We start from the raw sequence: 50,649 nt of genomic DNA, 5'->3' as shown, positions 1-50,649 counted from the left end.
CACCCGTTCCCATCCCGAACACGGCAGTTAAGCTCTTTTGCGCCGATGGTAGTTGGGGGTCTCCCCCTGTGAGAGTAGGACGTCGCTAGGCACACGAAAACAAGTCGTTACCGATTCCGGTAACGGCTTGTTTTTTTATTTCCAGGAAACTCTACAATAAGGTACTTTGGAATCATCCCGGACTTTTTATTTCAAACCCACCGCTCTCGGCTGAAGTTGCTATAATGGGAGTAATCAATCAATGTGAGGATGGAAACTATGACTCAACGACGTCCAATAGTCGATGCTTTGATACAGCATCAAAACAGACAGCCCATTTCTTTTCATGTTCCTGGGCATAAACACGGCATTTTATCGGGGCTGCCGAAAGACATTCAGTCGGCGCTCCATTACGATTTGACTGAACTGACAGGACTTGACGATCTTCATTATCCGGAAGAAGCGATTAAAGATGCTCAGCTTTTGTTGGCGGATGCTTATGGGGCACGGGAAAGCTTCTTATTGGTCAATGGCTCGACGGTGGGGAATTTGGCCATGATCCATGCTGCCTGCAAAGAAGGAGATGCCGTGATTGTTCAGCGGAATTCACATAAGTCGATTTTCCATGCGCTGGAGCTTGCGCGTGTGTGCCCTGTTTACGTATCGCCGAAATGGGACGACAGATCAATGACAGCGGCTGGAGTGCCTCTTAAGGCCATAGCAGCAGCCATAGAGGCATACCCGGAAGCAAAAGCAGTGGTGTTGACCTACCCCAATTACTATGGAATGGTTTCTGATGAATTGAAGGAAATTATTGCTCTATGCCATGAGAACAAGATCGCAGTTTTAGTGGACGAGGCGCATGGTGCCCATTTTCAGACAGGATCCCCGTTTCCGGTTTCGTCGTTGGCTCTCGGGGCGGATGTAGTGGTGCAGTCGGCACATAAAACCTTACCGGCCATGACCATGGGATCTTTTTTGCATGTTGGCAGTGATCGAGTGAATGTAAAAAGAATTCAAAAATACTTGCGGATGTTTCAATCAAGCAGCCCATCGTATTTAATCCTGGCTTCTCTGGATGATGCGCGGTCTTATGTGCAAAATTATTCGCAGCCTGACATTCGGATGTTCAGCGAAAAGCGGGACCGTTTTCTCAGCAGTTTGCGGATGATTCCACAGCTGATCGTAGTAGAATCCGATGATCCGCTAAAGATTATGTTGAGGGCCAAACATCACAGCGGCTATCAGCTGAAACAACAGCTCGAGCAAGCAGGCATTGAGGTAGAACTGGCCGACCTGTTCCAGGTGCTGCTCATTTTGCCATTGCTGAAACAATGGCATGCCTATCCGTTTGCGGAAATCCGCAGCCGGTTAAAAGAGGCAGTAATGAGGCTTGAGGGAGAAGCCAGGCACGAAAATAAGATTGCGGTTCAGCAACAATTGGATGTCACCGTTCCAGAATTGTCTTTTGAAGAAATCGATTTGGCGGACCAGGAATGGATTTCGTATACACAAATTATCGGACGAATTGCTGCTGGCATGGTCGTTCCATATCCTCCCGGCATTCCACTGATGGTAGCTGGTGAAAAATGGACGTTACCTAAAGTGGAAGAGCTGATGAATTACTTGGCATCGGAAGCTCAAATCCAGGGCGACCACAGGTTGGAGTCCAAGCAGTTGCCGGTACTTCAGCAAGGCATGCAAGAGAATGAATAAGGCATAAAGAGGGTATACCTGTAACGCGATTTAAATGGGAAAGAATGTGGGGGATTTTCATGGAGCAAGAAAAATACGCAATTATTGATATCGGTTCAAATACCATTCGGTTGGTAATTTATACACGGGACAAAAGCGGGCGTTTTACAGAAAGTGAAAACGTTAAGGCGGTTGCCCGCCTGCGCAATTACTTAAACGAAGACAATCTATTGGAACGCGAAGGCATCGATATACTGGTCAAGACCTTAAAGAGTTTTCAGGAAGTTACCCGCCACCATCAGTTGAAAGCAATTAAATGTGTGGCCACAGCGGCTGTCCGCCAAGCAGAAAATCAAGATGAAATTATGAAAGCTGTGGAGAGTGAGACCGACTTCACTATTCGTATCTTATCTGAATTTGAAGAGGCAAACTATGGGTACTTGGCAGTCGTCAATTCGACGCCCTTTACCAGCGGCATCACAGTGGATATTGGTGGAGGGAGTACAGAAATCACGTATTTCAATGACCGCCGGCTGATTTATTTTTACAGTTTCCCTTTTGGAGCATTGTCTTTAAAGCAGCAGTTTATCCAAGGCGATACACCGACAAAAGGCGAATTGCGTGAATTGCGTTCATTTTTGAAAGAGCAGTTTGATCAGTTGGAATGGCTGGCCGATAAACGACTGCCGTTGATTGGCATCGGAGGAAGCGCGCGAAACATGGCTCAAATTCATCAAGAGCATATTGAGTATCCTTTGACTGGCGTTCATCAGTACAGAATGAGCAAGAATGATGTAGAAGAGATGAATGATTTATTGAAGTCCTTGGAGTTTTCGGATTTGCAGCGGCTCGAAGGTTTGTCGAAGGACCGGGCAGATATCATCATTCCCGCATTAGAAGTATTTCGTTATTTGATGGAATTGATTGATACGGAAGAATTTGCTCTCAGCAGAAAAGGATTGAGAGACGGAGTTTTCTATGAAGAAACGACCAAGGATTTTGATTTATCGGTCTTTCCGAATGTTGTAGAAGAAAGCTTTCACGAACTGGCCATCGACTACGACATCAATTTGACGCATGCGTTTCATGTCACAAACAGTGCATTGCTGATTTCAAAAGAATTGGAAGAAGTGGGCTTGCTGTCACTGGAGGAAGAAGATTACAAACGGTTGAAGTTGAGCAGTGCCCTTTATAATTTAGGAAGTTATATCGATTCTGAGTCCAGCCACCAGCATACGTTCTACTTGCTAAGCAATCGGACCATTGACGGCCTGTTGCACAAAGAACGGGTCATTGTGGCATTAATGGCTTCGTTTAAAAACAAAGAAACCTTTAAACGCAACCTCGCGATTTACGAAGAGTGGTTTAGCAAGGAAGAAGTGGTTAAATACAATTTGCTGGGTGCCATTATTAAACTGGCATATAGCTTGAATGCGACAAAACGCGACATTGTGGAGACCATTGAACTGGAAGAAAAAGACGACAAGCTCGTATTTTCTATTCGCTGCAGCGAAGACTGGAAGCCGGAGCAGTACCAGGTGGAGAAGCAGAAAAAACATTTGGAAAAGCAGCTGAAGAAAACGGTTGATTTTAAATTTTACAAATAATTAACATTACAAATGCCTGATCCTGCTTTTTAAAAAGCTCGAAAATGGTACGATAATAGAATGGATTATACGTAAAAGGTGGAGTCGAAATTGGAAACAGTAAAAAAGAAAAATGTGGAACTCAGACAACCTGCTTATTACAATAACCGTGAATTGAGTTGGCTTGCTTTTAATGAACGAGTGTTAGAGGAAGCAATGGATAAACGAAATCCTTTGCTTGAGCGGTTCAAGTTTTTGTCCATTTTCAGCTCTAACTTGGACGAATTTTTTATGGTTCGTGTAGCCGGGCTGCAGGATCAGGTGAAAGTTGGGTTTACGAAACCCGAAAACAAAGCCGGTATGACCCCAAAACAGCAACTAAATGAAATTGCGATGAAGACCCACCGGTTGGTGGACTTGCAATACGAAACCTTGCAAAAAAGTTTGCTGCCTAAGCTTCAAAAAGAAAATGTGGAATTTGTAAAAATGGCGGATTTGAGTGCAGATCAATTAGTGATAATGGAAAAACACTTTGAAGATCATATTTTCCCCGTGCTGACGCCGATGGCTATTGATGCATACCGCCCTTTTCCCATGCTGTTGAATAAAAGCATCAACTTGGCAGTAGTACTGGAAGACGAACTAGAGCAGACAGAAGAAAGGCAGAAAATTGCCATCGTCCAAGTTCCTTCTGTACTGGATCGCTTTGTCCGTTTGGACTCCAAAAAAGCAAGCCACAAGCTGATTTTGTTGGAGGATGTGATCGCCTTTTTCATCCGCAAACTTTTTAATGGCTTCAAAGTAATTTCGGCATCCGTGTTCCGGATTACCCGAAATGCTGACATGACCATCCACGAAGAAGGGGCGCGTGATTTGCTCAAGGAAATTGAAGAAGAGCTTCGCAAACGAAAGTGGGGTGCAGCTGTCCGCTTGGAAATCCAGCAGCCTGGCTTTGACCCCGCTATTTTGGATTACCTGACCGATGAACTGGAAGTGCATAAAAAAGATGTTTATGCCATTGAAGGATTTTTGGATTTGACGGTCTTTTTCAATTTTTATAAAAAAATGGCGCCGATCTGGGAGCATTTGGTCTTTGAAGGGAAAGTGTCGCAGTTGCCGGCTGGAATGGAAACAGGCAAAGATATTTTCCAAAAGGTCAGCGAACAGGATGTTTTTCTCCATCACCCATACGAATCGTTCGAACCGGTTGTCCAATTTATCTCTGAGGCAGCCGATGACCGCGATGTACTCGCCATCAAACAGACACTTTATCGTGTCAGCGGCGATTCACCGGTTATCAAGGCGCTGAAAAGAGCAGCAGAAAATGGCAAGCAGGTAACGGTGCTCGTGGAACTAAAGGCCCGTTTTGACGAAGAAAACAATGTCCAGTGGGCCAAAGAGCTGGAAAAGGCCGGATGCCATGTGATTTATGGCATGACCCATTTGAAGACGCACAGCAAAATCACATTGGTTGTCCGCAAAAAAGACGACAAGATTGACCGTTTTGTTCATTTGGGAACGGGCAATTACAATGACCAAACAGCGAAAATCTACACGGATATGAGTTTGTTCACTTCTAAACGGCAGTTCGGGATCGACGCTACCAACTTTTTCAATTATTTGAGCGGTTATACCGAAAAACCGGAATTTCATTATTTATCAGTAGCACCATTCACGATTCGCACAGATATCATCGACTTGATTGATGCTGAAATCGGTTTCCAGAAAAAACAGGGCAATGGACGAATAATTGCAAAAATGAATTCCTTGACGGACAAAACCATCATAATGAAATTGTATGAAGCATCAAATGCTGGAGTAAAAGTAGATTTGATTGTTCGGGGGATCTGTTGTTTGCGGCCTGGAGTTCCTGGAGTCAGTGAGAACATCCAGGTACGCAGCATCGTCGGCAGTTTGCTTGAACATAGCCGTGTCTATTTTTTCAATCATAATGGCAAAAGCAAGATCTTTTTGTCTTCAGCAGATATGATGACACGGAATTTGAACAACCGCATCGAAATCCTGTTCCCGATTATTGATGAAGACATCAAAGAGCAGGTCAAGAGCATACTGGAGCTCGGGCTTGCCGACAATGTCAAAGCAAGAGAACAGGATGCAGCTGGCGTCTACCATTACGTACCACGTAAAAATGATGAGCCGGCAATAGACAGCCAAATGGAGCTGTTCCGCAGGGCCTATCAAGTGGCAGAAGACGAGGAATAATGAGGAAACCGTTCATTTCCGTAGGGAGATGGACGGGTTTTTTAGTGGTCACTGTAAAAAAGAAGGCATTTCGTGTATAGTATAAAGAGTTTAAAACAGTACATAATGATTAATTTCATGGAATCAGGTGAACAGCAAAATGAGTTATTTGATCAATCTGGAAGGCGGAGAAGGATCGGGCAAGTCGACGGTCTTGAAAATGCTGACAGATGCATTAAAGGAAAAAGGGTTTTCTGTTGTTTCCACGCGTGAACCCGGTGGCATCGAGATTGCTGAACAAATCCGCAACGTAATTTTAGATCGGGAAAATACTGCGATGGATCCACGAACAGAAGCTTTGTTATACGCTGCGGCAAGAAGGCAGCATTTGGTTGAGAAAATTATTCCGGCACTGGAGGCAGGAAGCATCGTCCTTTGTGACCGTTACGTCGATTCAAGCCTGGCTTACCAAGGGTATGCGCGCGGGCTTGGAATGGAAGAAATCTTTGCCATTAATAAGTTTGCCATTGATGATTACATGCCGGACATGACGCTTTACTTTGATGTGAATCCGAAAGTCGGATTAGCACGAATCGAAAAAGATCTCGGACGGGAAATCAACCGTCTGGATGTTGAATCGATGAAGTTCCACTACAAAGTAAGAGAAGGCTATCTGTTATTATTAAGCCAGAATCCGGAGCGTATTCGTCTGATCAATGCAGAGAATGAATTGGATGTCGTTTTTGCAGATGCATTGGAAACGGCTTTACGGTTTATAGAAGAACGGCAAACGACAGTTGATCCCCTATAGGATCAACTGTCGTTTTATGTGGGCTATTTTTTTGGCAAAGAGCTGGAAAGATATGCAGCGTATATCTTTGTTCATGTTATACTTATATAGAAGAAAGACAAAAAGGAGTGAGTGCTGATGAAACTCGTAGTAGCAGTTGTACAGGACCAAGACAGTAACCGTTTATCCAACGCGTTGACAAAAAACGATTTCCGGGCTACCAAACTTGCCAGTACAGGAGGGTTTTTGCGCTCAGGGAATACAACCTTTTTAATCGGGGTAGAAGATGATCTTGTACCGAAATTGCTGGATTTGATTCGTGAAAACTGTCGTGCTCGTGAACAGATGGTAGCACCTGTATCGCCAATGGGCGGCAATGCTGATTCGTATATTCCATACCCAGTAGAGGTTGAAGTGGGCGGGGCGACTATTTTTGTACTGCCGATCGAACAGTTCCATCATTTCTAATAACTAGTTCCCCTCGATAAATGGCAGAGTGCCTGTCACCTAAGCACCATAACGAATACCCGTGCTCCATTCGGAACACGGGATTTTTTACAAAGTCTGAAGGTGGAAGTTATGCAAAAAACAACAGATGAATTTTTGGAAATGCAGCCGGTGGTCATGAAACGGCTTCAAGGTGCTTATGCGAAAGATCGATTGGCGCACGCCTACTTGTTTGAAGGTCCTGCTGGCTCAGGAAAAAAAGAAATTACCCATTTCTTCGTCAAGCTTTTGCTATGCGAATCACCTGTGCAAAATGTTCCATGTGAAACATGTCGGAGCTGTCAGCTTTATAATTCCGGCAACCATACGAATGTTATTTTCATTGAACCGGATGGCCAAAATATTAAAATTGACCAAATTCGTGAGTTGATTTTCAAATTGAATAAGACCGGGCTGAGTACAGGCCGTAAAATATACGTGATTGAACAGGCAGATCGCATGAACAATTCTTCCGCCAATGCTTTGCTGAAGTTTTTGGAGGAACCGGAATTTAATGTGACAGCGATTCTTTTGACAGAGCGGCTGAATGCATTGATGAGCACGATCCGTTCCCGCTGCCAATTGGTATCGTTCCGGCCGCTGTCACGGCCAAAGCTGATGGAAAAATTGATGGCAGATGGCATGACTGAATCGATGGCTGCCACTGTCAGTATGCTGACGCAAAGCGAAGAAGAAGCCGTTGCTTTAAGTCAGGATGAACAATTTGCACAAGCCCGGAAAACCGTATTGAAACTGGTGGAAGTGGCTGGCAGCAATGTCCACGAGGCTCTTTTAATGCTTCAAGCTGAGTGGCTGCCGTTATTTAAAGAAAAAGAAGATGCCGAAAGAGGCCTGGACATGTTATTATTTGCATATCGGGACATCGCTTCGGTAAAAGCAGGTCTTGAAACTGCACGAACATATCCAGACATGGAAGAAACTTGGAAGCAGATGGCTCTCCAGCGTTCTTTTACGGTATTGTCCAAGCAGTTGCAGGCTATTTTACAAGCCAAACAACAATTGCCGCGCAATATGAACCGGACGCTGTTGATGGAGCAGTTAATGCTGAATCTGCAGGAGGGGTAGCAATTGTATAATGTGATAGGGGTTCGCTTTAAAAAAGCGGGTAAAATATATTATTTCGATCCAGGTGAAATGACGATTGAAAAGGACGATTACGTTATTGTGGAAACAGCACGAGGTGTAGAATATGGCAAAGTGGTCGTGCCAACAAAAACTGTTGGAGAAAACGATGTCGTCTTGCCATTAAAGCAAGTTGTTCGTGTGGCAACTGATCGTGATCGCCACCAGGTGGAAGAAAACCGCCTGGAAGCAAGCCGTGCTTTTGAACTGGGCACAGGCAAAATTGAAGAGCATCGATTGGATATGAAGCTGGTGGATGTTGAATACACGTTTGACCGCAACAAAGTTATTTTTTACTTTACAGCAGAAGGCCGTGTGGATTTCCGGAACTTGGTCAAAGACTTGGCGGCTATTTTCCGGACACGCATCGAGCTTCGCCAAATTGGTGTTCGTGATGAAGCCAAAATGCTAGGCGGAATCGGTCCTTGTGGCCGAATGCTTTGTTGCTCGACATTTTTGGGCGATTTTGAGCCCGTTTCGATCAAAATGGCAAAAGATCAAAACTTGTCGTTGAATCCTTCGAAAATCTCAGGTTTATGCGGCCGTTTGATGTGCTGCTTAAAATACGAGAACGATGAATACGAAACAGCAAAAAAAGAAATGCCGGATGTTGGAACAAAAGTAACGACACCAGACGGCGAAGGCCGCGTGGTGGGCATGAATATTTTAGAACGAGTGTTAAAAGTTCGGTTATCTGAGCAGGAACAAACACTTGAATACACATTAGATGAGATAATGGGCCAAGGAACGAGAGCGTGAGGTGGTTTAATTGAAGGAAAAGAACTTTTTAGACACGGTCATGGAGTTTGAACAGCAGCTCCAATCCATGCAAGAACAATTCAGTGAACTAAAAGCGGTCGTAGCCCGGACGATGGAAGAACATCACGCGCTGCAATTGGAAAATCACCATTTGCGCACACGCCTGGATGAATTTCACAAAGCTGTGCCGGAAGTGGCTGCTGTGGATCCAGTGAAGTTGAAAAAAGCCGTCATGGATATTGGTGAAGGCTATGACAACTTAGCCCGTTTGTATCACGAAGGCTACCATGTTTGCAATGTGCATTTTGGCAGTTCCCGAAAAGGCGACGATTGCCTGTTCTGTTTGTCATTTTTGAATAAACAGAACTGAAAATACAGGCAGCCAAGCAGCTGTCTGTAAGATGATAAAGAGAAAGGCTTCCGACACTCCGTGTGGCGGCAGCCTTTTGTTATGCTGGGAGTTGAACAGATGTTAGTGGATGACGAAAGATTGGATTATTTATTGGCAGAAGACCTTCGGATCATCCAAAGTCCGTCGGTGTTTTCGTTTTCGCTTGATGCCGTTCTGTTGGCGCGTTTTGCTTATGTTCCACTGAAAAGAGGAACCGTCGTGGATCTGTGCACTGGCAACGGGGCGATTCCATTGTTTTTAAGCGCCCGTACAGAATCCCGCATCATCGGTGTGGAGCTGCAGGAGCGGCTTGCCCACATGGCGCGGCGCAGTGTGGCCTATAATGGCCTCGAGCAGCAAATTGACATTATTAAAGGCGATGTAAAAGACATGCCGGCACAGCTGGGATTTGAAAAATACGATGTCGTGACCTGCAACCCGCCCTATTTCCCGGCACATGAGATGAGCGACAAAAACATCAGTGAGCACATGGCGATTGCGCGGCATGAGCTGCACCTGACCTTGGATGAAGCGGTTTTGGCAGCAAGCCAGTTGCTGAAGCAAGGCGGAAAAGCGGCATTTGTCCATCGGTCCGGCCGCTTGATCGACCTGATTGCGGCAATGCGCGCCAACCGGCTGGAACCGAAACGGATCCGTTTGGTATATCCGAAGGCAGGCAAAGAAGCCAATACGCTATTGATTGAAGGCATTAAAGATGGCAAACCGGATTTGAAAATTTTGCCGCCGCTAATAGTCTACGGTGACAATGGAGAATACACCGAAGAAGTGCGGGAATTGTTGTATGGCAGCGAGTAACCATTATTTTTACGTTTTGGAATGCGCCGATCGGTCTTATTATGCCGGGTACACCAACGACCTTGAAAAGAGGCTCGCTGCGCACAATGCAGGAAAAGGTGCGAAATACACACGAGCTAAAGGGCCATCCAAGCTTATTCATCAGGAATGCTTTGACACAAAACCGGCAGCGATGAAAGCGGAATATGCCTTCAAGCAATTAACAAAGGCACAAAAAATTCGTTATATTGCTGAAGGAAAGGAGAACGGCAAATGAAATCCCAAAAAAGTTTTCAGCACAAGACAGCCACTTTGTATTTGGTGGCAACACCCATCGGCAATTTGGAAGATATGACAATCCGCGCCCTGCGCATCCTAAAAGAAGTGGATATAATTGCGGCGGAAGACACGCGCAACACCAAAAATCTCTGCAACTATTTCGATATTCAGACCAAGTTGGTCAGCTACCACGAACACAACCAGGAGAGCGGCGGTTTTAAGATCTTGTCGTACTTGGAAGAAGGCAAGTCCGTGGCGTTGGTCAGTGATGCGGGAATGCCATGCATTTCCGATCCTGGAGAAGACATCGTCAAACGAGCGGTTGCTGAAGGCTATCCTGTTGTGCCAATACCCGGAGCCAACGCGGCCCTGAGTGCACTGATTGCATCTGGAATCTCGCCGCAACCTTTTTTGTTTTACGGATTCCTATCGCGCAATAAAAAAGACCGGCAGGCAGAGCTGGAACTCCTCAGCCAGAAAGAAGAAACCCTGATTTTTTACGAAGCTCCCCACCGGCTGAAGGAAAGCTTGAAAAGCATCCAAAAAGCAGTAGGCGACGAACGAAAGATCACATTGGCGCGGGAAGTGACAAAAAAATTCGAAGAGTTTTTAAGAGGGACGATTGAAGAGGCAGTGGGATGGGCTGAAGAAAATGAAATCCGCGGCGAGTTTTGCTTGGTACTCGAAGGCAATGCTGACCCAGAACCTTTGGAAAATGTGAAATGGTGGGAGAACCTGTCCATCGAAGAACACGTAGACCAGCTGATCGCAACCAAAAACCTGACATCCAAAGAAGCCATCAAAGAAGCAGCAATCGAACGCCAACTGTCCAAGAGAGAAGTTTACCAAGCTTATCATACTTAGAAAAGCGGAAGCGCCCATGTAGATCCGACGGGCATAAGACGCGCTGGCGAAGCGGCATGTTTTCAGCCGCACAGCCAGCGTGGCTTATGACCCAAGGATCTGGGCGTTGGAGTCTGGACAGTAAGAAAAGCGGAAGCAGCCGTTTAGCCCCGACAAGCGGAAGCGCCCGTGCAGATTCCACAACCGTTGTAAGACTAGTTCCTTGAACATGAAAAAACCCAGGATGCCAATGCATCCTGGGTTTTGCAATCTTACTTTTTCAAGTTATTTTGAATCTCTTTTACCAGCATTTCTGCGCCTTCAGCACTCAAAATCAATTTCCCGCCAACCAACTGCATGTTGTCGTCTGATACTTCGCCTGTAACTGCACATGTCATATTAGGTAAATATTTTTTCAAAATAATTTTGTCGTCATCCACATAAATTTCCAATGCGTCTTTTTCTGCGATTCCCAAAGTACGGCGTAATTCAATCGGAATTACCACACGTCCTAATTCGTCCACTTTTCGAACAATACCTGTCGATTTCATAATAATAATCCCCCTTTTAATTTATCGGATGCATTCGTCAAAATTCGACATTTACCACTTCCTGTCATAAATCATACCAACTACTGGCAATTTGGTCAATAAAAAACTATCAGAATCATAATGAAATTTTACATCTCTTGTTAATTTTCTTTGATTTGTGCTTAAGAACGCCATGAATTTGACAAGATTACTGGAAAACTGAAAAAATACTCTCAAGTTTGAATAAAAAATGTCGAATTTTTACTGAAAACTTCTTTGTCGAATTGAAAGATTGTACAAAATAGGGGACTTCGTTAAAATAAGAACTATACCAAAAAACTGGAGGAATTTTTCGTGACTGCTAACAAAGAGACCTTTTATTTAACTACCCCGATTTATTACCCAAGCGGAAAATTCCATATTGGAACGGCTTATACAACGGTCGCCTCTGATGCAATGGTCCGCTACAAGCGTTTACGTGGATTTGATGTCCGGTTTTTGACTGGAATGGACGAACATGGCCAAAAAATTGAAGAAAAAGCGCAAGAAGCGGGCATGGCGCCACAGGAGTTTGTGGATGACATGGCTGCAGCCGCTAAACAAGTTTGGTCGACAATGGATATTACGTACGATGATTTTATCCGCACTACAGAAAATCGCCATAAAGAAGGAGTGGAACGGATTTTCAAAACCTTCCTCGACAATGGCGATATTTATAAAGGCGAGTATGAAGGCTGGTACTGTACGCCTTGCGAATCGTTCTTTACGGAAAACCAGTTGGACAACGGGAATTGTCCGGATTGCGGGCGCCCAGTCCACAAAGTTAAAGAAGAATCGTATTTCTTCAATATGAAAAAATATGCAGGACGCTTGCTCGAGTATTACGAAAACAATGTTGAATTTATTGAGCCGGAATCGCGCAAAAACGAAATGATCAATAATTTCATCAAACCTGGACTAGAAGACCTGTCGGTATCACGGACTTCTTTTGATTGGGGAATTCCGGTTCCAGGAGATCCAAAACACGTCATTTATGTATGGGTCGATGCATTGTCGAATTACATCACGTCACTTGGCTACGGCTCAGATGACGAAACTCTATTCAATAAGTACTGGCCGGCCGATGTGCATGTAGTTGGGAAAGATATTGTTCGCTTTCATACGATCTATTGGCCGATTTTCTTAATGGCATTGGATTTGCCGCTGCCGAAGAAAGTGTTTGCCCACGGCTTTATCATGATGAAAGACGGCAAGATGTCGAAATCCAAAGGCAATGTTGTTTATCCGGAAATGCTCGTGGAGCGCTACGGCTTGGATGCGACACGCTACTTCCTGTTGCGTGAGCTGCCATTTGGTTCAGACGGCGTCTTTTCACCAGAATCGTTTGTCGAGCGAACCAATTTTGATTTAGCAAACGATCTCGGGAACTTATTAAACCGGACGGTATCGATGATCAATAAATATTTCGACGGGGCTGTACCGCAGATCAACGGATTGCAGACGGAATTTGACGGGCCGCTTCAACGCGTAGCTGCGCAGACAGTAAAAGTCTACGAGCAGCATATGGAGAGAATGCAATTCAGCATTGTCTTAAGTGAAGTTTGGGCACTGATTTCAAGAACCAATAAATACATCGATGAAACACAGCCATGGGTACTGGCAAAAGACGAAGCTGCAAAAAGCCAGTTGGCTTCAGTAATGGCTCATCTGGCAGAAAGCCTGCGCATGACTGCAGTTATGTTGCAGCCGTTCCTGCCGAACGCACCAAAGCAAATTATTGAACAGCTTGGACTGACAGAAGAATTTTTAGCTTGGGATACGCTGCAAGACTTTAGCCAAATTCCTTCAGGCACTCAAGTGGTGTCCAAAGGAACGCCTATCTTCCCGCGTCTTGAAGTAGACCCGGAAGTTGCGTACATTCGCGATCAAATGCGCGGCACTGCGGCACCAGTTGCAGAAGAGCCAACAATTGTCGAAGTTCCAGACGTTCCGGAAATCGCAATTGAAGATTTTGCAAAAGTAGATTTGCGTGTAGCGACAGTGACAGCTTGTGAAGCTGTTCCAAAGACATCAAAACTGTTGAAACTTCAGTTGGATATGGGGTATGAGCAGCGGCAAGTTGTTTCTGGGATTGCAGAACATTACAAACCCGCAGAACTAGTTGGCAAGAAAGTAGTAGTAGTCGCCAACCTAAAACCTGTAAAACTTCGAGGCGAATTGTCTCAAGGCATGATCTTAGCTGGTGAAAAAGACGGCTACCTGACGTTGGCGTCAGTTGCTGAAAAACTCCCAAATGGCGCGAAAATAAAATAACACTACTGGAAAAGGCCTGTTTTGACCCACTTTAAAAAGTGGGTCTTTTTTGGTTTTTCTGGGTTTTACGGCCCAAGATTACAGCTGAAATAATCGTTTTGACATGGAACTAACATGTTTTGTTACCCAATTGTAATGTTGTTGTGAAGAAAGATACAGGTGGAACCATTAGAATAAAGCTTAATGTGAGGAGAATGATTGATGTTTATCGATACCCATGTACATTTAAATGCAGACCAATATGATGAGGACCTGGTACAAGTCATTGAGCGTGCACGAGAAAGCCATGTGGAGAAAATGGTAGTCATCGGCTTCGACCGAAAAACGATCGAACGAGCCATAGAATTGGCCGAAACCTATGAATTCATCTTCGCAGTAATTGGTTGGCATCCAGTCGATGCCATCGATTGTACTGAAGAAGACCTGAAATGGATTGAAGAACTATCAGCCCATCCAAAAGTAGTTGGAATCGGGGAAACCGGATTGGATTACCATTGGGACAAGTCACCAAAAGAAGTGCAGCAGGAAATTTTCCGCAAGCAGATTCGATTGGCTAAAAAAGTCGAGTTGCCTATTATCATCCACAATCGGGAAGCCACGGAAGATGTCTTGAAAATTCTAAAAGAAGAAAATGCAGCAGAAGTAGGCGGTGTCATGCATTGTTTCAGCGGCAGCGTTGAAACTGCCCGCGAAAGTATAGAAATGAACTTTATGATTTCTCTTGGCGGGCCGGTCACATTCAAAAATGCCAAAAAGCCGAAAGAAGTCGCCGAATTGATTTCACTCGATCACCTGATGATCGAAACAGATGCTCCGTATTTAGCGCCTCACCCGTATCGTGGAAAGCGAAATGAACCCTCTTATGTGCCATTAGTAGCCGAAGAAATCGCACGATTAAAAGGAATTTCGATAGAAGAAGTAGCAAAAGCAACCACTGAAAATGCTGAAAAATTTTATAAACTTTCTCAAAAAAAGGGAAATTAAAAAAATCAGATCGTTTGACACGTTAAACATGAGCCCATATAATCACTCAAGTGAAGAAGGAGGAATTATTTTTGTCAATAGAAACAAATAAACCCAAATCATCAAAATTATTCAAAGGTAAATCATTGGCGGTAACAATCGCAACTGTATTGTTGTTTGCAGCGGTTTTGACCTTTGCAATATATGAAGGCACAAAGAATACAGTATCTGTAACAGCAAATGGTGAACAGGAAGAAGTAAGAACCCATGCAGAAACCGTCGGAGCATTTTTAGAAGAGCAGGACATCAAACCTGGAGAACACGATTTCTTGAGCCATTCTGCAGAAACAGCAATCAATGAAGATTTATCTCTCGAATGGGATGCAGCAGAACAATACAATGTGACAGTTGATGGAGAGGCCACTTCGGCTTGGACAACTGAAAACACGGTGTCAGAAATTTTGGCAAAAGCGAACGTTGAGCTTACGAAACACGATAAAGTATCACCGGCACTAGAAGAGCAAGTTGATGAGGAAACAACGATCTCAGTGGAAAAAGCTTATGAGGTTACCATTCAAGACGGTACGGAAGATAAGAAAGTATGGTCTACTTCGACTACGGTCGCTGACCTTTTAAAGCAGCATGAAATTTCAGTGGGCAAACTGGATCGAGTGGAGAACGAAATGGACGAATTGGTCCTTCCGAATTCAACAGTCAAAGTGGTCCGCGTTGAAAAGGTCACCGATGTAGTCGAGGATTCTGTAAAATATGCGGTAGAAACAAAAAAAGACAGTTCACTTCTTAAAGGCAGCGAAAAGCTTGTCCAAAAGGGAGCGAATGGCGTAGTTGAAAAAACGTACGAAGTGGTTAAGGAAAACGGCAAAGAAGTAAAGCGTGACCTTAAAAACGAAAAAGTGGTAAAAGAACCAACGAAGCAAGTAACTGCAGTAGGAACGAAAACCGTTGTGGCCAGCGTTTCACGTGGCACTCAAGCCAAAGCAGCAGCTCCAACAGCTAAAGCAGAGCCTGCAAAACAGGCAGCACCAACCGAGAAAAAAGCAGCACCAGCAGAAAAAGCATCAGTCAAAACAGCTTCAGCTGAAAAAACACCTGCTCCTGCACAAGCAAAAGCAGAACCTGCTAAAGCAGCACCGGCAGAAGCGGAGCCAACAGGCGGCAAAGAGTTTTACGTGTCAGCCACAGCTTATACAGCAAGCTGCACCGGCTGTTCAGGAATTACAGCTACCGGAATCAACTTGCATACAAATCCAGGCCTTAAAGTGATTGCTGTAGACCCTAGCGTTATTCCGTTAGGCTCTAAAGTATGGGTTGAAGGATATGGAAATGCGATTGCAGGTGATACTGGCGGAGCAATCAAAGGCAACAAGATTGATTTGTTTATGGCCAGCCAATCTGATGCGATCTCATTTGGACGCAAACAAGTAAAAGTTAGAATTCTTAACTAATCTACAGTAAACTCCACCATAGGCTTTCTTGGGTTCATTCCCAGGAAAGCTTTTTACACGTCTACCCGCTAACGTGTAGAATAAACAAGAAGCTTGAAAAGAGGAAATATATATGAAGATAAATGAAATTATCGTAGTTGAAGGAAAAGACGATACAGTCGCGATTAAGCGCGCAGTCAACGCAGATACAATTGAGACCAACGGTTCCGCCATAACGCCAGAAACACTTCAGCGAATTGCGCACGCGCAACAAAAACGGGGTGTCATCGTTTTTACAGATCCTGATTATCCGGGACGGCGTATCCGTGCTATTATTGAAGAACACGTGCCTCAGGCTAAGCATGCATTTTTGGCGAAAGAAAAGACGATTGCTAAAAATGGCAAAGGTTTAGGAATCGAGCATGCCCGTGATGAAGACATCCGCGAAGCCTTACAAGCTGTCTATACGCCGCTGCAGGAAGAACGTGCTGTAGAGATTACCATGGAAGATTTGATCGATGCTGGGCTTGTAGCACATCCACAAGCCAAACAGCGCCGCATCCAAATCGGCAATGATCTACAGATCGGCTATACCAATGGCAAACAGCTCCAGAAGCGTCTCTATATGTTCGGTATATCCAAAGACCAGTTTATTAAAGCGGTACAAGCGTTAACTCAGGAGGAAAACCAATGACCAAAGATATAGCGACACCCATCCGCACCCAACAAATCATGGCAAAATATGATTTAAAAGTGAAAAAAAGCTTGGGGCAGAACTTTTTAATCGATCCTAATATTTTACGAAAAATTGTCGGACAGGCAAAATTGACCAAGAACTCTGCAGCCATCGAAATTGGCCCGGGAATTGGTGCATTAACCGAACATCTGGCAAGAGAAGCAGGCAAAGTGCTGGCTTTTGAAATCGATCAGCGGCTGCTTCCTGTACTCGACGACACACTCTCACCATACGACAACATTTCCATCGTTCATGCCGATATTTTGAAAACCGATGTGCAAGCTGCTATCGACCGTGAGCTGGCAGGTTATGATGATATCGTCGTTGTAGCAAATTTGCCCTATTATGTAACCACACCTATTATTTTAAAGCTATTGCTGGAAAAACTGCCGATTCGCGGTATGGTCGTTATGCTGCAAAAAGAGGTGGCTGAACGCATTACAGCTAAACCTGGGACTAAGGCTTACGGATCGCTGTCTATCGCCATTCAGTACTACACACAGGCCGAGATGGCATTAACGGTTCCGAAGTCCGTATTTTTGCCGCAGCCGAATGTTGATTCGGCTGTTATTCGAATGACTAAACGGGAAGTTCCAGAAGTGGAAGTCATTGATGAGGACTTTTTCTTTAGTGTGACAAGAGGGTCGTTTGTTCAACGAAGAAAAACTATTTTGAACAACCTTCAAGTGGCAATGCCTTTAGGAAAAGAGAAAAAAGAACTGATTTTGAAGGCATTGGAAGAAGCAGAAATCGATCCTGCCCGTCGCGGAGAAACCTTAACGATCAAAGAATTTGGGTTACTCGCTGACAAATTGTATGCTTATTTCCAGTGAAACCGGGGATCTGTTACAATTTTGGCACATGTTGTTTCGGGTTAAAGATATTTCGAATAAATAAATATTGACAGCACTGGGCAGTCGTTGATAAAATTATAAATTTGCTTGACTATTCCATTATATTATGGTAAAATTTTGTCTATAGTGAGGTGTAGACAAAATGCCCAAAACTTTGGCGGATATTAAAAAGTCGTTAGACCTACATTTAGGAAAACGCTTGCTTTTGAAGGCAAACGGAGGTCGCAAGAAAACGGTCGAACGTGCCGGAATCCTGCGCGAAACGTATCACTCCGTGTTCGTAATTGAGCTAGATCAAGAAGAGCATGCATTTGAACGCGTGTCTTACAGCTACGCAGACATCTTAACTGAAGCAGTAGAAATTACTGTGTACGAAGGAACTGAAAACGCACTTGTCGTGAAATAATTGAATCATATGTATAAGTTACTCCAAAACTTGCTCCTGCTTACAAGCAGAAAGCGAGTTTTTTTGTTTCTGTCGGCACTTTGCTTTCCATTGTCCGGCGGTATGTTAAAATAGTCTTCATTAGAATATAAAAGGAGGCAGTGGGATGCTCTACGTAAAAGCGCCTGCCAAGATCAACTTAACATTAGACGTGTTACATAAACGTCCAGATAATTACCACGAAATTGAAATGATCATGACAACGGTGGATTTGTCGGACCGCATCGGATTGATGGGAACCGCCAAAGGCATACATATCCAGTCTGCAGATCGCTTTGTACCGAACGATTCCCGCAACCTTGCTTACCAGGCGGCGCAATTGATCAAAGATACTTTCAACATCAAAACCGGCGTCATCATTTCGCTGGATAAAAAAATTCCGGTCGCTGCCGGCCTTGCTGGAGGCAGCAGTGATGCCGCAGCAACATTAAAAGGGCTCAACAAACTGTGGCAATTAAACCTGTCACTTGATGAGTTAGCTGAACTGGGAGCCAAAATTGGTTCAGACGTTTCTTTTTGTGTTTACGGGGGCACGGCGTTAGCTAAAGGGCGTGGTGAAATTATCCAGGAGTTGCCGACTCCGCCAAATTGTTGGGTTATTTTAGCGAAGCCGACAATTGGGGTTTCTACAGCTGACGTTTACGGAGCGTTCGATGTCCAAACAGCTCAGCATCCAAATACGGACGAAATGATCCAAGCACTCCATGACGGCGATTATGAAGCCATGTGTGACAACTTAGGAAATGCACTCGAGAGCGTTACCTTAAAATTGTATCCGGAAGTTGAACAAATTAAAGAACAGATGAAGAAATTTGGTGCTGACGCGGTATTGATGAGCGGCAGCGGCCCGACGGTTTTTGGATTGGTGCATAACGAAGCACGCATTCCGCGCATTTATAATGGCTTGCGTGGATTCTGTTCAGAAGTTTACGCTGTGCGTTTGATCGGCGAACGGGAGCCACTTGCCTAAATACGGATATTTATGGTAAGTTTTCTATAAATCATTCGTGTTTAGGAGAGGGTAGTCTTGAAGTGGAAGCGCAGTGAACGGCTTGTTGATATGACGCATTTTTTATTGGAACACCCGCATAAATTAATTCCGCTGACTTATTTCTCGGATCTTTATCAATCAGCCAAGTCGTCTATCAGTGAAGATTTGGGGATTGTCAAAGAAACGTTCGAAGAAAAAGGAATTGGTTTGCTGATGACCGTTCCCGGAGCAGCGGGCGGCGTTAAATTTATTCCTAAGCTCCAAGCCCGTGAAATCAGGTCTATTATGGCAGATCTCATGGAAGAGCTGAGTCATTCCGATCGGCTTCTGCCGGGGGGCTATTTGTATATGACCGATGTGTTGGGTAATCCGGAGATGATGAACCGTGTCGGCAAAGTATTCGCCACCGCGTTCGCAAAAGAAAAAATTGACGTTATTATGACAGTGGCTACAAAGGGCATCCCCATTGCCCATGCGATTGCCCGCCATTTAAATGTGCCGGTGGTTATCGTCCGTAGAGACAGCAAAGTTACGGAAGGCTCTACAGTTAGCATCAATTATGTTTCAGGATCTTCCCGCCGCATTCAGACCATGGTGTTGTCAAAACGCAGCATGAAAAGCGGCCAGCGTGTCCTTATCACCGACGACTTTATGAAAGTCGGCGGAACGATGAACGGCATGAAAAACTTGCTGGAGGAGTTTGAATGCACGTTGGCTGGGGTGGCTGTATTGGTCGAGGCAGAACATTCGGATGAACGGCTTGTAGAAAAATACCTGTCTCTCGTCAAATTGCATGAAGTGAGCGAAAAAGAACGCACAATTGCTTTAGAAGAAGGAAATTATTTTGAGAATGGAGGAATTTAATATGAATTATGTAGCGACAGATAAAGCAGCAGCTGCGATTGGACCCTATTCACAAGGTGTGGTTTCAGGAGGCTTGCTCTACAGTTCAGGCCAAATTCCATTAACTGCAACCGGAGAATTGGTGGAAGGCACGATGTCTGACCAGGCTCATCAAGTCTTTTCTAACTTAAAAGCCGTTCTTGCAGAAGCCGGTTCCTCTCTGGGGGAAGTTATTAAGACCACTGTTTTTATTAAAGATATGAACGATTTTGCGGAATTGAACGAGGTTTACGCAGCATATTTTGGCGATCATAAACCGGCACGCTCAACTGTTGAAGTGGCCCGTCTGCCAAAAGACGTGAAAGTAGAAATTGAAGTTATTGCAAAAGTGAACAACTAAAAGCAAATTTTGAAACAAAAGAACTGCAAGCTTCCTCGTATAAACGAGCTGCTTGCAGTTCTTTTGTTTTATTGATCAAATTTTCTAATAAGTTTTGTAAATTATGAAGGAGATTAGTCCTTTTTAGCGAATACCCATAATTAGGGTTTAAATAACAGCTGAGAGAAGGGAGGATGAAAGAATGGAAGTAACAGATGTGAGATTGCGGCGTGTACAAACCGATGGCAGAATGAGAGCAATCGCTTCCATCACACTGGATAATGAGTTTGTCATCCATGACATTCGTGTGATTGATGGAAATGAAGGCTTGTTTGTTGCGATGCCGAGCAAAAGAACACCGGATGGAGAGTTTCGGGATATTGCCCATCCGATCAATTCGAGCGCACGCACCAAGCTTCAAGAAGCTGTCTTAACTGCATATGAGCAAAGTGAAAGCGAAACGGTATTGGAAAATGCCAGTGTTTAACGGAGCGGAATCAAGGGGCCTTCTATATTAAATAGGCTCTTTTTTTATTTGACTTTTTTTGTAATGGTATTGTCATGCCTTGAAACCTTGAAAAAACAGGGTTTTTCCGCTATAGTCAATAAGGAAAAGCGATTTTTTAAATTGACATAGCCAGTTTAAAAACTGGATTTCACAAGCGGTATAAATAAATGGTCGATAAGAAGGTCAAAATGGACATCTTATCAGCTCAGGAGTGGAGGGGCAAGGAATGGCGAATACATACGCAGTAATTTTAGCTGCCGGCCAAGGCACGCGCATGAAGTCAAAATTGTACAAAGTGCTTCATCCAGTATGCGGTATGCCGATGGTTGAGCACGTGACGCGCAATGTCGAGAAACTCGGCGTCGAAAAAATCGTTACCGTTGTGGGCCATGGGGCAGAAAAAGTTCAGCAGCAGCTGGGCGAAAAAAGTGAATACGCGTTGCAATCGGAACAACTAGGAACGGCTCATGCCGTGCAGCAAACAGCTTCTATGATCGAAGGGCTTGCTGGCACAACGTTGGTCGTTTGCGGGGACACACCGCTAATACGTCCGGAAACCATGCAGGCTCTTCTTGATCAGCATGCTGAAACTCAGGCAAAAGCTACAATCTTAACGGCAATCGCCGACAATCCAACAGGCTACGGACGGATTCTTCGCAACAACGCTGGCATCGTCGAAAAGATCGTCGAGCAAAAAGACGCATCTCCAGAAGAGCAGCAAGTGAAAGAAATCAATACCGGAACGTACTGTTTTGATAATGAAGCATTGTTCGAAGCGTTGAAACTGGTTTCCAATGACAATGTCCAAGGTGAATATTATTTGCCAGACGTCATCGAAATTCTTCAAAAACAAGGAGAAGTTGTTGCCGCTTATGCAACAGACAGCTTTGATGAAACTCTTGGGGTAAACGACCGTGTGGCTTTGAGCCAAGCGGAAAGCACAATGCGCAAACGAATTGCTGAAAAGCACATGAGAGCCGGTGTGTCCATCATTGATCCGGCAACAGCTTATATTAGCGCACAAGCGGAAATTGGGGCGGATACCATCATCCACCCGAACGTAACGATCGATGGGGATACGAAAATCGGAGAAGACTGCGTCATTTCTTCGAACAGCCATATTGTCAACAGCACTATCGGAGACCGTACGACCATCCGCAGTTCAGAGATCCACGACAGCAGCATCGGAACAGATACAGCTGTGGGGCCGTTTGCACACATCCGTCCAGAAACGGTATTGGGCAATGATGTAAAAATCGGCAACTTTGTCGAAGTGAAAAAATCAACCGTCGGAAACGACAGCAAAGTTTCTCACTTAAGCTATATTGGCGATGCCCAGGTGGGAACAGACGTCAATATCGGCTGCGGCACAATCACGGTTAACTATGATGGAAAAAATAAATTCCAGACCGTTATCGAAGATAACACCTTTATCGGCTGCAACTCCAATCTGATTGCACCGGTTACTGTAGGCAAAGGGTCTTATGTAGCGGCTGGCTCTACCATTTCGAAAGATGTTCCAACGGATTCATTGGCGATTGCTCGCGCGCGCCAGGAAAATAAAGAAGGCTACGCAAACAAATTGAACGGTAAAAAATAGGAGGGTTCACACCTAATGGGCTATCAAAATGCAAACTCGAAATTGAAAATCTTTTCATTGAATTCGAACCAGGCGCTGGCTGAAGAAATTTCAGAACACGCAGGCATTCCACTTGGAAAAAGTTCGGTTACACATTTCAGTGACGGTGAAATCCAGATCAATATTGAAGAAAGTATTCGTGGTTATGATGTATTCATCGTGCAATCGACTTCTCAGCCAGTCAATGAAAACTTGATGGAGCTATTGATCATGATCGATGCTGTCAAACGTGCCTCTGCCCGCACAGTCAATGTCGTGATTCCTTATTACGGTTATGCCCGCCAGGACCGTAAAGCCCGCTCACGTGAACCGATTACCGCAAAATTAGTAGCGAACCTTCTGGAAACTGCAGGGGCAACCCGTGTAGTCGTCCTGGATTTGCATGCTCCTCAAATCCAAGGGTTCTTTGATATTTTGATTGACCACCTGGTAGCTGTACCTTTGCTTTCCGATTATTTCCTGAACGAAAGTGGCATCGATCTTGAAAATGTCATCATTGTTTCACCGGATCATGGCGGGGTTACGCGTGCACGCAAAATGGCGGACCGCCTGAAAGCGCCGATTGCGATTATTGACAAGCGCCGCCCTCGCCCGAATGTATCGGAAGTCATGAACATTGTTGGTAATGTCGAAGGCAAAACTGCCATCATTATCGATGACATCATCGATACAGCGGGAACCATTTCAATTGCGGCCAGCGCTTTGATTGAAAGTGGCGCAAAAGAAGTATACGCCTGCTGTACACATCCTGTCCTGTCGGGTCCTGCAGTACAGCGCATCAACGATTCCGTGATCAAGGAATTGATCATCACCAATTCGATTGCATTGCCTGAAGAAAAGAAATCTCCGAAGATCAAGCAATTGTCTGTAGCGCGTTTATTGGCTGAAACCATTGTTCGTGTTCATGAACAAAAATCTGTCAGCACACTCTTTGATTGATCAGAATAACCACCTTTCTGTGTAATAGGTTTCATTATTGTAGGAAAAGGGTATATACTGTTATATGTACCTATCGAGAATTATGTACTTTTTAATATAACTGGAGGCTGAAAGTAATGACTGTAAAAATGACCGCACAAAAAAGAGAAAGCAGCAACAAGAATTCTGCATTAACTGAACTTCGTTCAAAAGGAAATGTACCAGGCGTAGTTTACGGCTTTAAAACTGAAACGACACCGGTAACTGTATCTGAAATCGAATTGATCAAAACTTTGCGTGAATCTGGACGTAACGGCGTAATCAGCCTTGAAATCGATGGCAAAAGCACAAACGTTGTATTGAGCGACTACCAAATGGACGCTTTAAAAGGCAGCTTCAAGCACGTTGACTTTTTAGCGATCAACATGTCCGATGAGCTAGAAGTGGCTGTAACAGTTCACTTGACTGGCGAATCAGTAGGCGAAAAAGAAGGCGGCTTTATCACTCAGCCAAACCGCGAAGTAACTGTACGCGTAAAACCTTCTGACATCCCGGATGCATTAGAAGTGGACACAACTGAATTGGCGATTGGCGAAACAATCACAGTCGGCGATATCCGCGGAACTGTATCATACGAAATCTTGGATGAAGACGACTTTATCCTTGTATCTGCAACAGCTCCACGTACACAAGAAGAATTGGACGAGCTTGAAACTGTATCTGACGAAGATGCAGAACCAGAAGTGGTTGGCAGCGAAGATTCTGAAGAAGAAGAAAACAAAGAAGCATAAATACGAGTGGGAAATAGGGGCTGTCGAGAGACAGTCCCTATTTTTTTGTTTCACGATTACTTATGGTAAAATAAAAGGCAGTGAAAAAGCAAAGGAAGATGGGTATGAAATTGATTATTGGCCTGGGAAATCCGGGCAAAACATATGAAGACACACGCCACAACATCGGCTTTAAAGTGGTCGATTATTTGGCAAGCCAATGGAATGCACCGTTGACGCAGGCGAAATTTAAAGGGATGTATTCCATTAGCCATCGTCCTGAAGGCAAGGTGATGCTTTTGAAGCCGCTGACTTACATGAATTTATCAGGTGAAAGTGTTAGTGCGGTAATGGATTACTACAGTATCGAGCTAAAAGACATTATTGTGGTATACGATGACCTGGATTTGCCGGCTGGCCAATTGCGGTTGCGCCAAAAAGGCAGTGCCGGTGGCCATAATGGCATCAAGTCACTGATCCAGCATTTAGGCACTCAGGAATTTAACAGGCTGCGCATCGGCATTAGCCGTCCACCCGCAGGCATGAAAGTGCCGGACTATGTGCTGCAGCGCTTTTCAAAAGAAGAGATGCCGGAAGTCGCCGATGCGATCAAAAAGAGTGCGGCAGCTTGCGAAACTTGGCTCTCTAAACCTTATCTCGAAGTAATGAATCAATTTAATGGAGCATAATCGCTTTGACGCATCTGGCGTTCAGAGCTTTTTTCTGTTTCCTGTGTGTTTTTGAAAGGAGGAAGTTGGATGAATCATATTTTACAAACCTTTTCGGAGGATACTCATACACAAAAATTTATAGCTGATTTGAAAAAGGGGCAAGACCATCAACTGATTTCCGGTTTATCCGGCAGTGCGCGGCCGATTTTCTACCAGACAATCTGGTCGGAAACAGAAACCCCTTTATTGATTGTGACACCCAATTTATTGCATGCCCAGCGTGTATACGATGACTTGGTGCGGCTTGTTGGGGAGCAGCAAGTCCACCTTTACCCTGCGGAAGAGTTGATTGCTGCAGAGGTGTCATTTTCAGGACCGGAACTGCGGGCTCACCGCATCGATACGCTGGATCATATGAAAAGCGTTGGCAAAGGCATTTACATTACACCGGTAGCAGGAATGCGCAAACTATTGCCGACACAAGAGCAATGGGATTATGCCACACTGCGCATCGCTGAAGGCGAAGAGCTGGATACAGAAGAATGGCTGCTAAAATTGGTGGCGATGGGCTATTCCCGTACACCAATGGTGACCACTCCTGGAGAGTTCGCGCTTCGAGGGGGAATTCTGGATATTTATCCGTTGAACTTTGAACATCCGGTCCGCATTGAGTTGTTTGATACGGAAGTGGATTCGCTGCGGCTGTTTTCAGCCGAAGATCAGCGTTCACTGGAGAAAGTTCAATCATTGTGCATTCTTCCAGCAAGTGAATTGGTGCTGTCGAAAGACCAGCGCATCGAATTGGCGGGGAAATTAGAAGCTAAACTTGCTGCCAGTTTGAAGAAAATCAAAGCTGACGATACGAAAGCTTTGATGCTTCAGCATATTCAGCACGACATTGATTTGTTGAAACAAGGTGAAACGCCGGAGCAACTGGCGAAGTATGCGGCCATGATTGATACACAATCGGCGTTTCTCGGTGATTATTTCCCGGGCAATGGACTTGTGTTTTTTGACGAACTGGGGCGCATCCAGGAAATGACCGATACCTTAGAGCGCGAAGAAGGCGATTGGATTGTCTCGCTGCTGGAAGAAGGAAAGTTTCTTCATGATGTTTCGTTAACTTACACGTTCCGGGAAATGATGGCGAAGCTTGAGCAGAAAGTGACGTTCTTGTCTTTATTCGTCCGGACGTTCCCGATGGTGACGGTCAAAAAATCCATTGCCTTTTCATGCAAGCCGATGCAGTCTTTCCACGGCCAAATGCATCTCCTGAAAGCAGAGATGGAGCGATGGACTTTAGGGAAGTTCCAAATCTTTATCGTGGCGCAGGGAGAAGATCGCATGCAAAAAGTGCGTGCCGTTCTGGCCGATTATGACATGGAAGCGGAAATTGCCTCGTCTTCGACAGAAATTCAAGGCGGTAAGATTTATTTGGTTGATGGAGAATTATCGACCGGGTTTGAAATGCCGTTGCAGCGTTTGACTGTCATTACCGATTCGGAATTGTTCAAGCAGCAGCCGAAAAAGAAAACGCGTGCTCAAAAGCTGACGAATGCCGAGCGCATCAAGAGCTACTCGGAAATCAAACCAGGCGATTACATTGTCCACATCCATCACGGCATCGGCCGTTTTGTCGGCATCGAAACCTTGGAAAGTGGCGGCGTTCATAAAGATTACCTTCATATTGTCTACAAGGCTGACGATAAATTATTCGTACCGGTCGATAAAATCGACTTGATCCAAAAATACATCGCGTCTGAAGAAAAAGAACCGAAGCTCCATAAGATGGGCGGCGCAGAATGGAAGAAAACCCGCACGAAAGTATCGGCAGCAGTCCAAGACATTGCGGATGACCTGATCAAACTTTATGCGGAGCGGGAAGCGTTAAGAGGCTTTGCATTTTCCGAAGAGCAGGACATGCAGCGCCAATTTGAAGCAGAGTTTCCTTACGAAGAAACGGTCGATCAATTGCGCTCCATTAATGAAGTAAAACGCGATATGGAAAATGAACGGCCGATGGACCGCTTGATCTGTGGCGATGTTGGTTACGGCAAAACAGAAGTCGCCATCCGCGCGGCATTCAAAGCCGTATTGGACGGCAAGCAAGTGGCGTTTCTCGTACCCACGACCATATTGGCACAGCAGCATTTTGAAACGATGAGCGAGCGGTTCAAGGATTACCCGATTACGGTCGGCTTGATGAGCCGGTTCCGTTCCAAAAAACAACAGGGCGAAACCGTCAAAGGGCTGAAGAATGGATCAGTTGACGTAGTTGTCGGCACACACCGCATTTTATCGAAAGATATGCAGTACAAGGATCTTGGTTTGTTGATCATCGACGAAGAACAGCGCTTTGGAGTGACGCATAAAGAAAAAATCAAGCAAATGAAGACCAACGTAGATGTGTTAACGCTGACGGCAACACCGATTCCGCGGACGCTTCATATGTCGATGATCGGTGTACGCGACTTGTCCGTCATCGAAACGCCGCCGGCCAATCGTTTCCCGGTGCAAAGCTATGTTATGGAGCACAACGGCGCTCTCGTGCGCGAAGCTATCGAGCGCGAAATGGCACGCGGCGGCCAAGTGTTTTATTTGTACAACCGAGTGGACGATATGACGCGGAAAGTGGAAGAAATTCAAGCATTGGTACCGGAAGCGCGCGTCGGCTATGCCCACGGGCAAATGAGCGAAACCGAACTGGAATCGGTCATTTTAGGATTCCTTGACGGTGATTACGATGTTTTGGTGACGACGACCATCATCGAAACCGGGATTGATATTCCAAACGTCAACACCTTGATCGTTTACAACGCCGATCGCATGGGCTTGTCGCAGCTTTATCAATTGCGTGGACGCGTCGGGCGTTCGAGCCGAGTGGCTTACGCTTATTTCATGTATCAGCGCGACAAAGTGCTGACGGACGTTGCAGAAAAACGTCTGATGGCCATCAAAGAATTCACCGAACTTGGCTCCGGCTTTAAAATCGCCATGCGCGATTTAACGATTCGCGGGGCAGGTAATCTGCTTGGTTCACAGCAGCATGGCTTCATTGATTCTGTCGGCTTTGATCTGTATTCGCAAATGCTACAGGAGGCCATCGACGAACGTCAGTCCGGTGTGAAAAAAGAAGTGGTTCCGGAAATCGAGATTTCACTCGATGTCGATGCCTATATTCCCGATTCCTATGTCAGCGACGGCTACCAGAAGATCCAAATGTACAAACGCGTCAAAGGTGTGGAGACGGAAGAAGAAATGACCGAGCTGCAGGATGAATTGATCGACCGTTTCGGCGACATGCCAAATGAAACCGACAGTTTGCTGCGTATTGCCCGCATGAAAGTATGGGCACGCGAAGTAGGCGTCGAGTCAATCAAGCAAAACGGTAAAGTTGTGACCGTCAAGCTGAGCGAAAAAGGCACATCCAGCATTAACGGCGGCAAAGTGGTGGAAGAATCAGCTGCGTACGGACGCGCCGTCGGCTTCAGCATGTCCGGCCAGCAGCTGGTCATGTCCATTGATGAAAACAAAACCAAAAAACTGCATCCGTTCGATGTGTTGGAAGGCATGATCAAACTGCTGCCGGAATCGCTTCGTGAAGAAAAATCGGTTAGTTGAGTCGAACGAAAGAATGATTGTTTTGGACGATTCAATAGCCCAACCTTACTTGCTGAAGGCGCGTTTGAGAGCTGAGCGAAGCAAGAAGACGTAGGATTTTCCCGGTTTCTTGCGGGAGTTGTGCCGCGAGCGATCGTATAACAGCAAAAACTTTTCCAACATATAAAGTTACTATAAGCAAGAGATGAGTGGGTCCGGTGAACAATGAAGGCACAATGAAATCATTTATGAAAGGTGCGGTCTTGCTGACGATTGCAGGATTTATCGTCAAGCTGCTGAGCGCGGTCTACCGGGTGCCTTTTCAGAACCTTGTCGGAGACCAGGGCTTCTATATATACCAGCAAGTGTATCCGTTTGTTGCGATTTTCGGCATCTGGACATCCTACGGCTTTGCTGTAGCAGTTTCCAAATTGCTGGCGGATACCGACAGGCAAACACACGGGCCAATTTTGCGCATTGCGTTCCTGTATGTGGCCGCTATTTCCGCATCGGTATTTGCTTTGCTGTTTTTCGGTGCAGAACTTCTGGCAGGTTGGATGGGTGACAGGCAACTGGACGGCTTGCTGAAAGTAGGTGCGTTTTCGGTGCTGTTAATGGCGCCGCTCGCTATTTTAAAAGGATATTTTCAGTCGCGCAATGACATGGCGCCAGTTGCCTATGCGCAGGTGATGGAACAGGGACTGCGTGTATCAGTCATTTTAATCGGCACCTGGCTCGTCGTTTCGAGCGGATTTTCATTGTACGCTGCGGGACAAATGGCGATGCTGGGTGCAGTTGCCGGCGGGCTTGGGGCAGTGGTCTTGCTGCTGGTCTACTTCCGCAAGCAGTCAAATTTTCTGAAACAGCCTGAACAAGTCAGAACTTGGCCGGTCATCAAGGAAATGACTGCGGTCAGTTTGAGTGTCAGCATGAGTTCGTTAATCCTATTATTATTTCAGTTGGTCGACTCGTTTACAGTATTCCGGCTGCTGGAAGAAAGCGGTCTCGCACGTCTTGCTGCAATGGAACAGAAAGGAATCTACGACCGCGGCCAGCCGCTTGTGCAATTTGGCATTTTAATCGCCACTTCGCTGACTTTAGCAATTGTGCCGCTGGTCGCACGGACTTCTAAAAAACATAACGGCAGACCGCCGGAGATGTATGCCCAATTGGCATTTCGCGTGTCTTTTCTGTTTGCATTCGCCGCTGCGGCAGGGCTGACCTTTGTCATGCCCCACGTGAATGAAACCTTATTTCAAACACGCGAACAGTCCGGTGCCTTGATCATCTTCAGTTGGCAGATTGTCTGGATGTCGCTGCTGCTGATTATGACGGCGATGCTTCACGGACTCGGTAAGGTAAGAGTTCCAGCTTTGCTGCTGCTGTTGGGCTTGGTTGTAAAAGTCATTGGCAATTGGCTGCTGCTGCCCATTTGGGGAGTCACGGGTGCGGCTGTTGCCGGGAATATCGGCTTAGCGGTGATCGTAGCGGGCTTATTGTTCTATTTCAAGAAAGTCTGGCCGCTGCAGTTTGCTCCGCTTTCCTATTATGGCTGGCTTTTTGGAGCTGCTTTGGCCATGTCTGCAGTAGTGCTGGGCTGGGCGATGGTGGCTGATGGCTACTTGTTTGATGGCCTGTCCAGCCGAGTAGGTGCAACACTCACAACTGCTACGGCCATTCCGCTTGGTGCTGTGGTATTCATGGCAATAGTCGCCAAGAGCCGCATCATTACCGAAAAAGAATGGTATATCATTCCGTTCGGCCGCAAGTTGGCAGGACTGCAATTAGCACTAAATTCAAAGAAAAAAGGTGAAAAGCGATGAACACCATTCACATTATCGGCCTTGGCGCCGGAGATTTAGACCAATTGCCGCTTGGCGTCTATAAAAAGCTGAAAGCTGCGGATAATTTATACGTACGAACCGAAGATCATCCGGTACTGGTAGAACTGGCACAGGAAGGTGTAACTTTTACAAGCTTTGACGGGGTTTATGAAAAATACGACACCTTCAGTCCGGTCTATGAAGAAATTGCTGAAACGCTGGTTGATTTATCTCTTAAGGCATCGGTTATTTATGCCGTTCCAGGACACCCTTTAGTGGCAGAGCAAACTGTACAAAACCTAATTGACGCTGAAAAACAGGGGAGATGCCAACTGGTCATCGAAGGCGGACACAGTTTCCTGGATTCACTGTTCGGGGCGCTTCGCATCGATCCGATTGAAGGTTTTCAATTGATGGACGGCACAGAAATGACGAGTGACCAAGTCAACATGACACAGCACTTATTGATTGCCCAAGTGTATGACAGCTTTAGTGCGTCGGAAGTCAAATTGACGCTGATGGAAAAATACCCGGATGACTATTTAGTAACTATCGTGACGGCTGCCGGGTCTAAAGACGAAGTGCTGCGTACCGTGCCGCTTCACGAATTGGACCGTTCAGCGGAAGTCAACAACTTGACGACGGTTTATGTTCCGCCGGCAACTGAGCAAAACCAGCGCTTAAAGGAATGGCAAACATTCCGCAGCATCATTGCGAAGCTGAGAAGCCCTGAAGGCTGCCCGTGGGACCGCGAGCAGACGCATGAGTCGCTGAGTCCATTTTTGATTGAAGAAGCACACGAGCTGCTTCAGGCGATTCAGGAAGGCGACGATGACGCGATCGCTGATGAATTGGGCGATGTCTTGCTGCAGGTATTCCTGCATGCCCAAATCGGCCAGGATAACGGCTACTTCCAGTTAGAGGATGTGCTGGAATCCATCGGTGCGAAAATGATTCGCCGCCATCCGCATGTGTTTGGGGATGCGACGGTGAAAGATGCCGATCAGGTTGTCGCCAATTGGCAGGAAATCAAAGCACAGGAAAAACCGGCTGCTGAGTCTTTGTTGGATGGCCAGGACCGATTCAGTTCTTCTTTGACCACCTCGTTCAATTACCAGAAAAAAGCGGCGAAAGTCGGATTCGGCTGGCCGGATGCTGCCGGTGCATGGGATAAATTCCATGAAGAATTGCAGGAGTTTCAACAGGAAGTAGCGAAAGGTTCCAAAGCCCGCCAATTGGATGAACTCGGCGATTTGTTGTTCACTCTTGTGAACATTGCCCGTTTCTTTGACTTATCACCCGAAGAAGCAATGATGCAGGCAAACCGAAAATTCCAAACGCGTTTCAACTATGTGGAACAGCAAGTAAGGCAGGGGACTGGAAACTTCAGCGACTACACGCTGGAGCAGTTGGATAGATTTTGGAACCAAGCCAAACTATTGGCAAGAAAGGAAGAATAATTATGCGCCTCGATAAATTTTTGAAAGTTTCACGTTTGATTAAACGCCGTACGTTAGCGAAGCAAGTGGCTGACCAAGGCCGCATCACGGTAAACGGCAATAAAGCAAAAGCCAGCTCAGTCATCAAAGAAAATGATGAGCTGCAAATCCGCTTCGGCCAAAAAGTCGTGACGGTGCGGATCGATCGGTTGAAAGAAGTCGCCAAAAAAGAAGAAGCGGCCACTATGTACACCATCTTGAAAGAAGAAAAGTTGGATAAGGTCGAACCTGAATTTATTGATGATGAAGCGTAAATGTTTTTAAAACCTGCCTTGTGCAGGTTTTTTTCTGAACAAAATGCACCATGGATAAAGCAGGTCATCTTCTATATGATGAAATCGCCAAGATTTTGATGCTCAGCGGCAAGTAGACAGAAAAACGCCTAAGGAATCGATCGATTCCTTAGGCGTTTCTTATTTATCAGCCATCAACGCAACGAGTACAGCTTTTTGGGCATGCAGGCGGTTTTCGGATTCCTGGAAAATCACCGAATGCGGTCCTTCCAAAATGCCGGTCGTTACTTCTTCTTCACGATGGGCAGGGAGGCAATGCATGAAAATATAATCTTCATTGGCATGCTTGACGAGTTCTTCGTTCACCTGGAAGCCCTGGAAATGCTGCAGGCGTTCAATCGTTTCCTGTTCCTGCCCCATGCTGGCCCAAACATCGGTATAAATAATATCGCTCCCGGCAACTGCTTGTTCCGGGCTGTCAGTAATAACAATGGTCGAACCGGTGTATTGAGCGATGTCTTTCGCCAAAGCCACCATTTCTGCAGTGGGCGCATAAGTAGCAGGTGAGGCGATGCTGATATCCATGCCGACTTTGGCGGCACCAATCATCAAGGAGTTGGCCATATTATTGCCATCACCGATGTACGCCATTTTCTTGCCTTTTAGTGTACCGAAATGCTCGAGGATGGTCATCAAATCCGCCAGCACCTGGCAAGGGTGATAATCATCGGTCAAGCCGTTGATGACCGGAATGGAACTAAAGTCTGCCAATTCCTGGACAACAGATTGATGGAACGTGCGGATCATCAGTCCATCGAGATAACCTGACAGGACGCGTCCGGTATCGGCAATGGTTTCACCTCGTCCTATTTGTGTGTCCTGAGAGCTCAGGAACATAGCGTTGCCGCCGAGCTGTAGCATGCCAGCTTCAAACGAAACACGAGTACGGGTAGAGGACTTTTCGAAAATCATGCCGAGTACTTTTCCTTTTAACAGCGGCAAGTACTTGTTTTCGGGTTTTTTTAGTTCGATTGCCAAATGAAGCAAGTCTATAATTTCATCTGTGCTGTAATCTTTCAGGGACAGGAAATCTTCTTGGACAATCGATGGAGCAAATGGAATCGCCATTGTCATTTTGCAAGCACTCCTTTCGGTAATGTGGTAATGGATGAATACGTTCCGTTAAAAGCAGCTGCTGTTTCAGGGCGTGTCCAAACATGGAGACGGTGAATCGCTGCTTGCTTGGCATTGGTGCTTTCCGGGTCAGGGACAAAATCGATATAAGCTTTTTTATCTTCTGTTTTCAGCCACTCCTCAAAAGGCATGAGTGATTCGGTGACAATGGCAAAGCCGTGTGATTCCCACAATGTGTTGTCCACTTGGGCAATCGACCCTTCCGCGACAAACACAGTGCCGCCAGAAGCAAGGTCGGCCAATTGAACAGAAGCCCCGTTCAAGGCTTTTGCGATGGCTGTGTCCAGGTCGGGACTTGAGCCGATTACTTCGCCGGTCGACATCATTTCAGGAGACAGGACAGGGGACAAGCCCGGCAGTTTAATATGGGAGAAGACCGGTGCTTTGACCGTATACTCCGGCTGTCGGTTATAGCTTTCTTCTATGTGGAGCTCTTCGAAAGGCACTCCCAGCAATAGAGCCGTCGCATGCTGCACGAGCGGCACATCCGTCACTTTCGAGCTGATCGGTGCTGTACGCGATGCACGCGGGTTGATTTCCATGACGTATAATTGGTCGCCTTCGTAGACAAATTGAATATTGAACAAGCCCGTGTATGCCATGTTTCTGGCAATATGCTTCGCCGTTTTCGAGAGCTCTTGAAGTGCCTGTTCTGATAAAGAAACCGGCGGTGTTATGGAAATACTGTCTCCGGAATGAACCCCGGTTCCTTCAACATGCTCGAAAATGGCAGAGATCCAGACATTTTCGCCATCGGTCAGGATATCCGCTTCCACTTCCTTGCCGGTGACAAAATGATCAACCAGTACCGGAAAGGCCATGGTTGTTTGCTGCAGCCATTTGCCAAGTTCTGCCTCGTTATGCAACACGATCATGCCGCGCCCGCCGATAACATAAGACGGACGCAAGAGCACCGGGAACCCGAGCGAACGGGCTGCCGGTATGACAGCTGACGCATCAAGTGCCGTTTTGCCAGGAATGGTCGGCAAGCCGATCGATTCCAGAAACGCATAAAACCGGTCGCGGTCTTCCATTTGATCCAATAAATCGACTGTCGAACCGAGCACCGTGATGCCGGCTTCCTGCAAAGCAGCTGCCACATTCAGCGAAGTTTGCCCGCCAAACTGGAGAATGACCTGATTAATGCCTTCAAAATCCAGGACATTGAGAATGTCTTCTGGCGTCATCGGTTCAAAATACAAAGCATCTGCGACTTCGTAATCGGTGCTGACCGTTTCCGGATTGTTGTTGATCATAATCGCTTCATAGCCCAGCTTTTGGGCGGCCAGTACACTGTGGACGCAGCAATAATCGAATTCGATGCCCTGTCCAATTCGAATCGGTCCAGACCCCACAACCGCGACTTTTTTCTTATGGTGAGAACGGCTGACATCGGAAAAACCTTGCCATGTGGAATAAAAATAATTGGTGTCTGACCGGAACTCGGCAGCACATGTATCAATCATGCGGTAAGCAGGCGTTACTTGCCAGATGCGTCGCTGTCCCCAAATCTCAGGACAGGTGACATTCCAAAGGTCCGCCAATTGCTGATCGCTGAAGCCAAGTGTTTTGGCTTGCAGCAGGCGGGTGCGGGTCATGCTGTTCCAGTCCAGTTGCTGAAGCTCTTTCCATTCGGTAACGATATTGGCCATCACCGAAAGAAAATAAGGCGTAATGGCCGTGATGCTGTGCAAAAATTCAATGCTTTTGCCGCGAATCAACAGTTCAAAAAGCACAAACAGTCTGCGGTCATCGGCTTCAGTTGCCAGCGTGCATAAATCTTCTGTCGAAAAGTGGGAAAGTGGTGCCAGGCGAAATCCATCAATCGGCAATTCAAGTGAACGTATCGCTTTTTGCAGCGCGGCTTCCATGCGGCGTTCGATAGCCATGACTTCGCCAGTTGCTTTCATTTGTGTGCCAAGTTTGCGCTCAGCCTGCGGGAACTGGTCGAATGGCCAGCGCGGAATTTTGACGGCTACGTAATCCAGTGCGGGTTCAAAGCTGGCAAATGTGGTGCCAGTCACTGGGTTTTTCAATTCCGCCAATGTGTAGCCAATCGCCAGCTTTGCAGCGATCTTGGCAATCGGATAGCCTGTTGCTTTGGAAGCGAGTGCCGAAGAACGGCTGACGCGCGGATTGACTTCAATCAAATAATAAGCGGACGTTTCCGGGTGCAGGGCGAACTGAACGTTGCAGGCACCAATAATGCCGAGCGCTTCAATGATGTGGATAGAAGAGCTGCGCAGCATATGGAAATCTTTATCGTTCAATGTCTGGCTGGGTGCCACAACAATCGAGTCGCCCGTATGCACGCCGACCGGGTCCAGGTTTTCCATGTTGCAAACGGTGATGCAGGTTCCGTCAGCATCGCGCATAACTTCATATTCGATTTCCTTGTAGCCGGCAATGCTGATTTCGACCAGACATTGCTTAATCGGGCTGGCGCTTAATCCTTGACTGACCAGTTTGATGTAGGTCTCTTCATTTTCGGCAATTCCGCCGCCAAAGCCACCCAGTGTGTAAGCCGGACGCACGATGAGCGGGTAGCCGGCTGAAGCAGCAAAGTTTAGGGCGTCTTCGACGGAATAAATAATATCACTGTCTGGAACAGGTTCGCTCAATTGGTTCATTAGCGAACGGAATTGTTCGCGGTCTTCCGCTTGCTTGATGGCTTTCATGTCGGTGCCAAGCAGCGTAACACCATATTGTGTCAGGATGCCCGAATCGAATAAAGCCATCGCCAGATTTAAGCCGGTTTGTCCGCCGACTGTTGCAAGCAGGCCATCCGGACGTTCTTTTTTTATGATGGCCGTAACACTGTCCAAAGTCAGCGGTTCAAAATAGACTCGGTCAGAAACAGATTTATCGGTCATGATGGTTGCCGGATTATTATTGATCAGCACAACATGAATCCCTTCTTCTTTTAGCGCCATACATGCCTGAGTGCCTGAATAATCAAATTCTGCTGCTTGCCCAATGACAATGGCTCCCGAGCCAATGACCAGTACTTTTTTTATGGCTTCTTGCTTAGGCATGCATTTTCACTCTCTCTTTCTGTTGTGCGGCCCCTAAAAATTGATGGAACAGTTCAAGGTGATCGGCTGGGCCGGGCGCCGCTTCCGGATGGAATTGGACTGTGGTCACGGGCAAGGTATTGTGGACAAGGCCTTCAATGCTGCCATCGTTGACGTTTTCGTACAGTACGGAAAACGGCGTGCCTTGCAAACTGGCGCTTTCCACCACATAGCTGTGATTTTGAGAACTCATGCTGACCCGCTTGGTCCGCAGGTTCATCACCGGATGATTGGCGCCGCGATGGCCGTATGCAAGCTTGGCCGTTTTAGCGCCAAATGCCGAAGCGAGGACTTGGTGGCCGAGGCAAATGCCGAAACTTGGATAGCGTTCAGCCCAGTCGCGGTATGTGGGAAGTAAATGCTGAAGGGCTGCCGGATCTCCTGGGCCATTTGAAAAAAGCAGGCCGTCCAGTCCGAGTGAGTCGAGCTTTTCTGTTGGAGTTGCATAAGGAATGATGCTGACCTTGCAGTCCAATTCGAGCAGTTCTTTTAAAATAGAAGATTTATAATGGAAATCAATCAATCCAATGTGAGTCGAGCCGGAACCGAAAGCTTGGATTTCTTGAAGAGTTGTGATGACCGGGAAGAAATCGGTTTGCACCGGTTTCCAAGGCAGTTCTGGCAAGGATGCATGGACAAGCTGCGATTGCATTGTTCCCGATTCACGAACATTTTGAATGACAGAACGTGTGTCGACTCCGCTCAAAATGGGAATCTTGTGGCTGGTGGCAAAGTCAGCGAGCGAAATGGCATCCTTGCTGAGAGGACCTTCATACAATCCGGCAACAATGATGCCAGCAGTCTGGATTTGGTCGGACTGTGCATAAAGCGACTGGATTCCGTATTGCCCGATCAAAGGGTAAGAAAAGACGATAATCTGACCTTTATAAGAAGGATCAGTCAAAACTTCTTCATAGCCGGTCATTCCCGTGAAAAAGACGATTTCTCCTTGAATAGCAGAAACCTCGCCATGCCATTGCCCTTTGAATGCTTTTCCATCTGATAACGTCAATAAACCTGTCATTTGCTTCACTCCAATTTTATTCAATAATTTTGTATATTTATAAGTTTAGAATAAATTAAAATTCGATGAAACCCTATAAACGTTCATAAAAAGATAATGATTAGTATTATAAAACTGTATAAAAATTAAGTCAATAGTATTTTTATTAATTGAAAGTAAAAGTTCGAGTTGGATTTTTTAAGAAATAGAGTGAAAATAGCGGGAATTATTCAAAAAGCTTATAATATCAAGGCTTTTCATGTATAATAATGACAAAGTTAGTATGGAAGGGGAGCGGGTCATGAGTTTGAAGAGAGACAACCAGACGGAAAAGCGCGAAGTCACCTCAATTCGCAATGACTATGTCCGTTCGGTTGAAATGGAAGGGCAGCGCAAAAAAGCTCACCGGGTACGATTATTGAGAAGGCTGAGCGTATTTGGTTTAATGGTGTTAGTGGCGACAATTTGGGTCGGGTCTACGATTTATGCCCAATCGCAGACGATTTCTGAAAAAGAACAGCTTCGTGAAGAAACATTGCTGATGCTTGAAGAAGTTGAAAAAGAGCAGAACCAGTTGGAAGAACAAATTCTATTATTAAATGATGAAGAATATTTGGCTAAATTGGCGCGCAAAGATTACTTTCTTTCAGATGAAGGAGAGATTATTTTTACAACACCAACTGATGAAGAAAATCCTACAGAAGAAGAGTAGTCAGTTGACACTCTTTTTTTGATGGTTATAATAAAAAGTGGGATAAGTCCCGCAAAATGACAGTGTGGCCCAGTATTTTGGAGTCATCTTAATTTTTAAGGAGGAGCATTTTTTTTATGTCGATTGAAGTAGGCAGCAAGTTAGAAGGTAAAGTCACAGGTATTACAAACTTTGGAGCATTTGTTCAGCTTCCAACTGGTGCAACAGGCCTCGTGCATATAAGTGAAGTCGCCGACAACTATGTGAAAGATATTAACGATCATTTAAAAGTTGGCGAAATGGTAGAAGTTAAAGTCATGAATGTAGAAGCAGACGGCAAAATTGGTCTGTCCATTCGTAAAGCGAAGCCACAGCCACCCGGCGGCACAGAACGACCACAACGCCCACGTCCAAGCAATCGTTCGTTTGAACGCGCTCCAAAAGAAAACTTCGAAACAAAAATGGCGAAGTTCTTGAAGGACAGCGAAGAAAACATGACGACCTTGAAACGCGCTACGGAATCGAAACGCGGCGGCCGAGGAGCAAAAAGAGGCTAACTTGCTAGCTGTTTTAATAGTATAGGGAAATGCTTCAACACAGTTGGAAATCAATAGTAGAAACGCTTCTCACATGGGAAGCGTTTTTTTTAATCGCATTTAGTGGATTTGCCTGGGAAATTTGACGCAAAAAAAGCAACGTCCGATTCGGACGCTGCTTAAGGATAAAGTTTTCAGTTGAAGAATAATGGCGGCAGAGGGGATCGAACCCCCGACCTCACGGGTATGAACCGTACGCTCTAGCCAGCTGAGCTACGCCGCCTTGTTTAAACGAACATTTAATAGCATACTATTGAAAGATCCAGCTGTCAATTGCCATTTTAAAATAATTTTATCTTATTCTTCTGGACTATCTTAAAGATAAAGGCGAGCGAGGTGAAAAAAATGAAAAGCTTTCAGGAGCTGATGACGGAGCATATCCGCAAGCATCGCTTGCTTGATTCCGGAGACCTTGTACTGGTTGGCTGTTCGGGAGGAATCGATTCGATGGTATTGCTTCATTTCTTGAATGCCAATAAAGACGAGTTTGGCATTTCCATTGCAGCCGTCCATGTTGACCATATGCTGAGAGGCGAGGAATCCAAACAAGACAGAAAATTTACGGAAGCAATAGCTAAGGAATGGGGAGTGGATTGCTTTAGCCGAGCTATTTCAATCCCGGATATTTGGAAAGAAAGAGGAGGCAACAAGCAGCAGTTGTGCCGATCTGAACGTTACGCTTTCTTCCAGGAAATCATGGAAAAAACCGGTGCTGCCAAACTGGCAACGGCCCATCATGCAGACGATCAGCTTGAGACTGTCCTTATGTCAGGGTTAAGAGGGAGCCTACAGGATGGTGATTTTGGAATGCCAACCAGCCGTTTGTTTGGAACCGGTCGCTTGATCCGTCCTCAATTGGCGGTGGATAAAGAACAGATTGCAGCATATGCCAAAGCGCACGGAATTCCGTACCGGGAAGACTCCAGCAACGCGGAATCGGCTTATGCACGAAATCGGCTGCGGCAGCGAGTTTTGCCGCTGTTGAAAGAAGAAAATAACCAAGCTTCCCAAAATTTTGTTGAACTGGCTGAAGATATGCAGCAGGATCAGCAATTTTTGAGGGAATTGGCTGAGGAAAAATTGCAGCAATTGATTCGGACAAAAGCAGATGCGATTGTTTTGTCTGCCAAAAGTTTCAGACTCGAGGCGCGCGCTTTACAAAAAAGAATGGTTCTACTACTATTAAACTATCTATATAATCCGAAGCAAGTTCCCGTAACAAGACAGCTGGCTGAACAAATGCAGGAAATGATGCAAAGTTCTTCTGGCACTGTTTTCTTACATTTGCCGAAAAATTATGTAGCGACCCGCCAATACGACACGGTCTTTCTGACCCGCCAATCGCTCGAACCCACCCCTGCTGCATTCGTCTCGATTACAACTGAATGGACGACGCTTTACCATGGCTGCCGTTACAAAGTCATGCCTTCCGAGGAATGGAAAAAAACCGAAGATGCTGCAACTTGGTATTTTTGTGCGCCGGAAGATTCGCAGTTTTTTTTGAGAAGCAGAAAACCAGGTGACCGGATTCAGCTTGCCGGAATGGATCAGCCAAAGAAATTGGCGCGTTTAATGATTGATGAAAAAATCCCTGTGCCTCAGAGAGCAAGTTGGCCTGTCATTGCAACTGGCAAAAACGAACTTTTATTGGTGCCAGGCTTACGCCCATCTGTTATGGTCAGTCGACACAAACGCGACGGAGACAATTGGGTACTAATTGAACAATGTTTATAGAGTGTAAAACCAGGATTATTAGGAGGTCCACCATGCTACAGAACGATATTAAAGAAGTATTGATCAGTGAAGAACTGCTCCAGGAAAAAGCACGTGAATTAGGGGCAACGTTGACAGAGGATTACAAAGACAAGTATCCACTGGCTATTGGTGTATTAAAAGGCGCAATGCCATTTATGGGAGATTTGATGAAACGCATTGACGGCTTTGTCGAAATGGATTTCATGGACGTTTCAAGCTATGGCAATGCTACCGTTTCTTCAGGAGAAGTTAAAATCATCAAAGATTTAAACGCTAGTGTTGAAGGACGCGACCTTCTGATTATCGAAGACATCATCGACAGTGGATTGACGCTCAGCTATTTGGTGGACCTGTTCAAGTACCGGAAAGCCAAGTCGATCAAGATCGTTACATTGCTGGACAAGCCGACAGGACGCAAAGTCGACTTGAAAGCTGATTATGTCGGCTTTATCGTACCGGATGCATTTGTGGTGGGCTACGGGTTGGATTACGCAGAAAGATACCGGAATTTGCCGTACATTGGGATTCTGAAGCCTTCAGTTTACAGCGGAGAAGAAGAATAGACAACGATCGTTCACAGTCTATGGATTTATCAGCGGGAATAAGGCCTTTTCGTTGTATGCTTAAATGTTCCTATGGTAGTATTTAGTATAGTTTTAGGGAAACTTTATGAGGAGGCGCGGGATGAATCGGATATTTCGATACACCATATTTTATTTACTGATTTTCCTAGTTATTATCGGGATTCTGGGCACTTTTAACAATAGCAACCAGCCGACTGAAAATATAGGATATAACGAATTTTTAGAAGCACTGGAAAATGGGGAAATTACGGAAGTAACCATTCAGCCAGAAGCAATGGTTTATGAAGTTACAGGCGTAATGGAAGGCTATGAAGAAGGCCAGTCATTTGTAACGAATATTCCGCTTGAAAACGAAGCATTGACGACTCAAATCGATGAAGTCGCCAGCTCGCAGGATGTGCAGGTTGAATTCTTGAAAGCCCCACAAACAAGTGGTTGGGTTTCATTTTTCACAGGCATCATTCCGTTTATCATCATCTTCATCCTTTTCTTCTTCTTGCTTAATCAGTCACAAGGCGGCGGAGGCGGCCGTGTGATGAACTTTGGTAAAAGCAAAGCGAAGTTGTATGATGATCAGAAACAAAAAGTTCGCTTTAATGATGTAGCTGGAGCAGATGAAGAGAAACAGGAACTTGTAGAAGTTGTTGATTTCCTGAAAGATCCGCGCAGATTTGCAGACATTGGCGCGCGCATTCCAAAAGGGATTTTGCTTGTTGGACCTCCGGGTACCGGTAAAACCTTGTTGGCACGTGCCGTGGCCGGAGAAGCAGGCGTTCCTTTCTTCTCAATCAGTGGTTCTGATTTCGTAGAAATGTTTGTGGGTGTCGGGGCTTCTCGAGTTCGTGATTTGTTTGAAAACGCTAAGAAAAATGCACCTTGTATCATTTTCATCGATGAAATTGACGCAGTCGGTCGCCAGCGTGGCGCTGGTCTTGGCGGTGGACACGATGAGCGTGAGCAGACATTGAACCAACTATTAGTTGAGATGGATGGCTTTGGTGCAAACGAAGGCGTTATTATTATTGCAGCAACAAACCGTCCAGATATTTTGGATCCTGCTTTGCTTCGTCCAGGACGTTTTGACCGTCAGATTACTGTAGGTCGTCCAGATGTTAAGGGCCGTGAAGAAGTGCTTAAAGTACATGCACGCAACAAACCGCTTGATGAAAATGTTGATTTAAAAGCGATCGCTCAGCGCACACCTGGATTCTCAGGTGCCGATTTAGAGAATTTATTGAACGAAGCGGCACTTGTGGCAGCTCGTCGCAGTAAGCTCAAAATCGATATGTCCGATCTTGATGAAGCATCAGACCGTGTTATTGCAGGTCCTGCTAAGAAAAACCGTGTTATCTCGAAAAAAGAACGCAATATCGTGGCATTCCACGAATCCGGGCATACTGTGATCGGCTTAATATTGGATGACGCAGATATCGTTCATAAAGTAACCATTGTTCCTCGTGGCCAAGCTGGCGGCTATGCTGTCATGCTGCCAAGAGAAGATCGCTACTTTATGACGAAACCGGAATTGCTTGATAAAATTGCGGGATTACTCGGAGGCCGTGTAGCTGAAGACCTTTCATTCGGTGAAGTATCGACCGGCGCCCATAACGATTTCCAACGTGCGACGGCAATTGCCCGCAGCATGGTAACGGAATACGGCATGAGTGATAAGATTGGTCCGGTTCAATTCGGTACAGCGCAAGGCGGGAACGTTTTCTTAGGACGTGACTTTAACTCAGAACAAAACTATTCGGATGCAATCGCATTTGAAATTGATCAGGAAGTCCAACGCATCATCAAAGAGCAGTATATTCGCACAAAAGAGATTCTGACTGAAAACCAGGACCTTCTGAAATTAATTGCCAATACATTGCTTGAAGTTGAAACATTGGATGCTGCCCAGATCCTTCACTTGAAAGATCATGGAACGCTCCCTGAACGTTCATACGAAACATTGAACGGCGACTTTGGAGATGACAACACACCTGATTTGAAAAAAGACGGTGACGCTGCAGACGCAGTAGGTGCACCAGCTGACCCTTCAGCAGGAGACCTGCCAGAAGAAGGCGGCGAGTCGGCTCCAGTAAGTGATCCGATTCAAGAAAGACGCAAATAAGCAAAATGATGAGCTGGTTGCCCGTTCCCTTTGAAGGGAAGAGGCGATCAGCTTTTTGCTTTCTTGAAATTATGGTATGATGTGGTGGAAATTCGTCAATAAGTGAGGGCAAATCATGATTTTAGTATTGGATGCTGGAAACACAAATATCGTCCTGGGTGTCTATGATCAGGACCAGTTATTGCATCATTGGCGTATGGAGACTCTTCGCTATAAAACAGAAGATGAGTATGGGATGCAGATTAAGGCATTTTTAAACGATGCCGACTTAAGCTTTTCATCTATCAACGGTGTTATTATGTCTTCGGTTGTGCCGCCGATCATGTCTGCCCTGGAGCGGATGTGCCAAAAATATTTTCAGGTAAAACCGATGATTGTCGGACCTGGTGTTAAAACTGGGCTCAATATCAAGTACGACAATCCAAGGGAAGTTGGCGCCGACCGTATTGTCAATGCAGTTGCAGCCATACATGAATACGGCAGTCCGCTAATCATTGTAGACTTCGGCACGGCCAACACGTTCTGTTATATTGATGAAAAACAGCAATATATGGGCGGGGCTATTGCTCCGGGCATCAACATTTCTACAGAAGCACTTTATGCGCGAGCTTCTAAGTTGCCGCGAATAGAGATTGCTACGCCTGATCAGGTTGTCGGAAAAAATACCATATCTGCAATGCAGGCAGGCATCGTCTACGGCTATGTGGGCCAGGCTGAAGGAATTGTAGCGCGCATGAAAAAACAGAGCAAGAAAACGCCAACAGTCATTGCGACCGGTGGCATGGCTTCGATCATTGCTGACGAATCAACGGTTATTGATTACGTAGATCCTTTTTTGACTTTAAAGGGCTTGTATTTAATATATAAACGCAACCAAGCGTAAAGAAAGGAACGATACTTGTGTCAGATTATTTAGTTCGCGGCCTCGGATTTAACGGGAGTGTCCGTGCATTTGCAGTAGACAGTACGAAAACAGTTGGAGAAGCACAGCGTCGCCACATGATGTGGCCAACAGCAACGGCAGCTTTGGGGCGTGCCATGACTGGCGGCGTCATGCTTGGCGCGATGCTGAAAGGCGACGATAAAGTGACGATTAAGTTTGAAGGCGGCGGACCGGTTGGTGCTTTGCTGGTGGACAGCAATGGAAAAGGCGGCGTCCGCGGATATGCCTCGAACCCTCAAACCCATTTTGATTTGAACAAACAAGGAAAATTGGATGTCAGCCGTGCGGTTGGTACGGACGGTATGATGTCGGTCGTTAAAGACTTGGGCATGCGTGATAACTTCACAGGCCAAACACCGATCGTATCCGGAGAGATTGCTGAAGATTTTACTTATTATTTTGCTGCATCTGAACAAGTGCCTTCTTCTGTCGGATTGGGTGTCTTAGTTGACACGGACAATTCGGTGCTGGCAGCTGGTGGTTTTATCGTGCAATTGATGCCAAATACAGACGATGAAACCATTACAAAAATTGAAGAGCGCCTGTCCAACATCGAACCTGTCTCCAAAATGATTCAGCGGGGACTGTCGCCTGAAGAAATTCTTGAAGCGGTACTTGGAGAAGGAAATGTCCAAATTCTTGATAAAATGCCGGTAAATTTCGACTGTAACTGTTCCAAAGATCGGTTTGCTACAGCAATTCTGGGGCTTGGAAAAAAAGAAATTCAAGACATGATCGACGAAGACGGCATGGCAGAAGCGCAATGCCATTTCTGCCTGGAAACGTATCAGTATTCTAAAGAGGAACTCGAATCGTTTATCAATGAACTCCAGTCATAATAACCGGCGACCTGTGCCACCGGCAGGGACAGGCAAGCCGAAACGACATTTAAAAACCAAACCGGTATTATTGATTATCGGAATTTTGCTATTAGCTAACTTGCTATGGTTTATTGCGTGGTTGATTCCAAATGACGCAGGGAATGCGGAAACAGTGGCTTCTGTCAGCGGCGAAGACATCACGCGTGAAGAATGGCTAGCTTCTATGGAAGAACAGCATGGCCGCGAAGCATTGCTCGAACTGGTCAATGAAAAAGTGATGGCGACAGCAGCAAGCGATTATGGAATTGAAGTAACGGAAAATGAAATTGACTTGGAATTAGCGTTGTTGCGGTCTTCGCAAGATAGTACGGAAACGGCTTTATATGCGGCAGATGAAACACGCCAACGTGAAAAAGTAGAAGCCCAACTGATTCTTGAAAAAGTGCTGACTAAAGATATTGTTATCGAAGACAGTGAAATTCAGGCCTACTATGATGACAATCAATCACTTTATGATGTGAAAGACTCCTACCGGACACGCATGATTGTGCTGAACTCGGTCGCGGAAGCTGAAGAAACCATTGCTGAACTGGAAAAAGGCTCTTCATTCGAAGCGACTGCCCGTGAACGTTCAATCGACAGTGCGACAGGCAATCTCGGTGGGGACATTGGGTATATCTCGAGTGGCGACCCGGGCGTAGATGAAAATATCTCCACGACTGTGGCAGAAGTTGAAGTTGGCGGCTGGTCAACTCCGCTGGCGCTTGAAGACGGTCGAACTGCCATCATCTCTGTGACTGAAAAGGTGGAAGGCCAGACGTTTTCATTTGAGGATGTAGCAGGCCATATCAACCGTGAGCTGGCGTTGGAGCAACTGCCGCAATCGGTGACCCCGGAGGCATTTTGGCAGGAATTCGATGCCGAATGGTTTTATGGAGAATAAGTTTTACTGGACGTTTCGGCAGCGAAACGTCTATTTTTTATAAATTCATACTATTTGACAAACGATCCGGATTATTGATACCATTAGCTTTATTAAAGTCGACAAAATCACTAGGGATTAGGAGTGTTGAAAAATGGCACGTGTAGGAAATTCAATTACCGAATTGATTGGGCAAACCCCAATTGTGAAATTAAATCGATTGACAGGTCCTGAAGATGCGGAAGTTTATTTGAAACTAGAATACTTTAATCCTGGCAGCAGTGTGAAAGACCGCATTGCGCTGGCGATGATTGAAGCGGCTGAAAAGTCAGGAGACCTAAAAGAAGGCGACACGATCATTGAACCGACAAGCGGCAACACGGGAATCGGTTTAGCGATGATTGCAGCAGCTAAAGGCTATAAATCGGTATTGGTTATGCCGGAAACGATGAGCATGGAACGCCGCAATCTACTGCGTGCATACGGGGCAGAATTGATTTTGACGCCTGGTGCAGATGGGATGAACGGACCCAATGGCGCCATCAAAACTGCGGAAAAAGAAGCGGCTGAAAAAGGCTGGTTCATGCCTCAGCAGTTCAACAACGAAGCGAACCCAGAAGTGCATCGCTTAACGACGGGTCCGGAAATTGTGGAAACAATGGGCGATCAGTTGGACGCATTTATTTCAGGAATTGGTACAGGCGGAACCATCACGGGTGCTGGCCAAGTGTTGAAAGAAAAATATCCGGATATTCAGATCGTAGCTGTAGAGCCTACAGATTCTCCTGTCCTATCGGGAGGCAAGCCAGGCCCGCATAAAATCCAAGGAATTGGAGCAGGATTCGTCCCTGCTGTATTGAACACAGAGATTTACAATGAGATTATCCAAGTTAGCAATGAGCAATCTTATGCGACCGCACGCCAAGCTGCGCGTGAAGAAGGCATTCTTGGAGGCGTATCTTCAGGGGCTGCGATTTATGCCGCTCTTCAAGTTGCCAAACGCTTGGGCAAAGGCAAAAAAGTATTGGCGATTATTCCGTCCAACGGAGAACGCTACTTGAGTACACCGCTTTATCAATTTGAGGAATCTAACTAAATGATTAAAAGGGTATGCCTCCTGGCTGCCCTTTTTTTGTGGAACAAAACTGGTTAATTGCGGTAAGATGAAGGCGCGCTTTTATTCCTCAGGGATAGATACCTATATAAGATGTGGACGGTGAAGCTTGATGAAAATTAATCTAAAAGATAAAACGCTCGTTATGGGCATATTGAACGTCACGCCGGATTCTTTTTCCGATGGGGGCAAATACAACGGGGTGGAGCAGGCGTTGATCCATGCGCGGCGGATGATTGCGGATGGCGTGGATATTATCGACGTGGGTGGAGAATCCACACGCCCAGGTTATATACAGATTTCTGATGATGAAGAAATAGCGCGAGTTGTTCCGGTAATTGAAGCGTTGCGGCAGCAGTTTGACGTGGTGATTTCCATTGATACGTACAAATCGCGTGTAGCTGATGCAGCACTTGCAGCAGGGGCGCATATGATCAACGACATTTGGGGAGCTAAATACGATCCGGCAATTGCGGGCGTAGCAGCCAAATGGGGTGTGCCCATTATCTTGATGCACAACCGCAGCGAAGCATCATACTCGGATTTTCAGGAAGACCTGTTGCAGGACCTTGCTGAAAGCATTCAGATTTCCTTGGCTGCTGGTGTATGCAAAGAAAATATTTGGCTGGATCCGGGTGTCGGATTTGCTAAATCTGTGGCTCAAAATCTCGAAGCGATGCAATTGATCGGACGGATGACAGAATGGGGCTATCCGGTTCTTCTTGGCACGTCAAGAAAATCGTTTATCGGAAAGATTTTGGATGTTCCTGTCGATGAACGCTTGGAAGGCTCGCTCGCAACAGTTTGCTACGGCATCAACCAAGGCTGTCACGTTGTGCGGGTCCATGATGTAAAAGAAACGGTGCGCGTAGTCCGAATGATGGATGCAATGACAGGCAAGCGCCCATACAAGGAGGAGAAGTAATGGATTTTATTCATGTGAACGATATGGAGTTTTATGGCTACCACGGTGTATTTCCTGAAGAAACAAAATTGGGCCAGCGATTTCGGCTAACGGTTTCATTAGCAGTGGACCTGCAGCAGGCTGGAAAGACAGATGCCTTAGAGCATACGGTGCACTACGGAGAAGTTTACGAAGCCTGCCGGTCAATCGTCGAGGGAGAACCGAAAAAACTGGTGGAAGCTGTGGCGGAAAGCGTGGCCGGTCGAATTCTGGCTGAGTTCCCATTGGTGCAAGGCATCCGTGTACAGTTAATCAAACCAGATCCGCCGATCCCTGGTCATTATAAATCCGTGGCCATTGAACTGACGCGAGGAACATTCGCATGAACCAAAGCTATTTATCGCTTGGCTCCAATATGGGAGACCGTTTCGACATGCTGCGGCAGGCTGTCTCACAGCTGGCAGACCATCCCGCCATCACGGTTATCGGCATATCTTCTCTCTATGAAACAGACCCTGTAGGATTTATAGATCAGGAGCCTTTTTTGAATATGGTCGTCCAACTTGAAGCGGAACTTGAAGCATTGGCGCTGCTTGATGTTTGTCAGGAAGTCGAACAAAATTTAAACCGCAAGCGTCTCGTCAGGTGGGGACCGCGGACAATTGATCTTGATATTTTATTATACAATCAAGAGGAGTTGGAAACAGAGAGGCTGATCATTCCACATCCGAGGATGCACGAGCGAGCTTTTGTCTTGGTTCCGTTGCTGGAAATAAATCCGAATCTAAAAGTCATCGGTGCTTTGGAAACAGATGGCGTGCGCTTGTGGCGATCGTATCGCAGCGTAAATGAGTTTGTGCAACATGTACAGTAGCGGTAAAACCTTACATATAAAAGATTTACGGTAAGTGAAATGCTGGTGCCCCACATGATTGACTGGTTGAAAATGGCTGGTCGATGCATAGAACGCAGAGCCGTCACAAATTTGTGGCTGCTTTTTTATGTAGTGTAGTAAGAAATTGTGTACAATAGAGAAATACGTGAATGAGATTGGCTTTATATAGATAAAGGAGTGTAGGACATGTCAGAAGAATTAAATGACCAATTATTGGTGAGACGCGAAAAAATGCAGGCGTTCCGTGACAACGGAATGGACCCGTTCGGCGGCCGCTTTGAACGAACTCACCTTTCGCAAGAAATTATTGAGCAATACGGTGAGCTTTCTAAAGAAGAACTTGAAGAAACTCCGCATGAAGTTGTTATTGCAGGGCGGGTTATGACGAAGCGTGGAAAAGGGAAAGCAGGTTTTGCCCATATTCAGGACCTTAAAGGACAGATTCAGATTTATGTACGCAAAGATGCAATTGGCGAAGAAGCCTATGAATTTTATAACACAGTCGACTTGGGAGATATTCTCGGAATTAAAGGAACTGTCTTTAAAACGAATGTAGGAGAACTATCAGTTAAGGCGAAAGAAGTAGAATTCCTGACAAAAGCATTGCGTCCCTTGCCTGAAAAATTTCATGGTTTAAAAGATGTAGAACAGCGCTACCGTCAACGGTACTTGGACTTGTTGACAAGCGACACCAGCAAAGAGACATTTATTCTGCGCAGCCGCATCATCCAGTCGATGCGCCGTTACTTGGATAACGCAGGATTTTTAGAAGTCGAAACGCCAATGCTCCATTCAATTGCAGGAGGAGCCGCCGCAAAACCGTTTATCACGCACCATAATGCACTGGATATGGAACTGTATATCCGCATCGCCATTGAACTTCATTTGAAACGCCTGATTGTCGGCGGTTTGGAGAAGGTCTATGAAATCGGCCGCGTTTTCCGCAACGAAGGAATATCAACGCGCCATAACCCTGAGTTTACTATGTTGGAACTGTATGAAGCTTACGCAGATTACAACGACATCATGGCACTTACTGAAAACTTAGTAGCGCACGTAGCGCAAGAAGTTCTTGGGACGACTACCGTACAGTACGGCGAAGATGAAATTGATTTAGCTGTAGGTTGGAAACGTCTGCATATGGCTGATGCGGTAAAAGAATACACGGGTGTGGATTTCTGGAAGCAAATGTCCAAAGAAGAAGCCCATGCTTTAGCGAAAGAACATAATATTGATGTAAAACCTACTATGGAAGCAGGACATATTTTAAATGAGTTCTTCGAACAGATAGTGGAAGAGCAGTTAGTTCAACCGACGTTTGTTTTCGGACATCCAGTTGAAATTTCGCCATTAGCGAAAAAGAACCCTGAAGATGAGCGATTTACTGATCGCTTTGAACTGTTTATCGTTCGTCGTGAGCACGCCAACGCATTTACGGAGTTAAACGACCCCATTGATCAGCGTGAGCGTTTTGAAGCGCAGCTGGTAGAGAAGGACGAAGGAAATGACGAGGCCCATGAAATGGACGAGGACTTCATAGAAGCTTTGGAATATGGATTGCCGCCAACAGGTGGACTGGGAATCGGAATTGACCGGTTAATTATGTTGTTAACAAATTCTTCCTCTATTAGAGATGTACTGTTGTTCCCGCAAATGCGTCCAAAAGAATAAGGTATCTTCAGAAAATGCCGATTTAAAGAGATTTTTTTCTTTAAATCGGTTTTCTTTATAAAAGGGCTTGTATCTGTTTTAAGAAGATGCTATACTATTTCTTGTCGCGTTTTTCATAATAAAAGATGCGAAGAATAACAAAGCAAAATAATTATTGACTTCTCAAAAGGAAGCTGGTAATATTGAAAAGTCGCCAAATGAGCGTGACAAACAACTTGAACCTTGAAAACTGAACAGCAAAACGTCAACAAACAGCAA

General features: G+C 45.7%; 46 protein-coding genes, 1 tRNA gene and 1 rRNA gene. 43 read left to right on the top strand and 5 right to left on the bottom strand.

Going from position 1 to position 50,649, the window contains the following annotated elements:
• The 12 genes from rrf to rsmI all read left to right on the top strand — a co-directional run.
• Nucleotides 1-91 (top strand): 5S ribosomal RNA (rrf, locus tag AC4EG4_RS18900); the annotation flags it as partial.
• Nucleotides 92-258: 167 nt separating this feature from the next.
• Nucleotides 259-1,695, top strand: a complete 1,437-nt coding sequence (locus AC4EG4_RS18895; RefSeq protein WP_490988695.1) for an aminotransferase class I/II-fold pyridoxal phosphate-dependent enzyme — start codon at nucleotides 259-261, stop codon at nucleotides 1,693-1,695.
• Nucleotides 1,696-1,754: 59 nt separating this feature from the next.
• Entirely contained in the window at nucleotides 1,755-3,281 is a 1,527-nt protein-coding gene (ppx, locus tag AC4EG4_RS18890) for an exopolyphosphatase (protein WP_490988694.1), read from the top strand.
• 90 nt (nucleotides 3,282-3,371) lie between these two features.
• On the top strand, nucleotides 3,372-5,483 hold the full coding sequence (locus AC4EG4_RS18885; protein ID WP_490988693.1) for an RNA degradosome polyphosphate kinase: 2,112 nt from the start codon (nucleotides 3,372-3,374) through the stop codon (nucleotides 5,481-5,483).
• A 139-nt stretch (nucleotides 5,484-5,622) separates the two neighbouring features.
• A complete protein-coding gene (tmk, locus tag AC4EG4_RS18880) occupies nucleotides 5,623-6,273 on the top strand; it encodes a dTMP kinase (RefSeq protein WP_490980251.1) in 651 nt (216 codons plus the stop codon).
• Nucleotides 6,274-6,390: 117 nt separating this feature from the next.
• Nucleotides 6,391-6,720, top strand: coding sequence for a cyclic di-AMP receptor DarA (darA, locus tag AC4EG4_RS18875; protein WP_490980250.1), 330 nt, complete (start codon nucleotides 6,391-6,393; stop codon nucleotides 6,718-6,720).
• 111 nt (nucleotides 6,721-6,831) lie between these two features.
• Nucleotides 6,832-7,824 carry a DNA polymerase III subunit delta' gene (gene holB / locus AC4EG4_RS18870; protein ID WP_490980249.1) on the top strand — a complete coding sequence of 331 codons (993 nt, stop codon included), beginning with the start codon at nucleotides 6,832-6,834 and terminating at the stop codon, nucleotides 7,822-7,824.
• Nucleotides 7,825-7,827: 3 nt separating this feature from the next.
• A complete protein-coding gene (locus tag AC4EG4_RS18865; protein WP_490988692.1) occupies nucleotides 7,828-8,640 on the top strand; it encodes a PSP1 domain-containing protein in 813 nt (270 codons plus the stop codon).
• Nucleotides 8,641-8,650: 10 nt separating this feature from the next.
• On the top strand, nucleotides 8,651-9,010 hold the full coding sequence (gene yabA, locus AC4EG4_RS18860; RefSeq protein ID WP_142830599.1) for a DNA replication initiation control protein YabA: 360 nt from the start codon (nucleotides 8,651-8,653) through the stop codon (nucleotides 9,008-9,010).
• Nucleotides 9,011-9,109: 99 nt separating this feature from the next.
• Nucleotides 9,110-9,847: a tRNA1(Val) (adenine(37)-N6)-methyltransferase gene (locus AC4EG4_RS18855; RefSeq protein ID WP_490988691.1), complete on the top strand. Its 738-nt coding sequence runs from the start codon at nucleotides 9,110-9,112 to the stop codon at nucleotides 9,845-9,847.
• The gene (locus tag AC4EG4_RS18850; RefSeq protein ID WP_490980246.1) at nucleotides 9,834-10,103 is read left to right on the top strand and encodes a GIY-YIG nuclease family protein; all 270 of its coding nucleotides are present in this window, start codon (nucleotides 9,834-9,836) and stop codon (nucleotides 10,101-10,103) included. The genes AC4EG4_RS18855 and AC4EG4_RS18850 overlap by 14 nt, the downstream gene beginning before the upstream one ends.
• Nucleotides 10,100-10,969, top strand: coding sequence for a 16S rRNA (cytidine(1402)-2'-O)-methyltransferase (rsmI, locus tag AC4EG4_RS18845; RefSeq protein WP_490988690.1), 870 nt, complete (start codon nucleotides 10,100-10,102; stop codon nucleotides 10,967-10,969). The genes AC4EG4_RS18850 and rsmI overlap by 4 nt, the downstream gene beginning before the upstream one ends.
• A gap of 251 nt (nucleotides 10,970-11,220) precedes the next feature.
• On the opposite strand, the gene abrB is transcribed toward rsmI, so the two are convergent.
• On the bottom strand, nucleotides 11,221-11,499 hold the full coding sequence (abrB, locus tag AC4EG4_RS18840) for a transition state genes transcriptional regulator AbrB (protein ID WP_407676721.1): 279 nt from the start codon (nucleotides 11,497-11,499) through the stop codon (nucleotides 11,221-11,223).
• A 333-nt stretch (nucleotides 11,500-11,832) separates the two neighbouring features.
• Between abrB and metG the strand changes: the two genes are divergently transcribed.
• The 18 genes from metG to AC4EG4_RS18750 all read left to right on the top strand — a co-directional run bounded on the left by metG (nucleotide 11,833) and on the right by AC4EG4_RS18750 (nucleotide 32,129).
• Nucleotides 11,833-13,791: a methionine--tRNA ligase gene (gene metG / locus AC4EG4_RS18835; RefSeq protein ID WP_490988689.1), complete on the top strand. Its 1,959-nt coding sequence runs from the start codon at nucleotides 11,833-11,835 to the stop codon at nucleotides 13,789-13,791.
• 201 nt (nucleotides 13,792-13,992) lie between these two features.
• The gene (locus AC4EG4_RS18830) at nucleotides 13,993-14,775 is read left to right on the top strand and encodes a TatD family hydrolase (protein WP_490980243.1); all 783 of its coding nucleotides are present in this window, start codon (nucleotides 13,993-13,995) and stop codon (nucleotides 14,773-14,775) included.
• Nucleotides 14,776-14,846: 71 nt separating this feature from the next.
• A complete protein-coding gene (locus AC4EG4_RS18825) occupies nucleotides 14,847-16,220 on the top strand; it encodes a ubiquitin-like domain-containing protein (RefSeq protein WP_490988688.1) in 1,374 nt (457 codons plus the stop codon).
• A 112-nt stretch (nucleotides 16,221-16,332) separates the two neighbouring features.
• On the top strand, nucleotides 16,333-16,893 hold the full coding sequence (gene rnmV, locus AC4EG4_RS18820) for a ribonuclease M5 (protein WP_215101508.1): 561 nt from the start codon (nucleotides 16,333-16,335) through the stop codon (nucleotides 16,891-16,893).
• Nucleotides 16,890-17,768, top strand: a complete 879-nt coding sequence (rsmA, locus tag AC4EG4_RS18815; protein ID WP_490980241.1) for a 16S rRNA (adenine(1518)-N(6)/adenine(1519)-N(6))-dimethyltransferase RsmA — start codon at nucleotides 16,890-16,892, stop codon at nucleotides 17,766-17,768. The genes rnmV and rsmA overlap by 4 nt, the downstream gene beginning before the upstream one ends.
• A gap of 163 nt (nucleotides 17,769-17,931) precedes the next feature.
• Complete coding sequence (veg, locus tag AC4EG4_RS18810) at nucleotides 17,932-18,195, top strand: biofilm formation stimulator Veg (RefSeq protein WP_490980240.1); 264 nt, start codon at nucleotides 17,932-17,934, stop codon at nucleotides 18,193-18,195.
• 145 nt (nucleotides 18,196-18,340) lie between these two features.
• Nucleotides 18,341-19,204, top strand: coding sequence for a 4-(cytidine 5'-diphospho)-2-C-methyl-D-erythritol kinase (ispE, locus tag AC4EG4_RS18805; RefSeq protein WP_490980239.1), 864 nt, complete (start codon nucleotides 18,341-18,343; stop codon nucleotides 19,202-19,204).
• A 57-nt stretch (nucleotides 19,205-19,261) separates the two neighbouring features.
• Nucleotides 19,262-20,089: a pur operon repressor gene (gene purR / locus AC4EG4_RS18800; RefSeq protein ID WP_490980238.1), complete on the top strand. Its 828-nt coding sequence runs from the start codon at nucleotides 19,262-19,264 to the stop codon at nucleotides 20,087-20,089.
• A gap of 1 nt (nucleotide 20,090) precedes the next feature.
• Complete coding sequence (locus AC4EG4_RS18795; RefSeq protein ID WP_490980237.1) at nucleotides 20,091-20,468, top strand: RidA family protein; 378 nt, start codon at nucleotides 20,091-20,093, stop codon at nucleotides 20,466-20,468.
• Between the two features lie 181 nt (nucleotides 20,469-20,649).
• Nucleotides 20,650-20,934, top strand: coding sequence for a septation regulator SpoVG (spoVG, locus tag AC4EG4_RS18790; protein WP_142830626.1), 285 nt, complete (start codon nucleotides 20,650-20,652; stop codon nucleotides 20,932-20,934).
• Between the two features lie 247 nt (nucleotides 20,935-21,181).
• Nucleotides 21,182-22,555, top strand: a complete 1,374-nt coding sequence (glmU, locus tag AC4EG4_RS18785) for a bifunctional UDP-N-acetylglucosamine diphosphorylase/glucosamine-1-phosphate N-acetyltransferase GlmU (RefSeq protein WP_490980236.1) — start codon at nucleotides 21,182-21,184, stop codon at nucleotides 22,553-22,555.
• Nucleotides 22,556-22,570: 15 nt separating this feature from the next.
• Nucleotides 22,571-23,533, top strand: coding sequence for a ribose-phosphate diphosphokinase (locus AC4EG4_RS18780; RefSeq protein ID WP_142830631.1), 963 nt, complete (start codon nucleotides 22,571-22,573; stop codon nucleotides 23,531-23,533).
• A 116-nt stretch (nucleotides 23,534-23,649) separates the two neighbouring features.
• Entirely contained in the window at nucleotides 23,650-24,303 is a 654-nt protein-coding gene (locus AC4EG4_RS18775; protein ID WP_490980235.1) for a 50S ribosomal protein L25/general stress protein Ctc, read from the top strand.
• Between the two features lie 104 nt (nucleotides 24,304-24,407).
• Entirely contained in the window at nucleotides 24,408-24,971 is a 564-nt protein-coding gene (gene pth, locus AC4EG4_RS18770) for an aminoacyl-tRNA hydrolase (RefSeq protein ID WP_490988687.1), read from the top strand.
• Nucleotides 24,972-25,040: 69 nt separating this feature from the next.
• On the top strand, nucleotides 25,041-28,574 hold the full coding sequence (mfd, locus tag AC4EG4_RS18765; RefSeq protein ID WP_490988686.1) for a transcription-repair coupling factor: 3,534 nt from the start codon (nucleotides 25,041-25,043) through the stop codon (nucleotides 28,572-28,574).
• Between the two features lie 197 nt (nucleotides 28,575-28,771).
• A complete protein-coding gene (locus AC4EG4_RS18760) occupies nucleotides 28,772-30,376 on the top strand; it encodes a putative polysaccharide biosynthesis protein (protein WP_490988685.1) in 1,605 nt (534 codons plus the stop codon).
• On the top strand, nucleotides 30,373-31,836 hold the full coding sequence (yabN, locus tag AC4EG4_RS18755; protein WP_490988684.1) for a bifunctional methyltransferase/pyrophosphohydrolase YabN: 1,464 nt from the start codon (nucleotides 30,373-30,375) through the stop codon (nucleotides 31,834-31,836). The genes AC4EG4_RS18760 and yabN overlap by 4 nt, the downstream gene beginning before the upstream one ends.
• Before the next feature lie 2 nt (nucleotides 31,837-31,838).
• Nucleotides 31,839-32,129 carry an RNA-binding S4 domain-containing protein gene (locus AC4EG4_RS18750; RefSeq protein ID WP_490980230.1) on the top strand — a complete coding sequence of 97 codons (291 nt, stop codon included), beginning with the start codon at nucleotides 31,839-31,841 and terminating at the stop codon, nucleotides 32,127-32,129.
• A gap of 159 nt (nucleotides 32,130-32,288) precedes the next feature.
• Here the strand turns inward: AC4EG4_RS18750 and argF are convergent, their stop codons facing one another.
• Genes argF through AC4EG4_RS18735 form a run of 3 tightly spaced genes read right to left on the bottom strand, consistent with a single transcriptional unit; the run spans nucleotide 32,289 to nucleotide 37,400 of the window.
• Nucleotides 32,289-33,242, bottom strand: coding sequence for an ornithine carbamoyltransferase (gene argF, locus AC4EG4_RS18745; RefSeq protein ID WP_490980229.1), 954 nt, complete (start codon nucleotides 33,240-33,242; stop codon nucleotides 32,289-32,291).
• On the bottom strand, nucleotides 33,239-36,337 hold the full coding sequence (carB, locus tag AC4EG4_RS18740) for a carbamoyl-phosphate synthase (glutamine-hydrolyzing) large subunit (RefSeq protein ID WP_490988683.1): 3,099 nt from the start codon (nucleotides 36,335-36,337) through the stop codon (nucleotides 33,239-33,241). Before carB ends, argF begins: the two co-directional genes overlap by 4 nt.
• Complete coding sequence (locus AC4EG4_RS18735; RefSeq protein WP_490988682.1) at nucleotides 36,330-37,400, bottom strand: carbamoyl phosphate synthase small subunit; 1,071 nt, start codon at nucleotides 37,398-37,400, stop codon at nucleotides 36,330-36,332. Before AC4EG4_RS18735 ends, carB begins: the two co-directional genes overlap by 8 nt.
• Nucleotides 37,401-37,680: 280 nt before the next feature.
• Between AC4EG4_RS18735 and AC4EG4_RS18730 the strand changes: the two genes are divergently transcribed.
• Nucleotides 37,681-38,091, top strand: coding sequence for an FtsB family cell division protein (locus AC4EG4_RS18730; RefSeq protein ID WP_490980226.1), 411 nt, complete (start codon nucleotides 37,681-37,683; stop codon nucleotides 38,089-38,091).
• 116 nt (nucleotides 38,092-38,207) lie between these two features.
• Nucleotides 38,208-38,627 (top strand): S1 domain-containing RNA-binding protein, encoded by a 420-nt coding sequence (locus tag AC4EG4_RS18725; RefSeq protein WP_065536328.1) that lies wholly within the window; start codon nucleotides 38,208-38,210, stop codon nucleotides 38,625-38,627.
• Nucleotides 38,628-38,815: 188 nt separating this feature from the next.
• On the opposite strand, the gene AC4EG4_RS18720 is transcribed toward AC4EG4_RS18725, so the two are convergent.
• Nucleotides 38,816-38,889, bottom strand: a tRNA-Met gene (locus AC4EG4_RS18720).
• A 122-nt stretch (nucleotides 38,890-39,011) separates the two neighbouring features.
• On the opposite strand from AC4EG4_RS18720, the gene tilS reads away from it, so the two are divergent.
• The 11 genes from tilS (at nucleotide 39,012) to lysS (ending at nucleotide 50,391) form a co-directional block, all read left to right on the top strand.
• Nucleotides 39,012-40,400, top strand: a complete 1,389-nt coding sequence (gene tilS, locus AC4EG4_RS18715; protein WP_490988681.1) for a tRNA lysidine(34) synthetase TilS — start codon at nucleotides 39,012-39,014, stop codon at nucleotides 40,398-40,400.
• A gap of 32 nt (nucleotides 40,401-40,432) precedes the next feature.
• A complete protein-coding gene (hpt, locus tag AC4EG4_RS18710) occupies nucleotides 40,433-40,984 on the top strand; it encodes a hypoxanthine phosphoribosyltransferase (protein WP_490980224.1) in 552 nt (183 codons plus the stop codon).
• Between the two features lie 121 nt (nucleotides 40,985-41,105).
• The gene (gene ftsH, locus AC4EG4_RS18705; protein WP_490980223.1) at nucleotides 41,106-43,121 is read left to right on the top strand and encodes an ATP-dependent zinc metalloprotease FtsH; all 2,016 of its coding nucleotides are present in this window, start codon (nucleotides 41,106-41,108) and stop codon (nucleotides 43,119-43,121) included.
• Between the two features lie 115 nt (nucleotides 43,122-43,236).
• Nucleotides 43,237-44,004, top strand: coding sequence for a type III pantothenate kinase (locus AC4EG4_RS18700; RefSeq protein WP_490980222.1), 768 nt, complete (start codon nucleotides 43,237-43,239; stop codon nucleotides 44,002-44,004).
• A 17-nt stretch (nucleotides 44,005-44,021) separates the two neighbouring features.
• Entirely contained in the window at nucleotides 44,022-44,903 is an 882-nt protein-coding gene (gene hslO, locus AC4EG4_RS18695) for an Hsp33 family molecular chaperone HslO (RefSeq protein ID WP_490980221.1), read from the top strand.
• Nucleotides 44,887-45,828: a peptidyl-prolyl cis-trans isomerase gene (locus AC4EG4_RS18690; RefSeq protein ID WP_490988680.1), complete on the top strand. Its 942-nt coding sequence runs from the start codon at nucleotides 44,887-44,889 to the stop codon at nucleotides 45,826-45,828. The genes hslO and AC4EG4_RS18690 overlap by 17 nt, the downstream gene beginning before the upstream one ends.
• Nucleotides 45,829-45,961: 133 nt before the next feature.
• On the top strand, nucleotides 45,962-46,903 hold the full coding sequence (gene cysK, locus AC4EG4_RS18685) for a cysteine synthase A (RefSeq protein WP_490980219.1): 942 nt from the start codon (nucleotides 45,962-45,964) through the stop codon (nucleotides 46,901-46,903).
• A gap of 130 nt (nucleotides 46,904-47,033) precedes the next feature.
• Nucleotides 47,034-47,846 carry a dihydropteroate synthase gene (gene folP, locus AC4EG4_RS18680; RefSeq protein WP_490980218.1) on the top strand — a complete coding sequence of 271 codons (813 nt, stop codon included), beginning with the start codon at nucleotides 47,034-47,036 and terminating at the stop codon, nucleotides 47,844-47,846.
• Complete coding sequence (gene folB, locus AC4EG4_RS18675; RefSeq protein WP_490980217.1) at nucleotides 47,846-48,211, top strand: dihydroneopterin aldolase; 366 nt, start codon at nucleotides 47,846-47,848, stop codon at nucleotides 48,209-48,211. The genes folP and folB overlap by 1 nt, the downstream gene beginning before the upstream one ends.
• Complete coding sequence (gene folK / locus AC4EG4_RS18670; protein WP_490988679.1) at nucleotides 48,208-48,699, top strand: 2-amino-4-hydroxy-6-hydroxymethyldihydropteridine diphosphokinase; 492 nt, start codon at nucleotides 48,208-48,210, stop codon at nucleotides 48,697-48,699. The genes folB and folK overlap by 4 nt, the downstream gene beginning before the upstream one ends.
• 207 nt (nucleotides 48,700-48,906) lie before the next feature.
• On the top strand, nucleotides 48,907-50,391 hold the full coding sequence (lysS, locus tag AC4EG4_RS18665) for a lysine--tRNA ligase (RefSeq protein WP_490980215.1): 1,485 nt from the start codon (nucleotides 48,907-48,909) through the stop codon (nucleotides 50,389-50,391).
• Nucleotides 50,392-50,649 lie beyond the last annotated feature (258 nt).

The sequence above is a fragment of the Planococcus sp. TJ-201 genome (assembly GCF_058268495.1).
This window is presented reverse-complemented; position numbering and strand designations above follow the sequence as displayed.

Bases quoted from the DNA above. Each gene is read 5' to 3' on its own strand.
- AC4EG4_RS18895 (WP_490988695.1), top strand. From the start codon at position 259: ATGACTCAACGACGTCCAATAGTCGATGCTTTGATACAGCATCAAAAC.
- ppx (WP_490988694.1), top strand. From the start codon at position 1,755: ATGGAGCAAGAAAAATACGCAATTATTGATATCGGTTCAAATACCATT.
- tmk (WP_490980251.1), top strand. From the start codon at position 5,623: ATGAGTTATTTGATCAATCTGGAAGGCGGAGAAGGATCGGGCAAGTCG.
- darA (WP_490980250.1), top strand. From the start codon at position 6,391: ATGAAACTCGTAGTAGCAGTTGTACAGGACCAAGACAGTAACCGTTTA.
- holB (WP_490980249.1), top strand. From the start codon at position 6,832: ATGCAAAAAACAACAGATGAATTTTTGGAAATGCAGCCGGTGGTCATG.
- AC4EG4_RS18855 (WP_490988691.1), top strand. From the start codon at position 9,110: ATGTTAGTGGATGACGAAAGATTGGATTATTTATTGGCAGAAGACCTT.
- AC4EG4_RS18850 (WP_490980246.1), top strand. From the start codon at position 9,834: ATGGCAGCGAGTAACCATTATTTTTACGTTTTGGAATGCGCCGATCGG.
- rsmI (WP_490988690.1), top strand. From the start codon at position 10,100: ATGAAATCCCAAAAAAGTTTTCAGCACAAGACAGCCACTTTGTATTTG.
- abrB (WP_407676721.1), bottom strand. From the start codon at position 11,499: ATGAAATCGACAGGTATTGTTCGAAAAGTGGACGAATTAGGACGTGTG.
- AC4EG4_RS18830 (WP_490980243.1), top strand. From the start codon at position 13,993: ATGTTTATCGATACCCATGTACATTTAAATGCAGACCAATATGATGAG.
- rnmV (WP_215101508.1), top strand. From the start codon at position 16,333: ATGAAGATAAATGAAATTATCGTAGTTGAAGGAAAAGACGATACAGTC.
- rsmA (WP_490980241.1), top strand. From the start codon at position 16,890: ATGACCAAAGATATAGCGACACCCATCCGCACCCAACAAATCATGGCA.
- veg (WP_490980240.1), top strand. From the start codon at position 17,932: ATGCCCAAAACTTTGGCGGATATTAAAAAGTCGTTAGACCTACATTTA.
- ispE (WP_490980239.1), top strand. From the start codon at position 18,341: ATGCTCTACGTAAAAGCGCCTGCCAAGATCAACTTAACATTAGACGTG.
- AC4EG4_RS18795 (WP_490980237.1), top strand. From the start codon at position 20,091: ATGAATTATGTAGCGACAGATAAAGCAGCAGCTGCGATTGGACCCTAT.
- spoVG (WP_142830626.1), top strand. From the start codon at position 20,650: ATGGAAGTAACAGATGTGAGATTGCGGCGTGTACAAACCGATGGCAGA.
- glmU (WP_490980236.1), top strand. From the start codon at position 21,182: ATGGCGAATACATACGCAGTAATTTTAGCTGCCGGCCAAGGCACGCGC.
- AC4EG4_RS18780 (WP_142830631.1), top strand. From the start codon at position 22,571: ATGGGCTATCAAAATGCAAACTCGAAATTGAAAATCTTTTCATTGAAT.
- AC4EG4_RS18775 (WP_490980235.1), top strand. From the start codon at position 23,650: ATGACTGTAAAAATGACCGCACAAAAAAGAGAAAGCAGCAACAAGAAT.
- pth (WP_490988687.1), top strand. From the start codon at position 24,408: ATGAAATTGATTATTGGCCTGGGAAATCCGGGCAAAACATATGAAGAC.
- mfd (WP_490988686.1), top strand. From the start codon at position 25,041: ATGAATCATATTTTACAAACCTTTTCGGAGGATACTCATACACAAAAA.
- yabN (WP_490988684.1), top strand. From the start codon at position 30,373: ATGAACACCATTCACATTATCGGCCTTGGCGCCGGAGATTTAGACCAA.
- AC4EG4_RS18750 (WP_490980230.1), top strand. From the start codon at position 31,839: ATGCGCCTCGATAAATTTTTGAAAGTTTCACGTTTGATTAAACGCCGT.
- argF (WP_490980229.1), bottom strand. From the start codon at position 33,242: ATGACAATGGCGATTCCATTTGCTCCATCGATTGTCCAAGAAGATTTC.
- carB (WP_490988683.1), bottom strand. From the start codon at position 36,337: ATGCCTAAGCAAGAAGCCATAAAAAAAGTACTGGTCATTGGCTCGGGA.
- AC4EG4_RS18735 (WP_490988682.1), bottom strand. From the start codon at position 37,400: ATGACAGGTTTATTGACGTTATCAGATGGAAAAGCATTCAAAGGGCAA.
- AC4EG4_RS18730 (WP_490980226.1), top strand. From the start codon at position 37,681: ATGAGTTTGAAGAGAGACAACCAGACGGAAAAGCGCGAAGTCACCTCA.
- AC4EG4_RS18725 (WP_065536328.1), top strand. From the start codon at position 38,208: ATGTCGATTGAAGTAGGCAGCAAGTTAGAAGGTAAAGTCACAGGTATT.
- tilS (WP_490988681.1), top strand. From the start codon at position 39,012: ATGAAAAGCTTTCAGGAGCTGATGACGGAGCATATCCGCAAGCATCGC.
- hpt (WP_490980224.1), top strand. From the start codon at position 40,433: ATGCTACAGAACGATATTAAAGAAGTATTGATCAGTGAAGAACTGCTC.
- ftsH (WP_490980223.1), top strand. From the start codon at position 41,106: ATGAATCGGATATTTCGATACACCATATTTTATTTACTGATTTTCCTA.
- AC4EG4_RS18700 (WP_490980222.1), top strand. From the start codon at position 43,237: ATGATTTTAGTATTGGATGCTGGAAACACAAATATCGTCCTGGGTGTC.
- AC4EG4_RS18690 (WP_490988680.1), top strand. From the start codon at position 44,887: ATGAACTCCAGTCATAATAACCGGCGACCTGTGCCACCGGCAGGGACA.
- cysK (WP_490980219.1), top strand. From the start codon at position 45,962: ATGGCACGTGTAGGAAATTCAATTACCGAATTGATTGGGCAAACCCCA.
- folP (WP_490980218.1), top strand. From the start codon at position 47,034: ATGAAAATTAATCTAAAAGATAAAACGCTCGTTATGGGCATATTGAAC.
- folB (WP_490980217.1), top strand. From the start codon at position 47,846: ATGGATTTTATTCATGTGAACGATATGGAGTTTTATGGCTACCACGGT.
- folK (WP_490988679.1), top strand. From the start codon at position 48,208: ATGAACCAAAGCTATTTATCGCTTGGCTCCAATATGGGAGACCGTTTC.
- lysS (WP_490980215.1), top strand. From the start codon at position 48,907: ATGTCAGAAGAATTAAATGACCAATTATTGGTGAGACGCGAAAAAATG.